We start from the raw sequence: 42,409 nt of genomic DNA, 5'->3' as shown, positions 1-42,409 counted from the left end.
CAGGGCACCGCCACCGCTGGACGTAGGGGCACCGCCACCGCTGGACGTAGGGGCACCGCCACCGCTGGATGGTATGGCACCGCCACCGCTGGACATCATGGCACCGCCACCGCTGGACATCAGGGCACCGCCACCGCTGGAAATCATGGCACCGCCACCGCTGAAAGTCAGGGCACCGCTGTTGTTGGATCTTATGGAAAAGCTGAAGCGATCTCTGGCTCAATAGAAACCGGTCAATTTAGTTTAGGCGTTATGCTCAACGACGGTGTGTTATCTCTCGGAACAGAGTGTCTGGGATTTATTCGTATTAATCCTAATTTTGATGCTTCCCCATCTGACGATTCCCGTTTCAAAGCAGGCCTGTTGAGTCGTATTAGAATTCGATTACCCGATAGGTCTATTATCACCGTTGTAATTGATGGCGAAGCGTATCTGCCGGACGTGTTTTATACCCTGAACCCAAAAGGAGAAGTTGTGGAATGGAAAGAAGATGGCTCTCATCGAACTCCAACAGTGCAAACCCCTTTGAACATGCCGAGATGGAAAGACTGAAACGCGATCTAAAAGAGAAATTCTGCTTACAAGGGCAATTGCATAATGAGCTCATACTTGGTCATACTATTTCTGTGACAAAACAAACATTAAAACAGTTTAATTTATTCAAAAATTTTGAAAGGGGTTTTTTGCAAGCGCTGAAAAAATCATTTTCCGCATTGGTCGCGGCAGATCAAAACTCTCAACAATGGCGAATTGGAAACAGTTTTATCAATCATGAGGCTGATCGTGCTGTTGTGCATGTTATTTTAACTGGAGGTAGTAGTCGTTTTCCAATTATCAGAACGATGTTAGTATATTTGGCTCCATCATAAGCACTTGCCAATTGCATGACTTAAGGTTAATTGAAGTTGTGCAGCAGCCTATAGGATTATTTTTCGAATTTTCACCAGACGTGAACGAAATAAATGCAGAAATTGTTAGACCGGCTGTTGTGGAATGGGATAACAAATCACAAACCATCAGATCGGTTGTTTTGCGTGGTGTTTTGGCACAAAAATCAAGGTAAATGCTGTTGCTTACCAAAAAATTCTGGAAGATCCATGACAACGATTCATGGACCAAACGGGCGCAGCGGCGGCAAGTCTGGTAAAATCGGCGGCGTTTTTATCTCTTTTTGCTTGGAAAAGACCCATGTTCGCAGCCGACCAAACCATTGCACAATATGATCCTGAGCTTGCCGCAGCAATCGAGGCAGAAGTCCAGCGTCAAGAAGACCACATCGAACTGATTGCTTCAGAAAACTACACCAGCCCTGCGGTGATGGAAGCCCAAGGCTCACAACTGACCAACAAATACGCCGAAGGCTATCCGGGCAAACGCTTCTACGGTGGTTGTGACCATGTGGATGTGGTAGAACAACTGGCGATTGACCGCGTCAAACAACTGTTTGGTGCAGAATACGCCAACGTCCAACCGCATTCTGGCTCACAAGCCAATCAAGCGGTTTATTTCTCCATCCTCAAACCCGGTGACACCGTGATGGGCATGAACTTGGGTCATGGTGGACATTTGACCCACGGTAGCCCAGCTAACCTATCTGGCAAATTATTCAACATCGTTGCCTATGGTTTGAACGAAAACGAAGAAATCGACTACGACGACATGGAACGTGTCGCCACAGAAACCAAACCAAAACTGATTATTGGTGGTGCGTCTGCGTATGCCTTGCGTTTTGATTTTGAACGCATGGGACAGATTGCGAAAAAAGTCGGCGCTTACTTCATGGTTGACATGGCACACTATGCTGGTTTGATTGCCGCCGGTGTGTATCCTAACCCTGTGCCACATGCCGATTTTGTCACATCTACCACCCATAAAACCCTGCGTGGCCCACGCGGTGGGATTATTTTGGCGAAGGCTGAGTACGAAAAATCATTGAATTCTAATGTGTTCCCAACCCTACAGGGTGGCCCATTGATGCACGTTATCGCTGGTAAAGCGATTGCGTTTAAAGAAGCACTGCAACCTGAATTCAAAGCCTATCAAGAACAAGTGCTGAAAAATGCTGCAGCAATGGCGAACACATTGGCCAGCCGTGGCCTGCGTATTGTGTCGGGTCGCACTGAATCGCATGTGTTCTTAGTCGATTTGCGTCCAAAAGGCCTGACTGGTAAAGCGGCTGATGCTGCGCTGAATCGCGCTCATATTACCGTCAACAAAAATTCGATTCCAAACGATCCAGAAAGCCCATTTGTGACCTCGGGTATTCGGATTGGCTCGCCTGCGATTACCACTCGTGGTTTCAAAGAAGAAGAAGCCATCTTGGTAGCGAATTTAGTGGCGGATGTGTTGGATGCGCCGGAAGATGCAGCAGTTGCTGCGCGGGTGGCAGAACAAGCGACAGCGTTGTGCCGTCGTTTCCCTGTCTATGCCCGTTAATTTGTCAGATTGACTGATTAAAAAGCGGCGGGCGTGAGTCCGCCGCTTTTGCTGTTTTTTGATTAGGGTAAATCGCCGTCATGAAATGCCCGTTCTGCGGACACCTTGAAACACACGTGATTGATTCGCGTGTGACCGAAGAAAAAGACGCTATTCGCCGTCGCCGTCGATGGATGTTTAGCGTGTGAGAAGCGTTTTACCACATTTGAAACTGCCGAAGTGCGTATGCCACAAGTGGTGAAACAAGGCGGTCATCGTGCCGATTTTTCAGAAGAAAAATTGCGAGTCAGTTTTTCGCGCGCGTTACATAAACGGCCGGTTTCCACTGAGTCCGTCGATGAGGCAGTGCGCCGAATTCAACAAAAATTACTGGCCAGCGGCGCACGCGAGGTGACATCGCGCTTAATTGGTGAGATGGTGATGAAAGAATTGGGGCGTTTAGATAAAGTCGCCTATGTGCGATTTGCTTCGGTGTATCGAAGTTTTGAGGATGTCTCAGAGTTCTCCGAGGCGATAGAAGAATTATCGCGTGGTGCATAGCCAAGACGGCTGTGTGTGTGTTTATTTTTTCTTGCAATGGATATTGGTATGCCTCCCCCGCCTAAAATAAAAATAGTGAAAACATTAAGTAAGCAATTACTGGTTCACGATGTGCGCGGAATGCCTCGCAGTTTGGCCGAACAAGGGGCAGAGGGTTTTCGATCGCTGTGTGATAGCTTTGATATCGAGGCAACGCGCCTTGAACAAACCTGTCCCGGTATTGAAAAAGCACTGGAGCAAAGTCCATTAGCGGCCTTACTGCGCGGTAAACTCGCCGAGCGTAACAATCAACACCGTTTCCGCCATGCCGCAGTGTATGTGTCATATATGCACAAAGAGCTGGCTTTTGTGCACCGCGCTCAATTTAGCGTTGAAGCTGGCGATAAGAATGCAGGAAAAGGTAAGCAGCCAAATACGCTGTTACTACCACATCGCATGTTGCTGCGCTACCTCGATATCCCGACCACATTGCCACTGGCAGAGCAAACCACCGCCTTGCAAGGCATGGAGATTTGGTTAAGTTTGCATAACCAAACCCAGCTGTGGGGTGGAAAGCAATTTGATCAAGAATTACTGAACAGCTATTCCCTCGATTGGCCTTACGCCATTTTTGCTTTGCAAAAAATCGTTGATGTCCTACAAAATTGGTCATCACGTTGCACCGATGAAAAATCCGCCACCCTCGATGCCTTATGGGCATTACTACTCTTATGTGCCCCACATGGCTCGTCAGGCGTCACCGAACATATTTTATTAACCGAATGGGGTGTGCCGTATGCTGAGGCACAAGAGATTGCAAAAGCGTATCGCGATAATCTCGTCTATCCCACTGAATTGTTTCACTTTGCCCCGCTGCATCCCGCACAACAAGCGCGTTTTGAGCACGGAGAAGAGGCTTGCTGTTTAGAAATCGACAGCAATCTGTTCCCAAGTGCAATCGGTGGTTTCCAACGCGCTTATCTACAACAGGCGCTATTTCCCGACAGCCAAACTGAACAACCGCTTTTACCCTCGCTGTTCAACTATTTTTCTTTTGCTGTCTGCCACTTAGCTGAAACCTTCGCCGACTTGCTGCCGCAGCGTTTGGCTGAAGACGTGGAATTTGCACAACTATTTGCCATCGCACCGGACGATGTGCAAATCACCATCGGCCAAACCGAGGCCGCAGAATTGGCACCGCATGTTTTACGGATGACAGAATTAGCGGTGTTGGCGATTCAACAAGCGGTGGTCGATTTTTGTTCCGATTGGTCACAGCAAAGCTTGACCCTAGCATTGCAAAAGCAAAGTTTAGCGGGGCTGATTGGGTTACAAACCAAACTTGCGCCAGAGCATCAGCACTATGGCGCGATTACCCAATTGATGCAGCAGTTGTTACAAGCACAGGCACATATTGGCCTGAAACAAGCCTATCACTTTGCACAATGGCAATATCAGTGGCAGACACAATTAGAGGCTTTGCAGCAACTGACTGCAGAAGAAAACGATGCGCAAGCCGATGAACGCAAAAAAAATCAGCTGAAAACCACCTTGGCTGCTCTGCATGAGCATAGCCAAACCGTGCTGAGCACGTTTTTCCCAGAGTTACAAACCACCGATAGCCAAACTCACGCTGAACAACAATTACGCGATTTGTTGGCAAGACCAGAACTCTCCTCGCCATTACGCAGTGCATTACAGCAATGGCAGCAGCATTATCAGGCGCGTACGCAACAACAGCAGTTGCCTGCACTTGAACAGTTACAAGCAGTGCTAGAACAAGCCAACCAAGATTTTCAACATCTGTGCCACATTACCGATCATCGCCAACAACAATGGACACAAACGCTGGCAGATTTAACAGCAAAAATTGTGCAATTACCGCTGCAATTTCCATTGCAAACGCTGGCACCGATTGAAAATGAAATGGCCGAATCCGCCGAGCCGGATAATACCGCTAACGGCCAAGAGCAAGCGCGTAAAGTGCAGAAAAAATTGGATAAGGCTAATAAACTTATTCACGATCTCAATCGCTCAATTGAAGGATATGAAAAACAAAAGCGCACTTGGTTAGAAACCGAAGCAAAATTGCGTAGCGAATGTCGAAAACTTGAGCAAACGCGCCCAGCTTGTTTAACCCTACCCGGTGGTAATACCTTGGCTGATTTAGCCAGTGGTTTAGTCAGAATGTTGGGTTCGGATAAAAGTCCTGAAGCAGTATTAGATGCTGCCAGTCGGTTTTGTGAAAATAAACTATTGGTATTAGACAGTGCTCGCCATAGCGCAAGAAATTACATGCGTAACGAGTATAGTCCGCAAGATTTAATGCAATCTTTGCTTAAATTGGCTTTGGAATATCTGCCAAATTATCTCATCGGCGGTGATAATATGGCGCGTAATGTATTTGGACAAAGCTATAGTGCGCGTGAATCGGATACGGTGAAAAACGATAAAAGAATGCGTGAACAGCGTGAGTTTCTTTTCAAAGGACAAAAACGCTTATTTCAAAAACATTTGAGTTTGAATAGTTATTTGCGTTTGTATTTTGAAGTGGAACAAGATAACGAGCAAATTGTGATTGCTTATTTGGGTGAGCATTTAGATTGCACCATGACCAATTAAACTAGGTGAAAATGTGATGGCATTCGTTGATGTCGATGAAAAATGGATGGCAAAGGCATTACAACTCGCCGAGCGTGGGTTATATACCACCTCACCGAATCCTCGCGTCGGTTGTGTCATTGTGCGTGATGGCGTCTGTGTCGGCGAGGGATGGCATCACCAAGCGGGAACGCCTCATGCTGAAGTGCATGCGCTACGAATGGCTGCCGATTTAGCACAAGGCGCAACCGCTTATGTCACTTTAGAACCCTGCAGTCACTTTGGCCGAACGCCGCCGTGTGCCGATGCGCTGATCACGGCGGGAGTAAAACGTGTGGTAGCAGCAATGACCGATCCGAATCCACTGGTGGCAGGGCAAGGGTTAGCACGTTTAGCAGCGGCAGGGATTGAGGTGAGCGTGGGTGTGTTGCAAGCACCCGCGATGCAACTCAATCGTGGTTTTGTGTCACGTATGACCAGAAAAAAACCGTGGGTGACGCTGAAAATCGCCGCCAGTTTAGACGGCAAAACGGCGTTAAAAAATGGTGAAAGCCAGTGGATTACGGGTCCAGCAGCGCGGCAAGATGTGCATCAATTACGAGCCCGACATTGTGCCATTATGACCGGTAGCGGTACGGTCATCGCTGATAATCCGCAATTAACGGTCAGAAATTTTTCAACAACAAGACAACCCAAAAGAGTCGTTATTGATAACGACCTGAAAACCTCTGCTGCTGCAAAAATCTATCAACAACAAGAATTTGCTCAAACCTATCTCTACACCACAAACCAAAGCGAAACCCAACAACACACCTTTGTCAATCAAGGTGTTAAAGTCATTGCATTGCCTGCAACCGCAGAACAGCGTGTCGATTTATCTCAAGTGCTAGAACATTTAGCTAGCGAGGGAATAAACGAGGTCATGGTTGAAGCAGGGGCAACACTCAACGCGGTTTTATTACAGTCGGGTTTAATTGATGAAGTCGTGTTATATCTAGCACCGACCTTTTTAGGGGATAGCGCAAAAGGTCTTTTTGCTGGTATTGACCTTACTACCCTAACCCAACAATATCGTTTTAGTCTAGCTGATATTCGTTTGTTGGGTCAGGATTTACGTTTAACCTTAACACCCGCTACGGTTTCCGCATCGCTAACTTAACGTAAATAGCGTCTGGTCCGGTTTTTAATTCACTGATGCCAACATAATCAAATGCATTGTAGCCAAACAATTGGCTATTTAATGTCGGGGCAAGGGAAGGCACTTGATCCAAACGAATCGATAAAACCTGCCCTTGTACCCGCGCATAAGGCATTTTCTCGACTAAATCCCGCATCACTTGATCGCCAGTGGCAAGACTGACCGCGCCAATCGCCATATTGCCTAAAATACGCACCAGTGCATTTTCTGATACGGCTTGCGATGACTGTTTAAAAGAAATATGTACGGTACGATTTGGCCAATCTACCGGCAAAAATTGGAACTCCAACTGGTGTTTAGCAGCAATGCCTTTATCACTTCGTAAGAAAACAATGCCTTTTTCTGGCGTTAGTTGAATATCCTCAATCAGTAAAGATTCATTCTTAACGCTGTTTTGTAGTCTTTGCAAAATCAAGCTTTTAGGTAAGACAACCCCCTCACGATTTAACCCAGGGAGTTTTGCAGCAAATTCTTTCATCTTAAGATAAAAGGCAATAATTTGGTCTTGCTCTTGTGCTTGAGTCAGTTGAGTTGATAACAAGCCCAATCCACTCACCAACAACACAGATAACCAACGCCGACGAGACATCATCATTATCCCTCTCTAATCAAAAATCGTGCGTGCACCATCAAAACGAGCAGCAAAGTAGCTGTTTTCTAAACTTTCCACTCGCACTGTGCTGTTAGTTCGCGGGGCATGAATAAATTTGCCATCGCCAATATAAATCCCCATATGCGAGTAAGGGCGATTCATGGTATTAAAAAAAACCATATCGCCTGCTCGCAATTTTTCACGGGAAATTTGACGTGTTCTTGCGGCAATTTCTGCCGCATTATGTGGCAAAGAAACACCCACCGCATTTTTGTAAATAAATGCTGCCATACCGCTGCAATCCAAACCTGCCTCTGGATTTTTGCCGCCAAATTGATAGCCAACATCTAACAAGCCTAAGGCATACATCACAATTTCTCGACTGTCGCCAGAGGCTTGAATATTTGCCAAACTTAAATTAGGCCGTGTTTTAGTAACCTTAGTTGGTGGTTTTTTGCCGCTAGTTTTAGTTGGTGTTGAACTACAAGCGGCAAGCAATAGGGCAATTGTGGCTATTGTGATGAGCTGCGTTTGTTTTCTAACCATTCCCATCTTTCTAATTTCTCCATTAACAACAGATCAATCTCATCTATCCTTTGTTGCCATTGTTTGACTTGTTCGATTTGTTGGCGGTAGACGTTGGGATCGAGTAAGCGATTTTGTAACTCGGCTTGCTCGGTTTCTAGCTGTGAAATTTGCTCTGGTAGCTGCTCTAACTCTTTATTTTCATTGTAGGTAAGCTTGTTTTTTCTTTCCTTAACCCGTTCGGTTTTTTCTGCTTTGGTATTTGCCTCTGCTGCTTTTTTAGTGGGTTCTGTTGCAATGTTGAGGTGTTTTTTCAAATTCTGCCAATCAGACCAGCCGCCGGGTGATTCGATCAACTTACCTTCACCTTCAAAAGCAATCACCTGTGTCACCACATTATCCAAAAAAGCACGATCGTGGCTGACCAAGAATAAGGTGCCTTGGTAATCGCTTAATAATTGTTCTAATAAATCAAGCGTATCAATGTCTAAATCATTGGTCGGTTCATCTAAAACGAGAATGTTAGCAGGTTTGGTAAAAAGCCTTGCTAACAATAAGCGATTGCGCTCGCCTCCTGATAAAGAGCGAACAGGACTACGAGCACGAGCAGGAGGAAATAAAAAATCCTCTAAATAGCTCATGACATGCTTACGCCCTGTCGGTAAATCAATAAACTCGCTGCCTTGGCTAATGACATCAATCAATGTTGCATCTTCATCTAATTGAGTGCGGAATTGATCAAAATAGGCAATTTCTTGTCGTGCGCCTTGTTTGATTGTGCCACTGTCTGGTTGAATTTCACCGAGAATCAATTTAAGCAGTGTAGTTTTACCCGCACCATTTGGCCCAACTAAACCAATTTTATCGCCACGCATAATTCTGGTTGAAAAACGCTCAATCAACTTTTTATCGCCGAATGATTTAGAGACTTGCTCTAATTCAGCAATTAACTGAGAACTCTTTTCCGAAATAGAAACAGCTAGGTTAACACGTCCTTGTACTTCTCGCCGCGCTGCACGTTGTCGGCGCAATTCTTCTAAGCGGCGGACACGTCCTTCATTACGGGTACGTCTTGCTTCGATGCCTTTACGAATCCAGACTTCTTCCTGTTTCCAAAATTTATCGAACTTGCGATTATGGATAGACTCAACTGTTAATTCTTGCGCTTTTCTTTGTTGATAGGCTGCAAAATTACCTGGGTAATTACGGACAAAACCACGGTCTAATTCAACAATACGATTAGCCACATGATCTAAAAAAGTACGGTCATGGGTAATAAATAGTAATGTCCCTTTAAACTGGGTTAACAATTCTTCCAACCATTCAATTGCATTGACATCAAGATGGTTAGTCGGTTCATCGAGCAATAATAAATCAGGTTGGCTGACTAACGCTCTTGCTAATGCCACCCGCTTTTTCCAACCACCAGATAAAGATGCCATCAGCGCATCGGCATCTAAACCTAAGCGTTGTAATGTGTTTTCAATCATGTTCTCAAATTGCCACCCTTGGCGGATTTCAAGTTCATGTTGTAAATGGTGAAGTTTTTCTAATAGTTTTTCATGGTCTTGTTGTGAGTCATGCAGTAGTTTTGTCAGCTGATGATATTCAGTTAACAAGTTTTTTAACTCGCCTAACCCTTCTGCCACCGCTTCAAATACAGTATGGTTCAGATCAAATACTGGTTCCTGCGGCACCCATGCGGTTTTGATGTTGTCTTGAAAGACAATCCGTCCATCGTCAAGATGAACCGTACCTGCTACTGCTTTTAATAAAGAAGATTTGCCCGCACCATTACGGCCAATTAAACCGACTTTATCACCTTGTTCTAAACTAAAACTGACCTCATCCAATAGAGGGTGATGGCCAAAAGCTAAGCTTGCTTTTTCAATTGATAAGATAGCCATTTGATTCTCAAAAAAATTAAATAGACACCAAGCCCATTTTCACCGCAGCTTTCACTAAGCCAGCAAGATCACGGCATCCCACCTTTTGGGCAATTTTGTTGCGATGAAATTCAACTGTTTTTGGACTGATTGCCAAATTTTTAGCAATTTGTTTTGCCGATAATCCTTGTGCAATGGCGGTTAACACTTTCTGTTGTTGTGGCGTTAATATCACCTGTGCCGGCGCTAACTCGGTAGCAATATCAGCTATTTTAGGACTTAAATAGCGTTGGCCTTGTTGTACCGTGTTGAGTGCTTGTTCTAACTCGGCCAATAAGCAATCTTTCAATAAATAACCATCCACCCCCATATTAAGTGCACTCAAAACCGTCTCTGGTGTTTCCACACTCGATAACATGACAATTTTTAGCGTGGGGTGCGCCGTGCGTTGTTTAAGGTGTTGCACCGCCGACAAGCCTGTCATGCCCGGCATTAACACATCCATTAACACAATATCTGGATTGAGCATTTCAATCTGTGTAATGGCCTCTGCTCCATTTGAGGCTTCGCCACAGATGGTGAACTCATCTAATTGTTGCAACAGCGCAGTGATACCAACCCGAACTAGTAAATGATCATCTGCAATCAAAACGCTGGTTGTGGTTTTAGCGGTGTGGCAGGGCACTGTTACAGAAGGGAAAACATCCATAAAACGAAGGAAAGAAGCAAAGGGAAGAATGGCCGCCAATCATACGCGAATATGTCTATGAACGCTGCGTTGCAAAAATGAAAAACCTTCTCAGGACTTCACTTAGCCCACTATTTGCAGTTAGCATGCCAAAAAAACATCAAAAAAACAGAAAAATGAGGAGAACATGATGGGCCCCCTAACTGGTATTCGTGTTGTTGAGTTTGCAGCCCTCGGGCCTGCACCGATGGCGACCATGCTTTTAGCTGATCTTGGTGCGGATGTGGTGAGAATTGAGCGTGCTAATCAACATATTGGCGCACTATTTGATCCAAAATTAGACATCCTAAACCGCAACCGCCGCGTGATTACGTTAGATCTGAAATCTCAAGATGGGTTAAATACAGCGCTAGAGTTTATTACCCAAGCCGATGCCTTGATCGAAGGTTTCCGACCCGGGGTAATGGAACGTTTAGGGCTAGGGCCTGCGGTGTGCTTAGAGAAAAATCCAAAACTGGTGTATGGCCGTATGACCGGTTGGGGGCAGCATGGCGCGTTATCCCACGCCGCCGGACATGACATCAACTATTTATCGTTATCTGGTGCGTTACATGCCATCGGTGAGCATGGTGGTAAGCCGGTGGTGCCGCTGAATTTAGTCGCTGATTGCGGCGGCGGGGCGATGTTTCTCGCCTTTGGTGTGCTAGCTGCACTGCTTGACGCAAAACGGACTGGGCAAGGCCAAGTGGTTGATGCAGCGATGACAGATGGTTGTGCCACTCTTATGACCATGATGCACACGCTTATGGCGATGCAACAATGGCAGCCGATGCGTGGCAGCAATCTGTTGGATGGTGGGGCACATTTTTATGACACTTATCGTTGTGCGGATGGTGAATATGTGGCGGTCGGAGCGATTGAACCGCAGTTCTATGCGTTGTTATTACAAAAGTTAGGCATTGACGACCCCGATTTTGAACAACAATGGAACCGTGACGCTTGGCCGCGTTTAAAAGAGAAAATGGCTGTGGTGTTTTTACAAAAGACCCGCGATGAGTGGTGGGAGATTTTTCAGGGAACGGATGCCTGTGTTTCACCGGTGCTTAATACCGCCGAGGCCGTTCAAAATAGCCACAATCAATCACGAGGGACTTTCATTTCGGTCAATGGCATCGCGCAAGCAGCACCCGCTCCACGATTTAGCCAATATCCACAACTGCCTTTGCCACAATCACCTGCATCGCCACAACCTTGGCAATCTATTTTGGCGGATTGGCAACAACACCATGACTAAGCGAAACTTTTGCAACATTGCGTGAATGCAATAACCACAGGTGGGGAGTCTGCAAGGGGCTCGCAATTTTCTGCTTTTTTAGCAAAGTACCTACGCTTTTCTTCACAGCGGGACCACATCCGTATAGAATAAGCAAGCTTTTTGCAGCCCGAACGTTTTCGCCGGTGCATCTCTTATTCGCAGCGTACGGTCGGGCGAAGTGTTATCCCAAAAGCGACGCTATATCTATATTCGAGAGAGAGGATTCAAGCCGTGTTAGAAGCTTATCGTGCCCATGTCGCTGAACGTGCTGCTCAAGGTATTCCCCCCCTGCCATTAAATGCAAAACAGACCGAATCGCTGGTCGAATTATTAAAAAATCCTCCTGCTGGTGAAGAGGCCACTCTGGTTGAGTTGATCACCTACCGTGTGCCTGCTGGTGTGGATGATGCGGCTAAAGTGAAGGCCTCTTTCTTGGCTGCGGTTGCAGAAGGTTCTGTGACTTCTCCCCTGATTTCCCGCGAAAAAGCCACCGAATTATTAGGCACTATGCTGGGTGGTTACAACGTCAAGCCATTGATCGACCTGTTGGCTGATTCAGCTGTTGGCGCGATTGCTGCCGATGGCCTGAAAAAAACCTTGTTGGTGTTCGATGCTTTCCATGATGTGAAAGAATTGGCTGACAAAGGCAATGCCAACGCCAAAGCAGTGTTGCAATCTTGGGCTGACGCCGAGTGGTTCACCAGCCGCCCAGAAGTGCCAGCTACGCAAAAACTGACCGTGTTCAAAGTATCGGGTGAAACCAATACTGATGACCTGTCGCCAGCTCCTGATGCTTGGTCTCGTCCAGATATCCCACTGCACGCTTTGGCGATGCTGAAAAACCCACGTCCTGGTATCGAACCAGAAGAAGCCGGCGTGCGTGGTCCAGTGCAACAATTGGAAAACCTCAAAGCCAAAGGCAACTTGGTTGCTTATGTTGGTGATGTGGTCGGTACTGGTTCTTCCCGTAAATCGGCAACCAACTCTGTGTTGTGGTTCACCGGCGAAGACATTCCTTTCGTCCCGAACAAGCGTTTTGGTGGCGTGTGCTTGGGTGGCAAAATTGCTCCGATCTTCTTCAATACCATGGAAGATGCCGGTGCTTTGCCAATCGAACTCGACGTTTCCCAAATGGAAATGGGCGATGAAATCGAACTGAACATCGATTCTGCTACCGCTAAAGTGACTGCCCTGAAAAACGGTGCGGTGATCTCTGAAGCACAGTTGAAAACCCCAGTGATTTTGGATGAAGTGCGCGCCGGTGGCCGTATTCCTCTGATTATCGGTCGTGGTTTGACTGCAAAAGCACGCGAAGCACTCGGCTTGCCAGCTTCGACCCTGTTCCGCTTGCCTGTGGCACCGGAAGACAGCGGTAAAGGTTTCTCGTTAGCACAAAAAATGGTTGGCCGCGCTTGTGGTTTGCCAGAAGGTCAAGGCGTTCGCCCAGGTACTTACTGTGAGCCACGCATGACCACCGTTGGTTCGCAAGATACCACCGGCCCAATGACTCGCGACGAGTTGAAAGATTTGGCCTGTTTGGGCTTCTCCGCCGACTTGGTGATGCAATCTTTCTGTCATACCGCTGCTTATCCGAAGCTGGTTGACGTGAAGATGCACAAAGAATTGCCGGCTTTCATCTCGACCCGTGGTGGTGTGTCGCTGCGTCCAGGTGATGGTGTGATTCACTCTTGGTTAAACCGTCTGTTGTTGCCTGACACAGTGGGTACCGGTGGTGACTCCCATACCCGTTTCCCAATCGGTATTTCCTTCCCAGCCGGTTCCGGTTTGGTGGCGTTTGCGGCTGCAACTGGCGTGATGCCGTTGGATATGCCTGAATCTGTGTTGGTTCGCTTCAAAGGCGAAATGCAGCCAGGTATCACCCTGCGTGATTTGGTGAACGCAATTCCGTTGTACGCAATTCGCCAAGGTCTGTTGACAGTTGAGAAGAAGGGTAAGAAAAACATCTTCTCCGGTCGCATCTTGGAAATCGAAGGCCTGCCAGATTTGAAAGTGGAACAAGCATTCGAATTGTCCGATGCCTCCGCTGAGCGTTCTGCTGCTGGTTGTACCGTTCATCTGAACAAAGCGCCTATCGTTGAGTACATGCAATCTAACATCACACTGATGAAGTGGATGATTGCCAATGGCTACGAAGATGCACGTACCCTGCGCCGTCGTATCAAGGCCATGGAAGAGTGGATTGCCAATGGTGAGTTGCTGTCTCCAGATGCCGATGCCGATTACGCTGCTGTGATTGAAATTGATCTGGCCGACATCAAAGAGCCTATCGTTGCTTGCCCGAACGATCCTGATGATGTGAAATCGTTGTCCGAAGTGGCTGGCGACAAGATTGATGAAGTGTTCATCGGTTCTTGCATGACCAATATCGGTCACTTCCGCGCTGCTGGTAAAGTGCTGGAAGGCAAATCGGACATCCCAACTCGTCTGTGGATTGCACCACCAACCAAGATGGATGCAATGATCCTGAACGAAGAAGGTTACTACGGTATCCTTGGCCGTTCCGGTGCGCGTTTGGAAATGCCTGGTTGTTCGCTGTGTATGGGTAACCAAGCACAAATCCGCAAAGGTTCGACTGCCATGTCGACCTCGACTCGTAACTTCCCGAACCGTCTGGGTCTCGACACCCGCGTTTACTTGGGCTCCGCCGAGTTGGCAGCAATTTGTGCCTTGATGGGCAAAATCCCAACGACAGAAGAATATCTGGCACAAGTCGCGGTTGTGAATGCAAAAGCATCCGAAATCTACCGTTACATGAACTTCAACCAGATTGAAGCGTTCCAAGAAGTAGCTGACACAGTGGAAATGTAAGACTTTCACTCTGTTTTTGAAAAGCCTCCCCGTTTTGGGGAGGCTTTTTTATTATTTTTCTTTGTTAAATCGCAGTGCTTGCGACGCTTGATGACGGGTTTCGTGATCGGTGTGCAGATAACGCCGAGTGGTCTCAATATTACCGTGCCGTAAATTTTGACTGACAACCAATAATGGAATGCCCGCTTCTAACTGATGTGATGCCGAGGTATGACGTAGCCAATGAGTTGAGGCAGTGCGCAAACGGAAGGCAATATCAAACTGCTGTTGTTGTTCTGCGCGCTGCGCGGCTTGTTCAAAAATTGATTTGGTAATCAGATAAATGGATTTACTGCTTAAACAGTTCCATTGTCCTTTGTCCGACAGCCGACCTACCAGAGGAATATTCTCACGCGGATGAGGATAAGCTGTGAGCCCAATAGCACTGCGATAGCGCACCAGTTGTTGTAACAGTTCATCGTTGATGGGGATTTCACCTTCTTTATTGCCTTTACCAATCACCCGCCACCACCATTGCCCACGCCGTACAAAAATATCACCCATCACAGCATCAGCGACTTCAGAGCGTCGAGCTCCAGTAAGATAGAGCAAAGAAAACAACCAATTAGCCCGAATCGCGTGTGCTTTTTGTTTTGCCGTATCTTGTGGCAAATCTGCCAGCGTCTCTAAAACAGCCTGCCACAGCTCCTGATCGAGGTAGCGTTCAACCGTTTGAATTTTTTTCGCAGTCCGCTTGCCACGTCTTGCCAGTGCAAGGGGGTTCCCTTGCAAATAACCCGCTTCATTCAAATAGCGAAACAGCCCGCTTAAAATCACCAAAGTTTGTTGGATGCTGCTGGGTTGCAACGGTTTGGTAAATGGCCGCCAGTTAGGATGATGCCGCGCTACCGCAGGGCCAATCCATCGTTCCGCAGGTTGTGGATTGGCTAAAAAACGCTCGAAATCCATTAAATCATTGCGGCTGAGTTGTGACAGTGTGCGCTGTTGCTCCGTCATCCACATTAAAAAACGTTCGGCTTCTTTGCGATAACTGGCGAAAGTATGCGGAGAGTCTTCATATTCGCGTAACCAAGTCAACACCGCATCAATATCATTTTCCGCCGTGATAAGACGGGGTTGATCGTGAGGCAGGGGCGCGAGTGTGTTCGCTGGTGTAAGAGAAGGAAGTAAGGACATTATGAGGTTTCTTTTGCGGATTCATCGTCGGCTTTGGTTCTTCTCTCTGTGTTTTCAATCAGTTGCTGTCGCAAGTTTTCATATTCCTGCCGCAGGGTACCGAGGGCTTGGGTAGTTTCGCGCCACGCTAAAACAATTTGTTCATGGTTGAGGCGGACTTGTTCTAATTGTTGTTGTTTTTCTTGTATTTGTGCTTGTTGTTGTTGGGTTTGCCACTGTGCCTGCAATAGATTGTTTTGCACATGTTGTAGCTGCTCTTGATAACGCGCTTCTTTCAGCGCGAATTGCTTTTGCTGTGCTTGCAGATTGTCTTGAATCTGTTGCTTTTCCTTATTGAAACGCTGCCGTTCTTCCTCTGTTTGTTGATATAACTGCAGGCGCAAACCTTCCAGACGGGCATACGCCAATTCTTCTTTTTTATCCGCTTCAAGTTTGATTTGCTGAATATGCTCTTGGTGAACAAGCTGTAATTGCGCCATTTTTTCGTCAAATTGTAGCTGCTGCCGTGAAAAATCTTGCAACAGCGCAGCGTTGGCTTTTTCTAATGTGATGTGGCTGGCTTGTGCGATTTCTTTTTCGCGAACGGCTTGTTGCAAATGTTCTTGTAACAGATGCAGGGCCTGTTGTTGTTGTAATTGCTCTGCTTGCAGATTGTCCTGTATCGCTAATAAAGCTAACCGTTCAGCTTCAAACGCTGCTTTTTCTGTCTGCCATGCCAAACGCTCGGCTTGAACTTCTGCTTTGACGGTTTCTAAATGTTCCTCTGCTTGTTCACAGGCGGTTTGCCAAATTTTTTCTACCGCTTCAATCAACACCGGCGGCCAATCGGGGCGGCGGCTGGCGGTGCTTAACTTTGCTAAAAATTCCTGCCGCCAATTTTTCAATTCGCTGTTGATGGTGGTATTCGAGCCACTGCCGACACGCTCGCGCACACTGTTTACCGTTGGCCAAACGCCTTCTGCAGCTAGACGATAGGCTGCTTCATGAATACGTAACACGATATCAGACATCTTGGGTTTCCTTGGTTAAGTGCTAGGCACAATGCTTTTGAGAAATTGAATTGTAAAATATTTAATGAAATATGTAAATTATTTTTTATCGCCATTCTTTTGCTTCCCATAACCATCATAATGGGAAGTTTTTTAAGAAATAGGGGAAGAAATGTTTTTAATAACAGCAACTTAGTTTAGTTTGGCAATGTGAAGGGTATTTCGCTAGTGATTAGGCCGAAACGACACAATTCCGGCCCTTTTGCTTAGCCTGATACAACGCGGCATCTGCTCGGGCAAACAAATCGGTCATGGTTTCGCCTGTCTTTGCCTCGGCAATACCAAACGACATCGAAAGTTTGCCAATTTGATAGTCGGGGATGAGATTGACTGTGCTACGAACTCGCTCGGCTAATTTCAATGCGACCGGCAACGGTGCATCGACAATCAACACAAACTCATCCCCGCCCCAACGAATCACCGCATCTGTTTGGCGAGCCAGTTGATTCATGGTATGAGCCACATCCTGAATCACACGGTCACCGGTGATGTGGCCATGTTGATCGTTAATTTGTTTGAAAAAATCGATGTCACATACAATCAAGCAAAAACAGCCATCTTGATCTTGGGTCAGTTGTTCAAGTTGATTGTGTAGCAGTCGCTCACCGGCATGTCGGTTGAGCAAACCGGTTAATTGGTCGTGATGTGCCAATTCACTCAATGTTTTTTCACGTTCAACAATATCGCTAATATCCTTTGCAACACTGACAAAGTGAGTGATGTTTCCCTGCTTATCTTTCAATGGTGCAATGCTTTGTTCGGCATAAAATACTTGGCCATTTTTACGCCGATTCATAAAGGTGGCACGAAAGCCTTGGCCTTGAGAGAGTTTTTTCCACAGATCACGGTAAAAAATCGGGTCATGGTTGCCTGATTGTAATAACCGTGGTGTTTTTCCGAGAATTTCTGTTGACTGATATCCGGTCAATTTTTCAAAAGCAGAATTCACAAAAACGATTTTTGCTTTTTGATCTGCAATCAGAATGGGGTCTTGCGCGGCATTCAGCGCCTGCACCATCAAATCACGTTCTTATTCTGCATGAATTTTGCTCGTTAAATCTTGTTGAATGGAGATAAAGTGAGTGATTTTTCCTGTTGAATCTTTTACTGGTGAGATATTCCATTCAACAAAATAAGCTTCACCGTTTTTTTTGTAATTTACGGTCTGGCCTTGCCAAAATACCCCCTGCTTTAGCGCAATACGTAAACTGTCAATCACTGCACGGTCGGTATTTGGCCCCTGCAAGATTCTTGGTGATTGGCCTTGCAATGTCTCTAGGTCATAGCCTGTCATGTGACAAAACGCGGGGTTGCAATACTGAATAAAAGGGCCGTGATCTTCTAAACAGGCGTCTGTGATTAAAATTGCGCTGAACGATTGATCAAGCGCGATTTGCAAAAAATTGTCTTGTAAAAATTTGATCATTATAAAATCACTGGCCTATATCAATATCATGTAACACGGTTTCTGTTGGGTAGGATTCCCATCTTGCACGCATTTTTTTGATCACCTCGGCAGGTACTTGATGTACCGAAGGCCATGTACCTGTTGTGACATAAACCGTCAATTCACAACCCGTATCATGTACCATGTCTAAATACGGCTGCATTTCAGATTGTCGGGTAAAGGTATTGCTGACAATCACCCTTTGTTTTTGTTTAAGTGCCTGTCGGGTTTTTCGTATACACCATTGATGTGCCTGTGGTAAGCGATTGGCTTGAAATAAATATTCACCTTTTTTAGAGGTAAAAAACATATCGGCTTCAAAATGTACGGTATTGTCTTGTTGCAGTAATTTTTTTGCTAACGTGGTTTTTCCGCTACCCGGCAACCCTCTAATTAGAATCAATGCTGACATTGTTATAAACCTGTTGTTCTTTTCATTAGCCAAAAATATATTGCATTGGGCAGCAATGTGATTATCCGTAAGATAACAGTAAATTTTTTTGGGAAGTGAATCTCAAATTTTCCTTGAGATAAGCCAAGGCAGATTTCTTTTGCGTCGGTTTCTGGCGAAATTAAAGCCGGCATTGTAAATTGATTTTTCGCGGTTAACCGTGTTTTAACAAAACCCGGATTCACTAAGTAAACACCAATGCCTTGTGGTTTTAAATCCAAATAAAGAGTTTGCGCAAGGTTTTGGATAGCCGCTTTTGTTGCACCATAAACTAAACTATTGGGCATACCACCCCAGCCAGCAACACTAGCTAACAAAATAAGACTGCCCTGTTTATTTTTTATAAAATCGGGGGTAACCGTGGTAATACCATATAACACAGCCGATAAATTTGTTGAAATGACTTGATCAACCTCTGCGGGGGTAAGTTGCCAAGTCCGCATGGGTGTGTAATCACCAAGGGAAAAAATCACCGCATCTAATATCTTGTTTTGTTGAGAAAGTGCAGCATAACAGGCTTGCCAAGCTGCTGGTTCTCGCGCATCCATCGGTAGAACAGAGACCCCTGTTTTGCCATCTTCGACCGCTTGCAGTGCGGATAGCGTTCGGCCAGATAAAATCAGCTCAGCGCCGAGTGAATGTAATTCGTTGACTAACGCCGCACCGATGCCGTGCCCTGCGCCGATAATCCAAACTCGTTTACCACGCCAATCTTTTAATTTTGGGTTAAGACTCATCATTGGCTCCAAGATTTAACAAGTATCAGATATCGATTACACCACTTTAATTTTAGTTCCGACGGTGTTTTAGCAAAAAAGCATAATATCATATCTCAATATAAAAGAAAGCTAATTTACTGTTGCAATTTTCCTCCTCGTGGTATCGTGCCAACGGTTTTTGTGACAGATAAGGAGATGGTATGGATATAGTGGTGATGTTTTTCTTATTTGGTTTGATCGCTGGCCTATTGCGCTCCGAGCTGAAGTTACCTGCTTCATTATATGAATCTCTTTCGGTTTTTTTACTGTTAGCGATTGGCTTGAAAGGTGGGCAGGGGCTGGCACAACAGGATTTATTGCCTTTATTACCCCAGCTGGGTGCAGTGATTGCGCTTGGTGTATTACAGACTTTAATCGCATTTTTTATTTTAATAACATTTGGCAAATTTGACCGCGCCAATGCCGCAGCGATGGCGGCGCATTACGGTTCGGTCAGTGTGGCTACGTTTGCTGTCGGCAGTGATTGGCTGGCGTCGCGTGACATTTTCTTTGAATCGCAAATGGCGATTTTCCTAGCCGTGATGGAAGTGCCTGCCATTATGGTGGGGATTATTTTGGTGCGTGGTATTAGCAAAAACACTGAGTGGAAAGCACTGGCCCATGAAACTTTTTTGGGCAAGGGTGTGACCTTATTGCTCGGGGGGATGTTGATTGGCTGGGCCGCCGGTCCAGAGGGGTTGGCCTCGGTAAAAGGCGTGTTCTTTGATTTATTCAAAGGGGCACTGGCGTTATTCCTGCTAGAAATGGGGCTGATTGTGGCGCGGCAAGCGGGGGATTTACGGCAGCGCGGCATCTTTATTATCGGCTTTGGTGTGTTGATGCCGCTTTTCTCAGCTGTTTTGGGTCTCAGTTGTGGTGCGTTGATTGGGCTGTCTATCGGTGGTATGACGCTGTTGGCGACACTGGCGGCGAGTGCCTCGTATATTGCCGTCCCAGCGGCGGTGCGGTTAGCCATTCCTGAAGCCAATCCAGCCCTATCACTTGCTACCGTTTTGGGTGTGACCTTTCCATTTAATATCATGGTTGGTATCCCGTTTTATCACTATCTGGCTGAAACACTGTTTGGGGCATAACGATGGATCATCTCGAAAATCGCACGCTGTTAACCATTATTACCGAAGCTGCCATTGAACATGCTTTGCTTAAGGATTTAGAGAAGCTCGGCATCAAAGGCTATACCGTGTCTGATGTAAGGGGACGGGGAAGCCGTGGGGTGCGCGATGCCACTTGGGGTGAGGCGGCCAATATCCGTGTCGAAGTCATTTGTCAGCGTGAAGTTGCGTTAAAAGCCTTGCAATTCATTCAAGATAAGTTCTATCAGAACTACGCCATGATTTCTTTCTTGCAAGAAGTAGAAGTGCTACGGCCAGAAAAATTTTAGTGAACATGTTGGCTGGCTGATATTCGGCTGACTTTAGGGGGGCACCACGGTGTGCCCCTAATTTTTTCTGGCTAACAACCTGCCAGTCGCGAGGTTTGCGGTTAAATCTGGTAAAGTGTTAGGTTTTTCTCGCTGTGATGAATTTGCGATGACTGAGCTTTCCCCTGTTGCCCGCCAAGCGGCGCGCCGTCGTACCTTTGCGATTATTTCCCACCCCGATGCGGGTAAAACCACCTTAACAGAAAAACTATTGCTGTTTTCTGGTGCAATTCAAACCGCTGGTACCGTCAAAGGAAAAAAATCCGGCAAGTTTGCGACGTCCGACTGGATGGAAATTGAGAAACAACGTGGTATTTCTGTTGCCAGCTCGGTGATGCAGTTCGATTACTGCGACCATGTGGTCAATCTTCTCGACACCCCCGGTCACCAAGACTTTTCTGAAGATACCTACCGTGTACTCACGGCGGTGGACTCGGCTTTGATGGTGATTGATGCCGCCAAAGGTGTGGAAGAACAAACCATCAAATTGCTTAATGTTTGCCGATTGCGTGATACGCCGATTGTTACCTTCATGAACAAGTATGACCGTGAAGTGCGCGATTCGTTAGAACTGTTGGATGAAGTCGAGAATATCCTCAAAATCCGCTGCGCCCCAATCACTTGGCCGATTGGGATGGGAAAGAATTTCCGTGGTGTATACGATTTATTGAATGATCGCGTGGTGTTGTTCGAAGCAGGTGCAGAACGGCTGCCACACGAATTTGATATTATTGAAGGCCTGCACAACCCACGGTTAGACGAACTTTTCCCGTTGGAAATGGACGCGCTGCGCAATGAAATTGAATTGGTGCAAGCTGCCAGCCATCCTTTCGTTTTAGAAGAATTTTTAGCAGGTGAACTCACGCCAGTTTTCTTTGGCTCGGCCATCAATAATTTTGGGATCAAAGAAATTCTTGATTCTTTGATTGAATGGGCGCCAGCGCCTTCACCACGCGATGCCACTGTGCGCAGTGTCGCGCCAGAAGAAGAAAAATTCACCGGTTTTATCTTCAAAATTCAAGCCAACATGGACCCGAAACATCGTGACCGCATTGCCTTCTTGCGTGTGTGCTCGGGTAAGTTTGAACGTGGTATGAAAATCAAACACCTGCGGCTCAATCGCGATGTGGCGGCCAGTTCGGTGGTCACGTTTATGGCGCATGATCGTGAAATTGTTGAAGAAGCATGGCCGGGCGATATTATCGGCTTGCCTAACCACGGCAACATTCAGATTGGCGATTCCTTCAGCGAAGGGGAAATGTTAGCGTTTACCGGCATTCCCTTCTTTGCACCAGAGTTATTCCGCAGTGTTCGCATTAAAAACCCGCTCAAATTAAAGCAACTGCAAAAAGGCTTACAACAGCTTGGGGAAGAAGGTGCGGTACAGGTATTCAAACCGATGAATGGCGGCGACTTGATTTTAGGGGCGGTGGGTGTATTGCAGTTTGAAGTGGTGGCTCACCGTTTGTTGACGGAATATGGTGTTGAGGCGGTATTTGGGTCATGCCCGATTTGGTCGGCTCGTTGGGTAAGTTGTGATAACCGCCAGAAATTCGATGAGTTCCAAAATAGTCTGGTGCATAATTTGGCGGAAGATGCCGCAGGTAGTTTGGCCTACTTAGCGCCCAACCGTGTCAATCTTGATTTAACCAAAGAACGGTGGCCTGACATCGCCTTCCATGAAACCCGAGAACATTCTGTCAAACTGTCATGATTGAATGGACTGCTCCCATTCGGGACCTGATACAAAGTCTGCCGAACCAGTGGGGGCCGGATATTATCCGGTCTCTGGTATTGGTCATCAGTTTAGTGATTGCCAATACCCTCGCGGGTCGTGCCTTGATGCGACAAACTCAGCTGAGTTTAGAAACTCGCCGGCGGTGGGCGGTCAATCTGCGCAATGTGCTGTTAATCATCGGCTTATTGCTGTTTGTGATTATTTGGTTCCGCGAGATTGAAACCGTCGCTGTTTCTTTGGTGGCCATTGCAGCTGCCATTGCCATCTCAGGCAAAGAGATGATTATGTGCTTTGTCGGGTCGGCTTATCGCACCATGGCTAAGTGCTACTCTGTTGGCGATCATATCGAGATCAATAACCTACGCGGGCGGGTGATCGACTTCAATTTGTTTGGTACCACGTTGATGGAAATTGGCCCTGGCCGCCATGCCCATCAGCTGACCGGTCGCTTGTTCACTATCCCAAACAGCCTGTTATTGACCCATACCGTGTTTCGTGAAGACTTTAGCGAGGAATACACTGTCCACGTTGTTAGCGTACCCTTGGCAGTAGAAGCAAATCTATTGCAGGCCGAAGCCATTTTGATGGCTGCTGCTACCGATATTTGTGAACCTTTTATGGAAAAAGCACAAAAGTTCATGGCCAAGATGGAAGCCATGCACATGGTCGATAGTCCGTCGGTAAAACCTCGGGCCTCGATTCAAATTGTGGACGAAAAACACGCCTTGGTGATGGTCAGAATTGGTATTCCTCCGAGCCAAAAACAGAAAGTGGAACAAGCCATCCTACACCGCTTTGTGGCAGAGTTTTTTCAACAACAAGCGCGTAGCAGCACATAAAATACGCGATCTCTCCGCCTTATATTAAGGAACCCGTCTTATGTTTACTGGAATTATTCAGGCCGTTGGGTTGATTTCTGCTGTGGAATCGCGTGGTGCAGATGTACGCCTGACCATCGCCAGCAATGACTTAGATTTATCTGATGTAGCGCTCGGTGACAGTATTGCCCACAACGGCGTGTGCTTAACCGTGATTTCGCTGTTCGAAAAAGGCTATCAGGTTGATGTATCGCGTGAGTCGCTGAACTGCACCACCGGCTTGGAACATGCAGGGCAAGAAGTCAATTTGGAGAAGGCCCTACGTCTTGCCGACCGTTTAGGTGGCCATTTGGTCGCGGGCCATGTGGATGGTGTGGGGGATGTAGTGCGTTTTGAGCCAGTTGGCGAATGCTGGGAGCTGGATATCGTTGCGCCGCAGCGACTGGTACGCTATATCGCTGCCAAAGGTTCCATTACGGTCAACGGCGTGAGCCTGACCACCAATCGGGTTGAGGGTAATCGTTTTTCGATCAATTTGATTCCTCACACTTTACAAAACACCACCTTAAAACACCTGACCACCGGCGACAAAGTCAACTTAGAGGTTGATTTGATTGCTCGCTATGTGGAAAGAATGTATCAACCAGAAAGTGCCGCATAATGAATGGCTTATCACCAATGACCGAAATCATCGCCGATATCCGCATGGGTAAGATGGTGATTTTGGTTGACGATGAAGACAGAGAAAACGAAGGCGACATTATTCTCGCCGCCGATTTTGTGACGCCAGAGTTAATTAACTTTATGGCGAAGTATGCGCGGGGGTTGATTTGCTTAACCTTGACCGAGCAGCGTTGCCAGCAGTTAAACCTGCCGTTAATGGTCAATAACAACGGTTCATCGCATGGCACCAACTTCACTTTGTCGATTGAAGCAGCCGAGGGTGTATCAACTGGTATTTCCGCTGCCGACCGTGCACGCACGATTCAAGCAGCGGTTGCTCGTCATGCTAAGCCGTCTGACATTGTGCAACCTGGGCATATTTTCCCACTGAAAGCACAAAACGGTGGGGTGTTGGTGCGAGCGGGTCATACCGAGGCAGGATGTGATCTGGCCGGTTTGGCCGGACTAACACCAGCGGCAGTGATTTGTGAAATCATGAACGATGATGGCACGATGGCGCGCTTGCCAGAGTTGTTGGCCTTTGCTCAAGAGCACGGTTTGAAAGTTGGCACGATTGCCGACCTGATTGCTCACCGTAGTCAAACCGAGAGTTTGATTACCCATGTGGCAGAACGTCCAGTGAAAACAGCGTGGGGAGACTTTATCCTCCATGCTTTCCGTGATGAAAGCAGTATGGCAACCCATCTCGCCATCGTGACGGGTACTATCACGGCTGAAAATGAAACCTTGGTGCGCGTCCACGAGCCGTTGTCAGTGGTCGATTGGCTCGATATTGACGAACATTCCCATTCGTGGAACGTGCCGCAGGTGTTACAGAAATTCGCTCAATCCGAACAAGGTGTGTTGATTTTATTGCACAGCACAGAATCGGGAGATGATTTGCTGGCGCGCACTTTCCCTAATACTGTCCCTGCTGTTGCTAGAAAATGGGATCCAAAAACCTATGGTATTGGCGCTCAAATGTTGCGTACATTGGGCGTTGGTAAAATGCGTTTGATGTCAAAACCATTGAAAATTCCAAGCATGACGGGCTTCCATCTCGAAGTGTCTGGCTATGTGCTACCTGATGGCTCGTTGCTGTAACAAATGTTGTCAGCAGGGTACACTGTGCCCTGCCCAATCCATTGAGCACAACCGCTTTTTATTCTGATCTTTTCTTGTGGAGAATGTTATGCATTCCGATATCGTTACGCTGGCGCCAAACTTTGATGGCACCGGCCTTAAAATTGGCATTGTTGTTGCTCGCTTTAATGAAGATATCTGTCATGGTTTACGCGATCGTTGTCTTGATGAACTGATTCGCCTCGGTGTCAGTCCATCTGACATCGTTTTGTTAAGTGTACCTGGTGCATTAGAGATTCCCTTGGCGTTGCAGAATCTTGCCATGATGGAAGAAGAAGGTTTTGATGCGCTGATCGCTTTGGGCGCGGTGATTCGTGGTGAAACCTACCACTTTGAACTGGTTTCCAATGAGTCTGGCAGTGGGGTCACCCGTATAGGTCTCGATTTTGATATCCCCATCGCTAACGGTATTTTAACGACCGAAAACGATGAGCAAGCGTTGGCACGTTTAGACAAGGCGCGTGAATGCGCGCAATGTGCGGTGGAAATGGCCAACTTACAACGAGGATTGATCGAATTATGAAAACCGCCCGCCGCCGTGCTCGTGAGTTTGCCGTCCAAGGTATTTACCAATGGCAACTGAATGGTTTAACTGCCTCGGCCATTGAAGCGCATTTGAAAGAAAATGACAGCTTCCGTAAAGCTGATGAAGCGTTATTCCGCACCTTGTTGTTCGGTGTGATTAACTATCACAGCGATCTTGATGGTGCATTAGCTCGTTTTTATGAACGGGCCCCCGATGAGGTCAGCCCCGTTGAGCGCGCCATTCTGCGCATGGGCGCATTAGAGCTGCTGCGCCATCCAGAAACCCCCTCGCCAGTGATCATTAACGAGGCGATTGAAATTGCAAAAACGTTTGGCGGTACGGATGGCCATCGTTTTGTGAACGGGGTGTTAGATAAATTGGCAGCAGAAGTCCGCGCCGAAGAAAAACAAGCGCAGCGTCGGCCACGACCTGCGGCTATGCCTGCTGATGAATGAATTTGAACTGATTCGCCATTATTTCACCCGCCCCGTGTCACATACTCGACTTGGGGTGGGGGATGATGCGGCTATTTTCAGTCCACGACAGGGGTATGAGTTACATGTCTCTGTCGATATGCTGGTGGCGGGACGGCATTTTTTCCCTGATGTCGATCCGTACAAGCTGGGACATAAAACACTGGCGGTAAATTTGTCTGATATGGCTGCGATGGGAGCAACGCCAAAATGGGTATTGCTCGCTGCCGCTTTACCGACGGTCAATCAAGATTGGGTAGCCGATTTTGCTAGGGGGTTTTTTGCCCTTGCTGACCGTTATCAGGTAGATGTTATCGGAGGTGATACCACGCGTGGGCCGTTGACTTTATCAGTCACTATTATCGGTGAAACGCCACACGGTTGTGCCCTGCGGCGCGATCAAGCACAGGTAGGTGATGATATTTGGCTGAGTGGTACGGTGGGTTGTGCTGCCATTGGCTTGACGTATCGCCAACAACAACTCTCCCTTACACCAGCAGAGCAACACCATGCACTGATGGCATTAGAACAGCCGGAACCACGTGTGGCACTCGGTCAGGCTTTGCTGTCATGCGCTCATGCTGCGATTGATGTATCAGATGGGCTGTTGGCGGATTTAGGTCATATTTTGCAGCGATCCGGTGGTTTGGGCGCCACGTTGTGGTGGGATCAAATACCAGTTAATCCTCTATGGCAACATGCTTCATGGTTTAAACCAGAATGGGCGTTGGCAGGGGGGGACGACTATGAGCTGTGTTTCACCGCGCCAGCCACCGCCAGACAAGCCATCGTTGATATCGCTCATCGCGTTGGGGTTCCGGTTTCTCGTATTGGTCAGGTCGAAGCGGCTCATACCGGTACGGTGGTGCTCGATACACACGGGCAGCCGATGCCAATAGAAAGGACCGGTTTTGACCATTTCGCGACGAGCTGATTGGAACTTCATCCTTTCTCATCCTGCCTATTTTATCGCTTTCGGTTTTGGTAGCGGCCTTGCTCCCTCTGCCCCGGGTACCGCAGGAACGCTGTTTGCCCTGCCTATGTTTGCTGCTTTTTTGTTGTTGGGGTTTACCCAACAGGCGTTGGCATGGGCCTGTATTCCGGCGTTTTTGGTGGGTTGTTGGATTTGTGAGATCACAGGTAAGGCGTTAGGGCATCCCGATCATGGTGGCATGGTGTGGGATGAGATGGTGTCTATGTGGCTGTTGCTGTCTTTCTTACCGACTAATGCCATGACGTGGTCTGTGGCTTTTATCGTATTCCGGTTTTTTGACACGATTAAGCCTTGGCCGATTAGCTGGCTTGATCGTCGGGTCAAGGGTGGTATCGGGGTGATGTTGGATGATCTGATTGCCGCAGGCTTTTCGCTCTTGGTCATGACCATCGTATTACAAAACGATCTGATTTAAGTCTCTTTTCTTGGTACTGGTAATTGGTGCTGACTTACACTATATTGCACCAATAGTATGAATATTGATGCGGTTTAACCCAAAAGGACACTCACCATGAAAACTGTTCGTAAAACCATTACCTTGACCGATCAGCAAGATAACTGGATCAAAGCACAAATTAGCACAGGGCGTTATACGAATGACAGTGAGTTTATTCGTGATTTGATTCGGCGAGAGCAAGAACGCAGCCTTGAAATGGAGGCAATTCGTACCGCGTTGATTGAAGGCGAGGCCAGCGGCGAACCCAAGCCCTTTAATGCAGAGGCTTTCAAACAAAAGATGAGCCAACAACATGGCTGAGTATCGCTTAAGCCCTGCTGCCGAGCGTGATTTAGAGGCAATCTGGCTATACACCAACCAACAATGGGGTATAGAACAAGCCAATCGCTATATTGATCTGCTCACATCGGCTTTTTCTGAGTTAGCACAGACACCTAAGATCGCACCTGCTTGCGACTATATTCGTTCGGGCTATCGTCGTCAGAATGTTGAACGTCACACAATTTACTTTCGTTTAACAACCTACGGCATTGCAATTATTCGGATTCTGCACGAACGTATGGACGCAGCTCGTCATCTCTCATAAAAAATGTTGCCACAGAATACTGAGCCATTTATCTATGCGCCGCCCTCGGCACCGCTAGAATGGCTCCACATCGATCCAGACTTTGTCATCATCAACAAACCAGCGGGTTTGCTGTCGCAACCTGGCCGCGATCCTAACCACTATGACAGCGCATGGTCGCGTGTCAGACAACAATATCCAACCGCAGAACTGGTTCACCGTTTAGATATGGATACCTCGGGCATTTTGTTATTTAGCCTGAACAAAAACTGCGAACGCAGCTTAAAAATTCAATTTCAACAACGGCAAACCAAAAAACGCTATCTCGCTGAAGTGTCGGGGCTATTACCTTCAAAACAGGGGGAAGTGGATCTGCCATTGATTTGTGATTGGCCAAGACGCCCGTTGCAAAAAGTCTGCTTCGAACACGGCAAACCCTCACAAACCTTATACCGTGTCTTAGCACAGGATGACACTCGCACCCGTGTCGCACTCTATCCTGTCACCGGACGCTCACACCAATTACGGGTTCACATGCTGGCGCTAGGGCATCCGATTATCGGTGATCGTTTTTATGCGCCGACAGAGGTGCAATTAGCCAGCCCACGCTTACTGCTTCACGCCGAGTTTCTCCAGTTTCAGCATCCTAAACAGCAATATGAAATAAGCTGTGTTGCCCCCTGTGAGTTTTAACTCGGTATAGGTGTGGCCTGCTGCGGTGTCGCACCGTGGCGGAGCTGGCGCATGGCGCGGTCTAACCCTTCCACTGTCAGGGGAAACATGCGGTTGTGCATCGCTTCTTTAATGAGACGAATCGAACCTGTCATGTCCCAAATCGGTTCTGCTACCGGATTTAACCATACCGCATGTCGGAAATGACTTAACAAGCGCCCTAACCAGACTGAGCCGGCCTCTTGGTTATGGTGTTCAACACTACCGCCGGGATAGAGGATTTCGTATGGGCTCATCGTGGCATCACCGACAATAATCAATTTCCAATCTTGCCCTAAACGATGCAACACATCCCAAGTTGACTCGGTTTCTTGCCACCGACGTTGATTATCACGCCACAGCTTTTCATACACGCAGTTGTGGAAGTAATAGGTTTCGAGGTGCTTAAATTCACTTCGGACTGCCGAGAAAAGTTCTTCACAGGTATGGATGTAGTCATCCATCGAACCACCAATATCAAACAACACCAATACCTTCACCGTGTTGTGCAATTCCGGCACAAACTGTAAATCTAAGAATCCGCCTTGTCTGGCAGTGGCGCGTAAGGTGGCATCCAAATCCAAAATTTCCGCCGCTCCCTCGCGAGCAAATTCGCGCAAGCGGCGCAGCGCCACTTTGAGATTGCGTGTGCCAAGTTCAACTTGGTCATCTAAATTACGAAATTCACGCTGATCCCACACTTTAACCGCACGGCGATGGCGTGATTCATGTTGCCCAATCCTGACACCGGCTGGATTGTAGCCATAGGCACCGAAAGGACTGGTGCCGCCGGTACCGATCCATTTATTGCCCCCTTGATGGCGTTCTTTCTGTTCTGCTAAACGTTCCTGTAAACGCCGCATCAGCTCATCGAAGCCCAACGCTTCGAGTGCTTTTTTCTCTTCTTCTGACAGAAATTTCTCAACCTGTTTACGCAACCAGTCTTCTGGAATGGCGGTTTTTAAATCTTGTAGGGTACTTTCAATGCCGTGGACGTATTGCCCAAATACTTGGTCAAAACGATCAAACCATTTTTCATCTTTCACTAACAGGGTTCGGCTGAGGTAGTAAAACTCGTCGATGGAGGCAAAAGCCAGCCGCGCTTGCAATGCCTGTAGCAACAGCAAAAATTCTTTTAGGCTGACGGGGATCGCGGCCTGACGTAGGGCAAGAAAAAAATCAATCAACATGGCGCACGTTGCTTTTCTGAAAGAGAGCAGTTAAGTTCATTAAAACGCTTGTTTGTCTCAAACTAGACAAGCCGCGATAACAATAACAGATGATTCGTTTTGATCTCACGAGGAAACCATGGAATCGGATTTTATTCGGTTGCGGCAGTGTTTTGCACAACAGCAACTCGCCGCCCGTCAACAGCCTTATCCTTCGCTTGCTCAGCGGCAAGGTGATTTAACCTCTTTGGCGCAACTACTGCTGGAATATCAACAGCCGTTACAACAGGCGTTGGCCGCCGACTTCAGTCACCGCAGTGAGATTGAAACACAGTTGGCGGAGATTTTTCCCAGTTTACAGGCGATTAAAGATGCAAAAAAGCGTTTACCTCGCTGGATAAAACCCGAAAAGCGCCATGTCTCGCTATGGTTTCAACCTGCTAGTGCACGAGTGATGCCACAACCCTTGGGCGTGGTCGGGATTATTGTGCCGTGGAACTATCCGCTTTATTTGAGTTTTGGCCCGTTGGTGGCTGCGTTAGCGGCAGGAAATCGAGCGATGTTAAAACTCTCGGAATACACCCCACAGATAGCAATCGTTTTACAACAAGCATTTCATCGTTACTTTAGTGAGGACAAGGTGGCGATTATCACCGGCGATGCTGCTGTTGCCGCTGAGTTTGCCCGACAACCGTGGGATCATCTGTTTTTTACTGGCTCCACCGCAGTGGGGCATAAAGTGATGCAGGCTGCCGCCGAAAATCTGACGCCGATTACCTTAGAGCTTGGCGGCAAGTCTCCAGTTTTTATTGCGCCAGAGGCAGACATTGCCCACGCCGCAGAACGGATTGCGGTAGGGAAGTAGGGAAATTACTCAATGCAGGGCAAACCTGTGTTGCGCCAGATTATGTGTGGGTACACGATAGCCAACAAGAGGCTTTTTTAGAACACTATCAACGTGCGGTGTGTCGTTACTATCCCCAGTTGCAACATAACCCCGATTACACAGCCATCATTCATTCTCATCACAAACAGCGTTTACAAAGTTTACTGACTGAAGCGGTTGAGCAAGGGGCAGAGGTGATAGAAATTAACCCTCTTGGGGAAGATTTCCACACCAGCCAAAAACTGCCCCCCTATTTAGTTCGCCATACCCACCCGACGATGCGGATCATGCAAGAAGAAATTTTTGGGCCGATTTTGCCGGTGGTGGCTTATCGCAGTGAAGAAGAAGTGCTAGCTTCCTTACAGGCGCAACCTCGGCCACTGGCGTTATATCTGTTTGATCGTAACCAAAAACGAATTCAACATTTCCTGCAGCATACGCACAGTGGCGGGGTGACAATTAACGATACTGTTTTACACGTGGCACAGGATGATTTACCGTTTGGGGGCATTGGTGCGTCAGGCATGGGACACTATCACGGTTATGAAGGGTTTTTAACCTTTAGTAAATTGAAACCCATTTTTCAGGTTGGACGCTATTCTCCCTTACCGTGGTTAAGTCCGCCCTATGGCAAACTGGTCAATACATTACTACGTCTGATGTTACGCAAATAAAGGGGAGAGGCATGGTTACTCGGCGCCGTTTCCTACAGTGGGGGGCTGCATCGGTTGTCATTGCTGGCGCTGGCAGCTTGATGACTACGTGGGATGACCCACCACATCCTGCACAATTTCCACCACCTGATGGCGGGTGGCAAATACTCCAACCGCAGCAGCAAGCATTTTGGCTTGCCTTAGCACCGGCGGTATTACATCCCTTATGGCCGGCCTCGATGCCACGGCAGCATGTAGAGCGATTCTTGCATCAACTGGATGGGGTGTTAGCCAACCTTGCCCATGAACAACAAGAATCGCTTAATTTGTTGTTGCAAGCGTTACGTAAACGCTTATTTCGTCATGTGATTGCTGGGGTCTCTCATCCATGGCAAGAAGCAACACGGCAAGAAGTCGAGGCGTTTTTACAAGACTGGCGCCATAGTTCGCTCACCCATCTACGGGCAGGCTATCAAGGATTAAAAACTGTGATTCTTGCTGCTTGGTATGCCGATAAACAAACGTGGCCACACATTGGCTATCCTGGGCCGCCTCACCTCAAAAAATAAAAAATAACGAAAAATAGATTCAGCAAGGGGAAACACACTGTGACACCAGATCCTTATCGTAGTGGACTATCAGCTGGCTGGCGCGTGATTGATGCAGCCGAATTACCCGGCACACTAGAGGCAGAATACGATGTTGTGATTGTCGGCTCGGGTGCCGGTGGAGGCATGGCGGCCAAATTGCTAACCGAAGCAGGGTTGCACGTTGCCATCATTGAAGAAGGACAATTGGCAACGTCTATCGATTTCGATATGAATGAAGCCAATGCTTATTCACAACTCTATCAACAAGCTGCCGCACAAAAAACCCGTGATATGGGAATTACCATCCTGCAAGGGCGGACGGTTGGCGGCTCAACAACGGTCAATTGGACCAGCAGCTTTCGGACACCCGCAGAAACATTGACCTATTGGCGTGATCGGTTGGATATGCGCGAATTCAGCCCGATCGAACTCAAACCTTGGTTTGAACAGGTAGAAAGCTATTTGGATATTCGGCCGTGGCAGGCAGATCCCAATGCGAATAATGTGGTGTTAGAGCGAGGTTGTAAAAAATTGGGGCTGAGCGTGGGACGAGTCAAGCGCAATGTCCGAGGCTGTTGGAATCTTGGTTACTGCGGCATGGGCTGTCCCACCAATGCTAAACGCTCGATGTTGACCACCACCATTCCGGCGGCGCTAGCGGCAGGCGCAACACTTTACACTCGCCTACGTGCCCAGCGGTTTATTGAGCGCAAAGGCAAAGTGGAAGTCTTACGGGCGGTGGCAATGCACGGTACCGATGGTCGCATTCCCAAACCAGGGCACACGGTTCTGTTTCGGGCAAAGCACTTTATCGTTGCGGCAGGGGCGATTGGCTCACCGGCTTTGCTATTGCGCAGCCAATTTCCCGACCCTTACAGCCAATTAGGTAAAAGAACCTTTTTGCATCCGGTGTGCCTGTCTGCCGCTGTGATGCCGAATAAGGTCGAAGCTTGGCAAGGCGCACCACAAACGGTTTATTCCGATCACTTTTTGCACCGTGATGAGATTGATGGGCCGATTGGCTACAAGTTGGAAGTACCACCGGTGCATCCCCTTCTTGCCTCAGTCACTTTGCAGGGGCATGGAGAAAGACACGCCGAGCTGATGCAGCAATACCCTCATCTTCATGTCATGATTGCCCTAATGCGTGATGGTTTTCATCCTGACAGCAAAGGGGGACACGTTATCTTGAACGCCGATGGTTCAGCGGTGTTAGATTATGTGATGACAGATACGTTGTGGGATGGGGTGCGGCGTGCGTGGTTAAGCATGGCAGAAATTCAATTCGCTGCTGGCGCGAAATCTGTGTTACCGATTCATGAGGCAGCCGAACCTTATCCTTCGTGGCAAGCTGCACAACAGGCAATTGCCGATTTGCCGTTAGCCATTCTTCAAGCCAAGTTAGTCAGTGCTCATGTGATGGGCGGCTGTGCCATGAGTGCAAGAGAAGAACAAGGCGTGGTCAATAGTTATGGCCGCCATTGGCAGGTCGATAATTTGTCGGTGATCGATGGTTCAATTTTTCCGACCAGTGTCGGTACTAATCCTCAGTTGTCGGTCTATGCCCTCGCGGTGCGCAATACCACCCGCTTAGCGCGGGAATTAACTGGCAAAACGGTTTCGCTGATTCCCGATAGTCCATAAAAAAGAACATGAGCCATACCCATATCGGGTAGCCGATAAAGAGCTGGAATAAAAATTCCATCGATTGCCCTGCCTTTCCGCCATCTGTCTTAAGTTAAGAAGTTAAGCTCAATGCAACAACATTTTGTTGTTCCTGCGATAGGGTGCTGCGTTGGTTATGTTGCAAAATCGCTCGGTGGTCGATACGCCATTGGGTGGACATCGCCCGTAAGACAAAGAATTCTTTTTCGCTGATGTATTCATCTGCTGCGATAAGATGAACAGCCAGTTTAAAGACTTCTGTTTGTAGGTCGGTATCATCGACTTCTTGCAACAGACTTTTCAGCGTTTGGTTGTCTAAAGAACATGCTTCAGTCCAAGAGAGATTGTGTTGGTAGCTCAGGTCTTCACAAAAGCCATTTAACACAGTTTCCCAAGCATCTGGTGAGTTGGAGAGGCGTTGCAACAGGTTTTGGTTTTTCAGCCAAGACAATTCTTCTTTTGCCAAGTGGCCATCAGCTAACATGACCAACACCAACAAACGCAACACCGACTGTTCACTGTTTTTAGGGTAACTACGCATAGTCTGTTCTCCTTGTGTGGATGATTTGCGTGTTGTTCACGCGACAGACGAAATGTAGCCCATTTCGCATTTCTAAAAAATCAGATATAAAAGAAACAATATTCAGAAAAAACAGAAGATAAAACCATGAGCCACAATTTTAGCTATCGTCATCTCTATTACTTCTGGGTTGTGGCAACTGAGGGCGGAATGGGAAAGGCGGCGAATCGTCTAGGCATGGCAATCCAAACCATCAGCACCCAAGTTCGCGAACTCGAAAAACAACTCGGCCATGAATTATTGCGTCCAGCGGGGCGCGGTTTGGAATTGACACCAGCAGGACGGGTGGCACTGCAACAGGCAGATCAGATTTTTCAGCTTGGGGAACAATTACCGCAACGCCTACGCGATGCAACACAACAAGCAAAGATCTTGTTACGTGTAGGCACTTCTGATGGCTTACCCAAAATCGTTGTCAGCCGTTTGCTCGATCCGATTATTCGATTGCCAAATATCAGATTGATCGTCGAAGAGGGTGAATTTGACGAGCTGTGTGGACAATTAGCCTTACATAAATTAGATGTTGTCTTGGCCGATCGCGCTTTGGGTGCCTATCCTAACCTTAAATTACATGACCACCAGTTAGGACGTTCTGCGCTGGCGTGGTATGCCACCGAATCACTGCTAGCGCAGCTCGGCCTGAATCCCACAGACAACGCTTTACCGCAATGCCTCGCACAACTGCCAATGCTATTACCCAGCCGCCATGCCGCAGTGCGGTTACGGATTGACCTGTGGTTAGAACAACACAATATTGTGCCTAATATCATTGGCGAGTTTGAAGACAGTGCCTTATTAAAAACCTTTGGTGCGCAAGGGCTTGGGGTGTTTCCTGCACCGGAGTGGGTGCATGATGATTTGCAACGGCGTTATGGCGTGCGTTATCTCGGTAAATCGGATGGACTGGAGGAACAGTTTTTTGCCATCGCCACCACCAAAAAAGTGCAACATCCTTTAGTCAGTCAATTACTCGCTGCTGCTGCCAGCCATCTGGAAGAAAGGCCTGCTTAACTTTTTAACCGACGGTAAAGCGTATTTCGACTAATCCCTAATTGGCGCGCCGCCTGTGACACGTTACCACCGCAAGCAGACAGCGCCTGTTCAATCGCTTGTTGCGATAGATGGTTGAGTGTGGTTGTGTTTGATTTTGGGTTGGATTGGTTAGAGATAGTCAGCGCACTCAGCATGTCATCTGACAAATGATGCCAATCAATCAGATTTTCGTTTTCTTCTAACAAGGTCACAGCGGTGAGCACTACGTTATTGAGCTGGCGCAGATTACCCGGCCAAGAATAGTTTTGTAGCGCGTGTTGCAGCGAGGGCGCAATGGTGCAAAATTTTTCTGGGCTGTGTTGTTGCAACATCATGCGTAATAAGATCAAAAAATCACTGCGCTCACGCAACGCCGGCACCACCAGCGCCATGCCATTTAATCGATAGTACAAATCAGCTCGAAACCGGTTGTGGGCAATGTCCTGTGGTAAATCACGATGGGTTGCACAGATAAGAGAAAAATCGACCTTGACCGCTTTTCCGCCACCAAGTGGCGTTACTTCTCGTTCTTGTAATACCCGCAATAAGCGACTCTGGAGAGACAAAGGCATATCACCGATCTCATCGAGGAAAAGTGTACCGCCGTCGGCTTCCACGATTCTGCCACGATAGCCCTCGCGCCGCGCCCCAGTAAACGCACCGGCGGTATAACCGAACAGTTCCGACTCAATCAATTGCTCTGGCAATGCCGCACAGTTAATAGCCACAAAAGGGCCTTCTTTTCGCTGGCCGCTGTCATGGATTGCCTTAGCAAACCATTCTTTGCCGACACCGGACTCGCCATGTAAAAGAATCGGAATCGCAGTGCCGGCGACTTTTCTCGCTTTGTGTACCAGCTTGTGGATGGCTTCATCGCCGGTATCCAGTCGAGACAAGGCATCTTGAACATGGACGGTTTTCTGATCTTGGGTCGCGTGTGTGTGTTTATTGGGCAACACCACCTGCACATATAAAGTCTTACCATTCATCAATGACATCGGTAACAAGTGGTGTAGATGTCTGTGTTGGGATAATTGTTGTTCTAACCACTGGCGCAGGGGGAACTGCGATAGCTCTATATAGCTGAGCTGCAACATCTCCAACGCGGCCCGATTCGCTGCATGTCCAATCCCTTGTTCTGACAACACAATAATGCCTTCGCTTACTGTGCCAATTCCCTTTGGGTGAGCATGAAGATGTAAACGCATGGCATGTTGATAACGCGACAATAACAATTTATTTTCGATCATCTGTGCCGCAGTTTTGACCAAGCCGCCGGTATGGGGATGATAGCGTTGGACTTCGCTCGAAATATCAATCACACCTAATATCTGGCCTTGTGGGTCATAAAGAGGCGCGGCGGTGCAGGTTAGGATGCTGTTTTGCTCTAAAAAATGCTCGGCCCCTCGGATAGAAATTGGGCTGTATTCGGCCAAAGCTGTCCCAATGGCATTGGTCCCACGATGATTTTCTTGCCACGAGGCACCAGGGGCTAAGGCGACTTGTTCAGCTTTCGGTAAAAAATCACCATCACCCAACACATGCAGCAGAGTTCCACTGTGATCGGCCAATACCACCATGCTGTTAGAGTGCTTCACTTGGCTAAATAGATGTTCCATCACCGGTTGCGCATGGCTGACTAATTCTTGGTGTTCTTCTAATCGTTGCTTGAGCTGGTTACTAGGCAATGCTGGTAAATCTTTTGCGGTGCGAATTGGTGACAATCCCGCTTTGGCACAGCGCAGCCAAGAGCGTGCTAAGCGATCATTAATCAATCCCTGCGGTAGGGCTTGATCGGACAAGAGATATTGGCGTGCGGTGTGTAAAGACGCTTCTAGTTCTAAAAACATGGCTGATGGCTCCTCGTTTTTCCTGCCTAATCTTGTTCAAGATTGAGAAAGGACGACTGTTTTCTTGGAAACAGTTTCGATTCGGGCAGTATAGAGCGCCATGCTGTCAGAGGTGAAAGTTATTGCACCCATTGCTCCATCAAGGGTGTATCAGTTGTTGCGTGACAGTGTGTCAATCTGAGACATTTTGCACAGCATTACCGCACCGCAATAATTTAATTTATTTCACAAAAACAAAACACTAGCTTCTTTTTCCGAGTTGGCACAGTGCTTGATACTGATAGAGCAATCGACGGTTCGTCGGTTTTATAACAACGAGGAGATTGAGCATGATTTACACCTTACCTGGTACCACCGGCGCAAAACATCAGTACAAAACCCACTATGACAACTTTATCAATGGCAAGTGGACACCACCGGTTCGTGGCGAATATTTCGATGTGATTACTCCCCTCACCGGCCAACCCTACACCAAAGCCGCCCGTTCCGGCGCTGATGATATCGAATTGGCATTGGATGCCGCCCACGCTGCTGCAGAAAAGTGGGGCAAAACCTCACCGGCAGAGCGTTCTAATATCTTGCTCAAAATTGCCGATCGTATTGAAGCCAATCTCGAATGCTTGGCCTATGTTGAAACCGTCGATAACGGCAAGGCGATTCGCGAAACCCTGAATGCGGATATTCCGCTGGCAGTTGACCACTTCCGTTATTTTGCTGGTTGCTTGCGTTCGCAGGAAGGTTCAATTTCTGAGATTGACGAAACCACCATCGCCTATCATTTCCATGAGCCACTGGGGGTGGTTGGGCAGATCATTCCGTGGAACTTCCCGATTCTGATGGCCGCGTGGAAATTGGCACCGGCACTCGGCGCAGGTAACTGCGTGGTGCTTAAACCAGCAGAATCAACCCCGATCAGTATTTTGGTGATGATGGAGTTGATCGCTGATTTGCTGCCACCTGGGGTGTTGAACATTGTTAACGGTTTAGGACGTGAAGCGGGGATGCCATTGGCGACCAGCCGCCGGATTGCCAAAATTGCATTCACAGGTTCCACCGCCACCGGCCGTGTTATCGCACAAGCTGCTGCCCAAAGTTTGATTCCAGCGACGTTAGAGCTTGGCGGTAAATCGCCTAACATTTTCTTTGCTGATGTCGCGGCACAAGATGATGATTTCTTTGATAAAGCAATCGAAGGTTTGGTGTTATTTGCTTTCAACCAAGGCGAAGTGTGCACCTGCCCAAGTCGGGCGCTGATTCATGAATCAATTTACGATCGCTTTATGGAACGTGTACTGGCACGGGTGCGGGCGATTAAACAAGGTAGCCCTCTCGATACTGAGACCATGATGGGCGCACAAGCTTCGCAAGAGCAAATGAATAAAATCATGGCTTACTTAGAAATTGGTCGTCAGGAACAAGCCGAGTGTTTGATTGGTGGTGATCGTGCGCATTTGGATGGCGAATTGGCCGGTGGTTACTATATCCAACCGACCTTGTTCAAAGGCCATAATAAGATGCGGATTTTCCAAGAAGAAATTTTTGGCCCAGTGTTAGCCGTGACAACTTTCAGCACCGAAGAAGAAGCATTGGCAATCGCTAATGACACACCTTATGGCTTAGGTGCTGGAGTGTGGAGTCGTGATGGCAATACAGCTTATCGCATGGGCCGTGGCATTAAAGCGGGCCGCGTATGGACAAACTGCTATCACGCTTATCCAGCTCATGCCACCTTCGGCGGTTATAAAGAGTCGGGAATTGGCCGTGAAACGCACAAAATGATGTTAGATCATTATCAACAGACGAAAAACCTGTTGGTGAGTTATAGCCCGAAACCGCTTGGTTTCTTCTAATCAATTACGATTAGGCAAATAGCCCTTGCATATGGCAAGGGCTATTTTTTAGCTTCTTTTCAGGGTAATTTGCATTACATCAGTACGTCCAGAGATAAATCCCGCCTCACAATAAGCAAGATAAAACCGCCATAGCCGGATAAACGCATCATCAAAACCTAAATTTTTCACCATCGCTAACTTATTTTCAAAATTATGCTGCCATCTACGCAAGGTTTCTGCATAGTCTTGGCCGAATAAAATGGGTTTGCTGGTGGTAAAGCCATGTAGCCGCGCATGAGCAATAAATTTTTCTACCGAAGGCAACATTCCACCCGGAAAGATATATTGCTGGATAAAATCGGTATTTTTCCGGTACGACTCAAATTTTCCATCTTCAATAGTAATAGTTTGAATAACTGCTTTTCCTTCTGGTTTAAGGCATTCCATTATTTTTTGGAAATAAATTTTCCAATATTGCTCACCAACTGCTTCAAACATCTCGATAGATACGATGTGGTCGTATTGTTGTTTTATTTTTTGGTAATCGGTTAATTGAAGTTTTCCACGGTCAGCAAAACCTTTGGCGGCTAATCTTTGTTCTGCCCACACTTTTTGTTCAGTTGATAGCGTCAACCCATCAATACGACAGCCGGTTTTTTCAATGGCGTACTCCATAAAACCACCCCACCCACAGCCAATTTCCAAAATATGGCTATTTTGAGTCAGGTTAAGTTGTTGCAATATTTGATCATATTTATTGATTTGTGCAGTTGTAAGCGGGGTTTTGTGATTGCCATGATACATTGCTGCAGAATAGCTCATCGAGCTATCTAGCCATAGCTGATAAAAATCGTTACCTAAGTCATAGTGAGCGTGGATATTTTTCCGGCTACCGCGTAAGGTATTGGCTCGGGTAAGATGTTTTAGCCAATAGCCCAATTTATGCCACCATTTACCTTCAATCAGTGGCGATAAAATCTTTTCATTTAATAGCGCAAGCAATAACAGCTGAGTCCAATCATCAGAATCAATCCAGCCATCTCGATAAGCTTCCGCCAAACCAATATCACCCTGAGTAATGATTTTACTCACTGCACGCCAATCACCGATATACACCACAGCATGTGGCCCAGGTTCAGCGGCAGAAAATAATAGGTGCTCGCCGTTGGGGGTATAGCAATCAAGAGAGCCAATTTGAATGTGCTGTAATAAATTGAACAAAAAGCGTCTGTGGGCTGGAATGTGGCTCATCTCAACAGCGGTTAATGTTGATGCACTCATTAGGAATTCTCCACAGAAGAAATCATATGACCTTTTTTGCCATAAAAAGGGGTTTTTTTGCGCCACAGTTTCATTGCTTGCCAATGAATCCGCAACCAAACCAATACGGTTTGCCAACCATATTGCCAAAGTAGCTTCGGTAACTGTTTATTTTCCAGTAAAACACATTCACCAGATTGCACAGCATAAAAAGCGCGTTTACGGTCAGTTTCACAATCGTACTCAATGCTAATCGTCAGTTGATTTTCATTGGGTGTAATAAATCTGAAGTAATAACAACCTGAGACTTGATAAAAAGGTGAGACATGAAATTTTTTTTCTTGGGCAAAAACATCACCAGAACGAATCGGCTGAAAATCATCATGATGCAGTAGGTAATCATGATGCTCACCAAAGGTATTATTAACTTCAACCCATACCGCGATCAGTTCTGAGCTCAGATTGTAAATAAAATAAAAACTGACTGGGTTGAAGACATAACCAAATAATCTAGGTTGCGTATGTAAAACAATCTTGCCAATTTCTGGTAGTTGGTTCTGTGTTAATTTTTCCGTTAACCACGGCAAAATTGGCTCGCCATTACGGGGGCCATGATTTTTTGGATGCCAGCTTAGGCCATACGACATTTTGTTAGTTTTACCATCCCATTTTTCTAATGGAATCGCCAACCACCAAAATGGATAACGAAAACTGTGTTTGCGTGGTGATAATCGCTGGTGCCACACATGGCCGGTATAAAGCAGTGCATCATTAACTGACATAATCTTTATTCCTTTCAGTCGTTAATGATGCAGCCGGTGTGTGCCGGTGGAACTTGATGCCGCCACGGTACTGTTGCGCCTAAACTCTGTGCGACCGCCATCCCTGCTTTTAAACCATCTTCATGAAAATCATATCCCGCCCATGCACCACAGAACCAACTGCGTTGTTGCCCTTGAATCGTGTGTAGGTGTCTTTGTGCAGCAATTGCTTCGGTGGTAAATACTGGGTGGGCGTAGTGAAATTCGGCAAAAATGTGTTTTGGGGTTTTATAGGGGTTGAGGCTCACCATGATTGGGGTGTTGACGGTGAGGGGTTGTAGCCGATTGAGTAGATAGGTCACCATAACCGCATCTTGTTCGTTTTCATGTTGTGCTGACATTGCACTGTAGTTCCATGCTGCCCAAGCGCGTTTTTGCTTAGGTAAAAAGCTTTCATCGGCATGTAGAACCGCATAGTTTTTTTGGTAGGAGATAGCAGAAAGGATGTTTTGTTCTGCTTCGCTAGGATTTGCCAGCAGTAACAAGATTTGATCGGTATGACAAGCAAAAATAACTTGATCGAAGGTTTCTCTACCCTCGCTGTGGAATAGCAACACTTCTTTATCGTTTCTAATGACCTTTTCTATTGGTTTTTTAATTTTTTGTCTGTTAATTGCGTAATAATTTTTTCAACATAGACCCGTGATCCACCCACCACGGTCTTCCATTGCGGCCGATCAGAGACTTGTAGCAAACCATGGTTTTGACCCGGTGCGCAACAAGCCCCGCCGTTCAGGGCGGGGAAGGATAGCCCGGTGCGCAACAAGCCCCGCCGTTCAGGGCGGGGAAGGATAGCCCGGACGGCGTAGCCGTCGAACACATTGCGGCGATACTTCGCCACAAAGACCAAATGGACGTGCATCTTGAACACGCAGTGCCGACTGCGCCTAATATCGTTGTCATCTCTCATAGACCAAAGTATCATTGATTCATGCAACGACTTCAAGCCTTCAAATACGAACTGGTGCCAGACGGCCATCAGGAGCGGCAAATGCGCCGCTTCGCTGGCTCGTGCCGGTTCGTATTCAACAAGGCGTTGGCGTTGCAGAAGGAGCGCTACGAGCAAGGCGAG

43 protein-coding genes and 2 pseudogenes are annotated in these 42,409 nt (G+C 47.3%); 28 read left to right on the top strand and 17 right to left on the bottom strand.

Going from position 1 to position 42,409, the window contains the following annotated elements:
• The 6 genes and pseudogenes from G465_RS16050 to ribD form a co-directional block, all read left to right on the top strand.
• Window positions 1-552 (top strand): DUF4774 domain-containing protein (locus tag G465_RS16050; protein WP_211213674.1); only part of this gene is annotated, 552 nt, incomplete at its 5' end.
• The gene (locus G465_RS0104930) at window positions 540-869 is read left to right on the top strand and encodes a hypothetical protein (RefSeq protein ID WP_022653374.1); all 330 of its coding nucleotides are present in this window, start codon (window positions 540-542) and stop codon (window positions 867-869) included. The genes G465_RS16050 and G465_RS0104930, both read left to right, overlap by 13 nt.
• A 319-nt stretch (window positions 870-1,188) precedes the next feature.
• Window positions 1,189-2,436 (top strand): serine hydroxymethyltransferase, encoded by a 1,248-nt coding sequence (gene glyA / locus G465_RS0104925; RefSeq protein WP_022653373.1) that lies wholly within the window; start codon window positions 1,189-1,191, stop codon window positions 2,434-2,436.
• Window positions 2,437-2,516: 80 nt separating this feature from the next.
• Window positions 2,517-2,976 (top strand): annotated as a pseudogene (gene nrdR, locus G465_RS13580) (transcriptional regulator NrdR).
• 48 nt (window positions 2,977-3,024) lie between these two features.
• Window positions 3,025-5,577, top strand: coding sequence for a hypothetical protein (locus G465_RS0104915; RefSeq protein ID WP_155846491.1), 2,553 nt, complete (start codon window positions 3,025-3,027; stop codon window positions 5,575-5,577).
• A gap of 16 nt (window positions 5,578-5,593) precedes the next feature.
• Window positions 5,594-6,715 (top strand): bifunctional diaminohydroxyphosphoribosylaminopyrimidine deaminase/5-amino-6-(5-phosphoribosylamino)uracil reductase RibD, encoded by a 1,122-nt coding sequence (ribD, locus tag G465_RS0104910; RefSeq protein ID WP_022653371.1) that lies wholly within the window; start codon window positions 5,594-5,596, stop codon window positions 6,713-6,715.
• Here ribD and G465_RS0104905 read toward each other — a convergent pair.
• The 4 genes from G465_RS0104905 to G465_RS0104890 form a co-directional block, all read right to left on the bottom strand.
• Window positions 6,690-7,349 (bottom strand): hypothetical protein, encoded by a 660-nt coding sequence (locus G465_RS0104905; protein ID WP_022653370.1) that lies wholly within the window; start codon window positions 7,347-7,349, stop codon window positions 6,690-6,692. The two genes, ribD and G465_RS0104905, sit on opposite strands and share 26 nt — an antisense overlap.
• Before the next feature lie 9 nt (window positions 7,350-7,358).
• The gene (locus G465_RS0104900; RefSeq protein ID WP_245556750.1) at window positions 7,359-7,757 is read right to left on the bottom strand and encodes a C40 family peptidase; all 399 of its coding nucleotides are present in this window, start codon (window positions 7,755-7,757) and stop codon (window positions 7,359-7,361) included.
• 101 nt (window positions 7,758-7,858) lie between these two features.
• Window positions 7,859-9,778 (bottom strand): ATP-binding cassette domain-containing protein, encoded by a 1,920-nt coding sequence (locus G465_RS0104895; protein ID WP_022653368.1) that lies wholly within the window; start codon window positions 9,776-9,778, stop codon window positions 7,859-7,861.
• Between the two features lie 16 nt (window positions 9,779-9,794).
• Window positions 9,795-10,406, bottom strand: coding sequence for a response regulator (locus G465_RS0104890; RefSeq protein ID WP_027405178.1), 612 nt, complete (start codon window positions 10,404-10,406; stop codon window positions 9,795-9,797).
• A 226-nt stretch (window positions 10,407-10,632) separates the two neighbouring features.
• Here G465_RS0104890 and G465_RS0104885 point away from each other — a divergent pair, with 226 nt between their 5' ends.
• Both G465_RS0104885 and acnB read left to right on the top strand, forming a co-directional pair.
• Window positions 10,633-11,739 carry a CaiB/BaiF CoA transferase family protein gene (locus G465_RS0104885; RefSeq protein ID WP_027405177.1) on the top strand — a complete coding sequence of 369 codons (1,107 nt, stop codon included), beginning with the start codon at window positions 10,633-10,635 and terminating at the stop codon, window positions 11,737-11,739.
• 252 nt (window positions 11,740-11,991) lie between these two features.
• On the top strand, window positions 11,992-14,589 hold the full coding sequence (acnB, locus tag G465_RS0104880) for a bifunctional aconitate hydratase 2/2-methylisocitrate dehydratase (RefSeq protein ID WP_022653365.1): 2,598 nt from the start codon (window positions 11,992-11,994) through the stop codon (window positions 14,587-14,589).
• Window positions 14,590-14,640: 51 nt separating this feature from the next.
• On the opposite strand, the gene G465_RS13575 is transcribed toward acnB, so the two are convergent.
• From G465_RS13575 to G465_RS0104855, 6 genes are all read right to left on the bottom strand, one after another.
• Complete coding sequence (locus tag G465_RS13575; protein WP_022653364.1) at window positions 14,641-15,765, bottom strand: tyrosine-type recombinase/integrase; 1,125 nt, start codon at window positions 15,763-15,765, stop codon at window positions 14,641-14,643.
• The gene (locus G465_RS0104870) at window positions 15,765-16,775 is read right to left on the bottom strand and encodes a DNA-binding protein (protein WP_022653363.1); all 1,011 of its coding nucleotides are present in this window, start codon (window positions 16,773-16,775) and stop codon (window positions 15,765-15,767) included. Before G465_RS0104870 ends, G465_RS13575 begins: the two co-directional genes overlap by 1 nt.
• 211 nt (window positions 16,776-16,986) lie before the next feature.
• Window positions 16,987-17,832 carry a diguanylate cyclase domain-containing protein gene (locus G465_RS13570; RefSeq protein WP_211213673.1) on the bottom strand — a complete coding sequence of 282 codons (846 nt, stop codon included), beginning with the start codon at window positions 17,830-17,832 and terminating at the stop codon, window positions 16,987-16,989.
• A gap of 12 nt (window positions 17,833-17,844) precedes the next feature.
• Window positions 17,845-18,240 carry a PAS domain-containing protein gene (locus tag G465_RS16045; protein WP_211213672.1) on the bottom strand — a complete coding sequence of 132 codons (396 nt, stop codon included), beginning with the start codon at window positions 18,238-18,240 and terminating at the stop codon, window positions 17,845-17,847.
• 7 nt (window positions 18,241-18,247) lie between these two features.
• Window positions 18,248-18,673, bottom strand: coding sequence for an ATP-binding protein (locus G465_RS13565; RefSeq protein WP_022653362.1), 426 nt, complete (start codon window positions 18,671-18,673; stop codon window positions 18,248-18,250).
• Between the two features lie 2 nt (window positions 18,674-18,675).
• On the bottom strand, window positions 18,676-19,452 hold the full coding sequence (locus tag G465_RS0104855) for an SDR family NAD(P)-dependent oxidoreductase (RefSeq protein WP_027405176.1): 777 nt from the start codon (window positions 19,450-19,452) through the stop codon (window positions 18,676-18,678).
• Window positions 19,453-19,631: 179 nt separating this feature from the next.
• On the opposite strand from G465_RS0104855, the gene G465_RS0104850 reads away from it, so the two are divergent.
• From G465_RS0104850 to G465_RS0104790, 13 genes are all read left to right on the top strand, one after another.
• Complete coding sequence (locus G465_RS0104850; RefSeq protein WP_022653360.1) at window positions 19,632-20,564, top strand: sodium-dependent bicarbonate transport family permease; 933 nt, start codon at window positions 19,632-19,634, stop codon at window positions 20,562-20,564.
• A 2-nt stretch (window positions 20,565-20,566) separates the two neighbouring features.
• Window positions 20,567-20,872: a P-II family nitrogen regulator gene (locus G465_RS0104845; protein WP_022653359.1), complete on the top strand. Its 306-nt coding sequence runs from the start codon at window positions 20,567-20,569 to the stop codon at window positions 20,870-20,872.
• Window positions 20,873-21,020: 148 nt separating this feature from the next.
• Window positions 21,021-22,625 carry a peptide chain release factor 3 gene (locus G465_RS0104840; RefSeq protein ID WP_022653358.1) on the top strand — a complete coding sequence of 535 codons (1,605 nt, stop codon included), beginning with the start codon at window positions 21,021-21,023 and terminating at the stop codon, window positions 22,623-22,625.
• A complete protein-coding gene (locus G465_RS0104835) occupies window positions 22,622-23,488 on the top strand; it encodes a mechanosensitive ion channel family protein (RefSeq protein WP_022653357.1) in 867 nt (288 codons plus the stop codon). The genes G465_RS0104840 and G465_RS0104835 overlap by 4 nt, the downstream gene beginning before the upstream one ends.
• Before the next feature lie 40 nt (window positions 23,489-23,528).
• Window positions 23,529-24,128: a riboflavin synthase gene (locus G465_RS0104830; protein WP_022653356.1), complete on the top strand. Its 600-nt coding sequence runs from the start codon at window positions 23,529-23,531 to the stop codon at window positions 24,126-24,128.
• On the top strand, window positions 24,128-25,234 hold the full coding sequence (gene ribBA, locus G465_RS0104825; RefSeq protein ID WP_022653355.1) for a bifunctional 3,4-dihydroxy-2-butanone-4-phosphate synthase/GTP cyclohydrolase II: 1,107 nt from the start codon (window positions 24,128-24,130) through the stop codon (window positions 25,232-25,234). Before G465_RS0104830 ends, ribBA begins: the two co-directional genes overlap by 1 nt.
• Before the next feature lie 88 nt (window positions 25,235-25,322).
• Window positions 25,323-25,796 carry a 6,7-dimethyl-8-ribityllumazine synthase gene (gene ribH / locus G465_RS0104820; protein WP_022653354.1) on the top strand — a complete coding sequence of 158 codons (474 nt, stop codon included), beginning with the start codon at window positions 25,323-25,325 and terminating at the stop codon, window positions 25,794-25,796.
• Window positions 25,793-26,254 (top strand): transcription antitermination factor NusB, encoded by a 462-nt coding sequence (gene nusB / locus G465_RS0104815; protein WP_022653353.1) that lies wholly within the window; start codon window positions 25,793-25,795, stop codon window positions 26,252-26,254. Before ribH ends, nusB begins: the two co-directional genes overlap by 4 nt.
• Window positions 26,247-27,206 (top strand): thiamine-phosphate kinase, encoded by a 960-nt coding sequence (thiL, locus tag G465_RS0104810; protein WP_022653352.1) that lies wholly within the window; start codon window positions 26,247-26,249, stop codon window positions 27,204-27,206. The genes nusB and thiL overlap by 8 nt, the downstream gene beginning before the upstream one ends.
• Window positions 27,184-27,681, top strand: a complete 498-nt coding sequence (locus G465_RS0104805; RefSeq protein ID WP_022653351.1) for a phosphatidylglycerophosphatase A family protein — start codon at window positions 27,184-27,186, stop codon at window positions 27,679-27,681. The genes thiL and G465_RS0104805 overlap by 23 nt, the downstream gene beginning before the upstream one ends.
• 96 nt (window positions 27,682-27,777) lie before the next feature.
• Window positions 27,778-28,023, top strand: a complete 246-nt coding sequence (locus G465_RS0104800; protein ID WP_022653350.1) for a type II toxin-antitoxin system ParD family antitoxin — start codon at window positions 27,778-27,780, stop codon at window positions 28,021-28,023.
• Window positions 28,016-28,309, top strand: coding sequence for a type II toxin-antitoxin system RelE/ParE family toxin (locus tag G465_RS0104795; RefSeq protein ID WP_022653349.1), 294 nt, complete (start codon window positions 28,016-28,018; stop codon window positions 28,307-28,309). The genes G465_RS0104800 and G465_RS0104795 overlap by 8 nt, the downstream gene beginning before the upstream one ends.
• Before the next feature lie 3 nt (window positions 28,310-28,312).
• Window positions 28,313-28,981: a pseudouridine synthase gene (locus G465_RS0104790; RefSeq protein ID WP_022653348.1), complete on the top strand. Its 669-nt coding sequence runs from the start codon at window positions 28,313-28,315 to the stop codon at window positions 28,979-28,981.
• On the opposite strand, the gene G465_RS13560 is transcribed toward G465_RS0104790, so the two are convergent.
• Window positions 28,978-30,189, bottom strand: a complete 1,212-nt coding sequence (locus G465_RS13560) for a vWA domain-containing protein (protein ID WP_022653347.1) — start codon at window positions 30,187-30,189, stop codon at window positions 28,978-28,980. The genes G465_RS0104790 and G465_RS13560 overlap by 4 nt on opposite strands.
• Before the next feature lie 118 nt (window positions 30,190-30,307).
• On the opposite strand from G465_RS13560, the gene G465_RS16340 reads away from it, so the two are divergent.
• Genes G465_RS16340 through G465_RS0104770 form a run of 4 tightly spaced genes read left to right on the top strand, consistent with a single transcriptional unit; the run spans window position 30,308 to window position 33,941 of the window.
• Entirely contained in the window at window positions 30,308-31,033 is a 726-nt protein-coding gene (locus tag G465_RS16340; RefSeq protein ID WP_211213671.1) for an aldehyde dehydrogenase family protein, read from the top strand.
• Window positions 31,034-31,077: 44 nt separating this feature from the next.
• Window positions 31,078-31,728 (top strand): aldehyde dehydrogenase family protein, encoded by a 651-nt coding sequence (locus tag G465_RS16335; protein ID WP_211213676.1) that lies wholly within the window; start codon window positions 31,078-31,080, stop codon window positions 31,726-31,728.
• Between the two features lie 11 nt (window positions 31,729-31,739).
• Window positions 31,740-32,276: a hypothetical protein gene (locus tag G465_RS14995; RefSeq protein WP_022653346.1), complete on the top strand. Its 537-nt coding sequence runs from the start codon at window positions 31,740-31,742 to the stop codon at window positions 32,274-32,276.
• 39 nt (window positions 32,277-32,315) lie between these two features.
• Entirely contained in the window at window positions 32,316-33,941 is a 1,626-nt protein-coding gene (locus G465_RS0104770) for a GMC family oxidoreductase N-terminal domain-containing protein (RefSeq protein ID WP_022653345.1), read from the top strand.
• A 94-nt stretch (window positions 33,942-34,035) separates the two neighbouring features.
• Here the strand turns inward: G465_RS0104770 and G465_RS0104765 are convergent, their stop codons facing one another.
• A complete protein-coding gene (locus G465_RS0104765) occupies window positions 34,036-34,503 on the bottom strand; it encodes a tellurite resistance TerB family protein (protein WP_022653344.1) in 468 nt (155 codons plus the stop codon).
• Between the two features lie 126 nt (window positions 34,504-34,629).
• Here G465_RS0104765 and G465_RS0104760 point away from each other — a divergent pair, with 126 nt between their 5' ends.
• Window positions 34,630-35,553, top strand: coding sequence for a LysR family transcriptional regulator (locus tag G465_RS0104760; protein WP_027405174.1), 924 nt, complete (start codon window positions 34,630-34,632; stop codon window positions 35,551-35,553).
• On the opposite strand, the gene G465_RS0104755 is transcribed toward G465_RS0104760, so the two are convergent.
• Complete coding sequence (locus G465_RS0104755) at window positions 35,550-37,424, bottom strand: sigma-54-dependent Fis family transcriptional regulator (RefSeq protein ID WP_022653342.1); 1,875 nt, start codon at window positions 37,422-37,424, stop codon at window positions 35,550-35,552. The two genes, G465_RS0104760 and G465_RS0104755, sit on opposite strands and share 4 nt — an antisense overlap.
• Window positions 37,425-37,753: 329 nt before the next feature.
• Between G465_RS0104755 and adh the strand changes: the two genes are divergently transcribed.
• The gene (gene adh, locus G465_RS0104750; protein WP_022653341.1) at window positions 37,754-39,274 is read left to right on the top strand and encodes an aldehyde dehydrogenase; all 1,521 of its coding nucleotides are present in this window, start codon (window positions 37,754-37,756) and stop codon (window positions 39,272-39,274) included.
• A 48-nt stretch (window positions 39,275-39,322) separates the two neighbouring features.
• Here the strand turns inward: adh and G465_RS0104745 are convergent, their stop codons facing one another.
• The 4 genes and pseudogenes from G465_RS0104745 to G465_RS14990 form a co-directional block, all read right to left on the bottom strand.
• Window positions 39,323-40,603 (bottom strand): SAM-dependent methyltransferase, encoded by a 1,281-nt coding sequence (locus G465_RS0104745; RefSeq protein ID WP_245556749.1) that lies wholly within the window; start codon window positions 40,601-40,603, stop codon window positions 39,323-39,325.
• A complete protein-coding gene (locus G465_RS13545; protein ID WP_022653339.1) occupies window positions 40,537-41,298 on the bottom strand; it encodes a DUF1365 domain-containing protein in 762 nt (253 codons plus the stop codon). Before G465_RS13545 ends, G465_RS0104745 begins: the two co-directional genes overlap by 67 nt.
• Before the next feature lie 14 nt (window positions 41,299-41,312).
• Window positions 41,313-41,894 (bottom strand): NAD(P)/FAD-dependent oxidoreductase, encoded by a 582-nt coding sequence (locus G465_RS13540; protein ID WP_052165380.1) that lies wholly within the window; start codon window positions 41,892-41,894, stop codon window positions 41,313-41,315.
• 233 nt (window positions 41,895-42,127) lie between these two features.
• A pseudogene (locus G465_RS14990) lies at window positions 42,128-42,247 on the bottom strand (IS200/IS605 family transposase); the annotation flags it as partial.
• Window positions 42,248-42,268: 21 nt separating this feature from the next.
• Here G465_RS14990 and G465_RS16475 point away from each other — a divergent pair.
• Window positions 42,269-42,409, top strand: a 141-nt coding sequence (locus G465_RS16475; protein ID WP_155846489.1) for a helix-turn-helix domain-containing protein, incomplete at its 3' end; no start/stop codon positions are given.

Origin of the sequence: Aquaspirillum serpens DSM 68 (assembly GCF_000420525.1) — a bacterium.
Lineage (GTDB): Bacteria > Pseudomonadota > Gammaproteobacteria > Burkholderiales > Aquaspirillaceae > Aquaspirillum > Aquaspirillum serpens.
Note: the sequence above shows the minus strand (reverse complement) of the source record. Positions and strands in the feature narration are given on the sequence as shown.

What these genes read in the sequence shown, in the direction of transcription:
- ribD (WP_022653371.1), top strand. Translation starts at nt 5,594, where the DNA reads ATGGCATTCGTTGATGTCGATGAAAAATGGATGGCAAAGGCATTACAA.
- G465_RS14995 (WP_022653346.1), top strand. Translation starts at nt 31,740, where the DNA reads ATGGTTACTCGGCGCCGTTTCCTACAGTGGGGGGCTGCATCGGTTGTC.
- glyA (WP_022653373.1), top strand. Translation starts at nt 1,189, where the DNA reads ATGTTCGCAGCCGACCAAACCATTGCACAATATGATCCTGAGCTTGCC.
- G465_RS0104870 (WP_022653363.1), bottom strand. Translation starts at nt 16,775, where the DNA reads ATGTCTGATATCGTGTTACGTATTCATGAAGCAGCCTATCGTCTAGCT.
- G465_RS0104895 (WP_022653368.1), bottom strand. Translation starts at nt 9,778, where the DNA reads ATGGCTATCTTATCAATTGAAAAAGCAAGCTTAGCTTTTGGCCATCAC.
- G465_RS0104905 (WP_022653370.1), bottom strand. Translation starts at nt 7,349, where the DNA reads ATGATGATGTCTCGTCGGCGTTGGTTATCTGTGTTGTTGGTGAGTGGA.
- G465_RS0104755 (WP_022653342.1), bottom strand. Translation starts at nt 37,424, where the DNA reads ATGTTTTTAGAACTAGAAGCGTCTTTACACACCGCACGCCAATATCTC.
- G465_RS0104855 (WP_027405176.1), bottom strand. Translation starts at nt 19,452, where the DNA reads ATGATGAGTCTTAACCCAAAATTAAAAGATTGGCGTGGTAAACGAGTT.
- G465_RS13575 (WP_022653364.1), bottom strand. Translation starts at nt 15,765, where the DNA reads ATGTCCTTACTTCCTTCTCTTACACCAGCGAACACACTCGCGCCCCTG.
- G465_RS13545 (WP_022653339.1), bottom strand. Translation starts at nt 41,298, where the DNA reads ATGTCAGTTAATGATGCACTGCTTTATACCGGCCATGTGTGGCACCAG.
- G465_RS0104765 (WP_022653344.1), bottom strand. Translation starts at nt 34,503, where the DNA reads ATGCGTAGTTACCCTAAAAACAGTGAACAGTCGGTGTTGCGTTTGTTG.
- G465_RS0104800 (WP_022653350.1), top strand. Translation starts at nt 27,778, where the DNA reads ATGAAAACTGTTCGTAAAACCATTACCTTGACCGATCAGCAAGATAAC.
- G465_RS0104795 (WP_022653349.1), top strand. Translation starts at nt 28,016, where the DNA reads ATGGCTGAGTATCGCTTAAGCCCTGCTGCCGAGCGTGATTTAGAGGCA.
- G465_RS0104845 (WP_022653359.1), top strand. Translation starts at nt 20,567, where the DNA reads ATGGATCATCTCGAAAATCGCACGCTGTTAACCATTATTACCGAAGCT.
- G465_RS16045 (WP_211213672.1), bottom strand. Translation starts at nt 18,240, where the DNA reads ATGATCAAATTTTTACAAGACAATTTTTTGCAAATCGCGCTTGATCAA.
- G465_RS13560 (WP_022653347.1), bottom strand. Translation starts at nt 30,189, where the DNA reads ATGTTGATTGATTTTTTTCTTGCCCTACGTCAGGCCGCGATCCCCGTC.
- thiL (WP_022653352.1), top strand. Translation starts at nt 26,247, where the DNA reads ATGAATGAATTTGAACTGATTCGCCATTATTTCACCCGCCCCGTGTCA.
- G465_RS0104760 (WP_027405174.1), top strand. Translation starts at nt 34,630, where the DNA reads ATGAGCCACAATTTTAGCTATCGTCATCTCTATTACTTCTGGGTTGTG.
- G465_RS13565 (WP_022653362.1), bottom strand. Translation starts at nt 18,673, where the DNA reads ATGTCAGCATTGATTCTAATTAGAGGGTTGCCGGGTAGCGGAAAAACC.
- ribBA (WP_022653355.1), top strand. Translation starts at nt 24,128, where the DNA reads ATGAATGGCTTATCACCAATGACCGAAATCATCGCCGATATCCGCATG.
- G465_RS0104835 (WP_022653357.1), top strand. Translation starts at nt 22,622, where the DNA reads ATGATTGAATGGACTGCTCCCATTCGGGACCTGATACAAAGTCTGCCG.
- G465_RS0104915 (WP_155846491.1), top strand. Translation starts at nt 3,025, where the DNA reads ATGCCTCCCCCGCCTAAAATAAAAATAGTGAAAACATTAAGTAAGCAA.
- G465_RS0104850 (WP_022653360.1), top strand. Translation starts at nt 19,632, where the DNA reads ATGGATATAGTGGTGATGTTTTTCTTATTTGGTTTGATCGCTGGCCTA.
- G465_RS0104830 (WP_022653356.1), top strand. Translation starts at nt 23,529, where the DNA reads ATGTTTACTGGAATTATTCAGGCCGTTGGGTTGATTTCTGCTGTGGAA.
- G465_RS0104885 (WP_027405177.1), top strand. Translation starts at nt 10,633, where the DNA reads ATGATGGGCCCCCTAACTGGTATTCGTGTTGTTGAGTTTGCAGCCCTC.
- G465_RS13570 (WP_211213673.1), bottom strand. Translation starts at nt 17,832, where the DNA reads ATGGTGCAGGCGCTGAATGCCGCGCAAGACCCCATTCTGATTGCAGAT.
- G465_RS0104790 (WP_022653348.1), top strand. Translation starts at nt 28,313, where the DNA reads ATGTTGCCACAGAATACTGAGCCATTTATCTATGCGCCGCCCTCGGCA.
- ribH (WP_022653354.1), top strand. Translation starts at nt 25,323, where the DNA reads ATGCATTCCGATATCGTTACGCTGGCGCCAAACTTTGATGGCACCGGC.
- nusB (WP_022653353.1), top strand. Translation starts at nt 25,793, where the DNA reads ATGAAAACCGCCCGCCGCCGTGCTCGTGAGTTTGCCGTCCAAGGTATT.
- G465_RS0104930 (WP_022653374.1), top strand. Translation starts at nt 540, where the DNA reads ATGGAAAGACTGAAACGCGATCTAAAAGAGAAATTCTGCTTACAAGGG.
- adh (WP_022653341.1), top strand. Translation starts at nt 37,754, where the DNA reads ATGATTTACACCTTACCTGGTACCACCGGCGCAAAACATCAGTACAAA.
- G465_RS0104840 (WP_022653358.1), top strand. Translation starts at nt 21,021, where the DNA reads ATGACTGAGCTTTCCCCTGTTGCCCGCCAAGCGGCGCGCCGTCGTACC.
- G465_RS16340 (WP_211213671.1), top strand. Translation starts at nt 30,308, where the DNA reads ATGGAATCGGATTTTATTCGGTTGCGGCAGTGTTTTGCACAACAGCAA.